50 protein-coding genes (1 of these 50 only partly in view) are annotated in these 56,733 nt (G+C 67.5%); 30 read left to right on the top strand and 20 right to left on the bottom strand.

The features are described 5' to 3' along the window. From BCY78_RS17835 to BCY78_RS17805, 7 genes are all read left to right on the top strand, one after another. On the top strand, nt 1–349 hold the end of the coding sequence (locus BCY78_RS17835; protein ID WP_068304603.1) for an ABC transporter permease. 626 nt of this gene lie to the left of the window's left edge; only the last 349 of its 975 coding nucleotides appear in the window; its start codon lies off the left edge, out of view; the stop codon is at nt 347–349. A 27-nt stretch (nt 350–376) separates the two neighbouring features. Beyond that, nucleotides 377–1,369, top strand: coding sequence for a sugar ABC transporter substrate-binding protein (locus tag BCY78_RS17830; protein WP_068304601.1), 993 nt, complete (start codon nt 377–379; stop codon nt 1,367–1,369). Between the two features lie 74 nt (nt 1,370–1,443). Further along, complete coding sequence (locus BCY78_RS17825; protein WP_068304600.1) at nt 1,444–3,558, top strand: SMP-30/gluconolactonase/LRE family protein; 2,115 nt, start codon at nt 1,444–1,446, stop codon at nt 3,556–3,558. Next, nucleotides 3,555–4,580, top strand: a complete 1,026-nt coding sequence (locus BCY78_RS17820; RefSeq protein ID WP_068304597.1) for a hypothetical protein — start codon at nt 3,555–3,557, stop codon at nt 4,578–4,580. The genes BCY78_RS17825 and BCY78_RS17820 overlap by 4 nt, the downstream gene beginning before the upstream one ends. Further along, nucleotides 4,577–6,073, top strand: coding sequence for a sugar ABC transporter ATP-binding protein (locus BCY78_RS17815; protein ID WP_068304596.1), 1,497 nt, complete (start codon nt 4,577–4,579; stop codon nt 6,071–6,073). The genes BCY78_RS17820 and BCY78_RS17815 overlap by 4 nt, the downstream gene beginning before the upstream one ends. Then, complete coding sequence (locus tag BCY78_RS17810) at nt 6,074–8,752, top strand: AMP-binding protein (protein ID WP_068304595.1); 2,679 nt, start codon at nt 6,074–6,076, stop codon at nt 8,750–8,752. It begins immediately after the preceding gene. Between the two features lie 262 nt (nt 8,753–9,014). Then, entirely contained in the window at nt 9,015–9,929 is a 915-nt protein-coding gene (locus tag BCY78_RS17805) for a DMT family transporter (protein WP_068304593.1), read from the top strand. 113 nt (nt 9,930–10,042) lie between these two features. Here the strand turns inward: BCY78_RS17805 and BCY78_RS17800 are convergent, their stop codons facing one another. From BCY78_RS17800 to BCY78_RS17790, 3 genes are read right to left on the bottom strand one after another with little or no spacing between them, the layout of a single operon-like run. Further along, the gene (locus tag BCY78_RS17800) at nt 10,043–10,591 is read right to left on the bottom strand and encodes a TRAP transporter small permease (protein ID WP_068304592.1); all 549 of its coding nucleotides are present in this window, start codon (nt 10,589–10,591) and stop codon (nt 10,043–10,045) included. A 28-nt stretch (nt 10,592–10,619) separates the two neighbouring features. Continuing rightward, nucleotides 10,620–11,582 (bottom strand): TRAP transporter substrate-binding protein, encoded by a 963-nt coding sequence (locus BCY78_RS17795; protein WP_068304591.1) that lies wholly within the window; start codon nt 11,580–11,582, stop codon nt 10,620–10,622. A gap of 59 nt (nt 11,583–11,641) precedes the next feature. Next, complete coding sequence (locus tag BCY78_RS17790) at nt 11,642–12,928, bottom strand: TRAP transporter large permease (RefSeq protein ID WP_068304588.1); 1,287 nt, start codon at nt 12,926–12,928, stop codon at nt 11,642–11,644. A gap of 409 nt (nt 12,929–13,337) precedes the next feature. Between BCY78_RS17790 and BCY78_RS17785 the strand changes: the two genes are divergently transcribed. Beyond that, nucleotides 13,338–14,375, top strand: a complete 1,038-nt coding sequence (locus BCY78_RS17785; protein WP_068304583.1) for a hypothetical protein — start codon at nt 13,338–13,340, stop codon at nt 14,373–14,375. A 31-nt stretch (nt 14,376–14,406) separates the two neighbouring features. Here the strand turns inward: BCY78_RS17785 and BCY78_RS17780 are convergent, their stop codons facing one another. The 3 genes from BCY78_RS17780 to BCY78_RS17770 all read right to left on the bottom strand — a co-directional run bounded on the left by BCY78_RS17780 (nt 14,407) and on the right by BCY78_RS17770 (nt 19,020). Further along, nucleotides 14,407–15,978: an alkaline phosphatase family protein gene (locus BCY78_RS17780; RefSeq protein ID WP_068304580.1), complete on the bottom strand. Its 1,572-nt coding sequence runs from the start codon at nt 15,976–15,978 to the stop codon at nt 14,407–14,409. A gap of 63 nt (nt 15,979–16,041) precedes the next feature. Beyond that, on the bottom strand, nt 16,042–17,070 hold the full coding sequence (locus BCY78_RS17775; RefSeq protein WP_068304579.1) for a TAXI family TRAP transporter solute-binding subunit: 1,029 nt from the start codon (nt 17,068–17,070) through the stop codon (nt 16,042–16,044). Nucleotides 17,071–17,097: 27 nt separating this feature from the next. Further along, nucleotides 17,098–19,020 carry a TRAP transporter fused permease subunit gene (locus BCY78_RS17770; RefSeq protein WP_083195127.1) on the bottom strand — a complete coding sequence of 641 codons (1,923 nt, stop codon included), beginning with the start codon at nt 19,018–19,020 and terminating at the stop codon, nt 17,098–17,100. A 114-nt stretch (nt 19,021–19,134) separates the two neighbouring features. On the opposite strand from BCY78_RS17770, the gene BCY78_RS17765 reads away from it, so the two are divergent. Further along, nucleotides 19,135–19,917, top strand: a complete 783-nt coding sequence (locus BCY78_RS17765) for a helix-turn-helix domain-containing protein (RefSeq protein WP_068304577.1) — start codon at nt 19,135–19,137, stop codon at nt 19,915–19,917. Here BCY78_RS17765 and BCY78_RS17760 read toward each other — a convergent pair. Beyond that, the gene (locus tag BCY78_RS17760; protein WP_158515954.1) at nt 19,914–20,471 is read right to left on the bottom strand and encodes a TetR/AcrR family transcriptional regulator; all 558 of its coding nucleotides are present in this window, start codon (nt 20,469–20,471) and stop codon (nt 19,914–19,916) included. The two genes, BCY78_RS17765 and BCY78_RS17760, sit on opposite strands and share 4 nt — an antisense overlap. Nucleotides 20,472–20,579: 108 nt before the next feature. Here BCY78_RS17760 and BCY78_RS17755 point away from each other — a divergent pair, with 108 nt between their 5' ends. The 8 genes from BCY78_RS17755 to BCY78_RS17720 all read left to right on the top strand — a co-directional run bounded on the left by BCY78_RS17755 (nt 20,580) and on the right by BCY78_RS17720 (nt 27,967). After that, entirely contained in the window at nt 20,580–21,425 is an 846-nt protein-coding gene (locus BCY78_RS17755; protein WP_068304573.1) for a metallophosphoesterase, read from the top strand. Beyond that, nucleotides 21,418–22,194, top strand: coding sequence for a tyrosine-protein phosphatase (locus BCY78_RS17750; RefSeq protein WP_068304571.1), 777 nt, complete (start codon nt 21,418–21,420; stop codon nt 22,192–22,194). Before BCY78_RS17755 ends, BCY78_RS17750 begins: the two co-directional genes overlap by 8 nt. Before the next feature lie 2 nt (nt 22,195–22,196). Further along, nucleotides 22,197–23,684: an ABC transporter substrate-binding protein gene (locus tag BCY78_RS17745; RefSeq protein ID WP_068304569.1), complete on the top strand. Its 1,488-nt coding sequence runs from the start codon at nt 22,197–22,199 to the stop codon at nt 23,682–23,684. Between the two features lie 68 nt (nt 23,685–23,752). Next, nucleotides 23,753–24,697, top strand: a complete 945-nt coding sequence (locus tag BCY78_RS17740; protein WP_068304568.1) for an ABC transporter permease — start codon at nt 23,753–23,755, stop codon at nt 24,695–24,697. Beyond that, the gene (locus BCY78_RS17735; protein ID WP_068304566.1) at nt 24,697–25,515 is read left to right on the top strand and encodes an ABC transporter permease; all 819 of its coding nucleotides are present in this window, start codon (nt 24,697–24,699) and stop codon (nt 25,513–25,515) included. Before BCY78_RS17740 ends, BCY78_RS17735 begins: the two co-directional genes overlap by 1 nt. Beyond that, nucleotides 25,515–26,501, top strand: coding sequence for an ABC transporter ATP-binding protein (locus tag BCY78_RS17730; protein WP_068304564.1), 987 nt, complete (start codon nt 25,515–25,517; stop codon nt 26,499–26,501). Before BCY78_RS17735 ends, BCY78_RS17730 begins: the two co-directional genes overlap by 1 nt. After that, on the top strand, nt 26,498–27,319 hold the full coding sequence (locus BCY78_RS17725) for an ATP-binding cassette domain-containing protein (RefSeq protein WP_068304563.1): 822 nt from the start codon (nt 26,498–26,500) through the stop codon (nt 27,317–27,319). Before BCY78_RS17730 ends, BCY78_RS17725 begins: the two co-directional genes overlap by 4 nt. A 129-nt stretch (nt 27,320–27,448) precedes the next feature. Further along, nucleotides 27,449–27,967, top strand: coding sequence for a hypothetical protein (locus BCY78_RS17720; protein ID WP_068304560.1), 519 nt, complete (start codon nt 27,449–27,451; stop codon nt 27,965–27,967). A gap of 6 nt (nt 27,968–27,973) precedes the next feature. On the opposite strand, the gene BCY78_RS17715 is transcribed toward BCY78_RS17720, so the two are convergent. The 3 genes from BCY78_RS17715 to BCY78_RS17705 are packed head-to-tail and all read right to left on the bottom strand — an operon-like array spanning nt 27,974 to nt 31,379. Continuing rightward, nucleotides 27,974–28,861: an SDR family NAD(P)-dependent oxidoreductase gene (locus tag BCY78_RS17715; RefSeq protein ID WP_068304559.1), complete on the bottom strand. Its 888-nt coding sequence runs from the start codon at nt 28,859–28,861 to the stop codon at nt 27,974–27,976. Beyond that, complete coding sequence (locus BCY78_RS17710) at nt 28,861–29,670, bottom strand: enoyl-CoA hydratase/isomerase family protein (RefSeq protein WP_068304558.1); 810 nt, start codon at nt 29,668–29,670, stop codon at nt 28,861–28,863. Before BCY78_RS17710 ends, BCY78_RS17715 begins: the two co-directional genes overlap by 1 nt. Further along, the gene (locus tag BCY78_RS17705) at nt 29,667–31,379 is read right to left on the bottom strand and encodes an AMP-binding protein (protein WP_068304557.1); all 1,713 of its coding nucleotides are present in this window, start codon (nt 31,377–31,379) and stop codon (nt 29,667–29,669) included. The genes BCY78_RS17710 and BCY78_RS17705 overlap by 4 nt, the downstream gene beginning before the upstream one ends. 108 nt (nt 31,380–31,487) lie before the next feature. Here BCY78_RS17705 and BCY78_RS17700 point away from each other — a divergent pair, with 108 nt between their 5' ends. From BCY78_RS17700 to BCY78_RS17660, 9 genes are all read left to right on the top strand, one after another. Further along, a complete protein-coding gene (locus tag BCY78_RS17700; RefSeq protein ID WP_068304556.1) occupies nt 31,488–31,976 on the top strand; it encodes a MarR family winged helix-turn-helix transcriptional regulator in 489 nt (162 codons plus the stop codon). A gap of 89 nt (nt 31,977–32,065) precedes the next feature. Next, nucleotides 32,066–33,094, top strand: a complete 1,029-nt coding sequence (locus BCY78_RS17695; RefSeq protein WP_068304554.1) for a TRAP transporter substrate-binding protein — start codon at nt 32,066–32,068, stop codon at nt 33,092–33,094. Next, complete coding sequence (locus BCY78_RS17690) at nt 33,091–33,672, top strand: TRAP transporter small permease (protein WP_233499434.1); 582 nt, start codon at nt 33,091–33,093, stop codon at nt 33,670–33,672. Before BCY78_RS17695 ends, BCY78_RS17690 begins: the two co-directional genes overlap by 4 nt. Beyond that, nucleotides 33,659–34,951: a TRAP transporter large permease gene (locus BCY78_RS17685; protein ID WP_199523176.1), complete on the top strand. Its 1,293-nt coding sequence runs from the start codon at nt 33,659–33,661 to the stop codon at nt 34,949–34,951. Before BCY78_RS17690 ends, BCY78_RS17685 begins: the two co-directional genes overlap by 14 nt. 169 nt (nt 34,952–35,120) lie before the next feature. Continuing rightward, nucleotides 35,121–37,532, top strand: a complete 2,412-nt coding sequence (locus BCY78_RS17680; RefSeq protein ID WP_068304547.1) for an FAD-dependent oxidoreductase — start codon at nt 35,121–35,123, stop codon at nt 37,530–37,532. Then, entirely contained in the window at nt 37,529–38,782 is a 1,254-nt protein-coding gene (locus BCY78_RS17675) for a sarcosine oxidase subunit beta family protein (protein ID WP_068304545.1), read from the top strand. The genes BCY78_RS17680 and BCY78_RS17675 overlap by 4 nt, the downstream gene beginning before the upstream one ends. Nucleotides 38,783–38,791: 9 nt before the next feature. Further along, nucleotides 38,792–39,055, top strand: a complete 264-nt coding sequence (locus BCY78_RS17670; RefSeq protein WP_068304543.1) for a sarcosine oxidase subunit delta — start codon at nt 38,792–38,794, stop codon at nt 39,053–39,055. Further along, a complete protein-coding gene (locus BCY78_RS17665) occupies nt 39,052–41,847 on the top strand; it encodes a 2Fe-2S iron-sulfur cluster-binding protein (protein ID WP_068304541.1) in 2,796 nt (931 codons plus the stop codon). Before BCY78_RS17670 ends, BCY78_RS17665 begins: the two co-directional genes overlap by 4 nt. Next, nucleotides 41,840–42,346 (top strand): hypothetical protein, encoded by a 507-nt coding sequence (locus tag BCY78_RS17660; protein ID WP_068304539.1) that lies wholly within the window; start codon nt 41,840–41,842, stop codon nt 42,344–42,346. The genes BCY78_RS17665 and BCY78_RS17660 overlap by 8 nt, the downstream gene beginning before the upstream one ends. On the opposite strand, the gene BCY78_RS17655 is transcribed toward BCY78_RS17660, so the two are convergent. The 4 genes from BCY78_RS17655 to dctP (BCY78_RS17640) form a co-directional block, all read right to left on the bottom strand. After that, nucleotides 42,343–43,023: a TetR/AcrR family transcriptional regulator gene (locus tag BCY78_RS17655; protein WP_068304537.1), complete on the bottom strand. Its 681-nt coding sequence runs from the start codon at nt 43,021–43,023 to the stop codon at nt 42,343–42,345. The genes BCY78_RS17660 and BCY78_RS17655 overlap by 4 nt on opposite strands. Nucleotides 43,024–43,093: 70 nt before the next feature. After that, complete coding sequence (locus BCY78_RS17650; RefSeq protein ID WP_068304535.1) at nt 43,094–44,374, bottom strand: TRAP transporter large permease; 1,281 nt, start codon at nt 44,372–44,374, stop codon at nt 43,094–43,096. Continuing rightward, nucleotides 44,371–44,850 (bottom strand): TRAP transporter small permease, encoded by a 480-nt coding sequence (locus BCY78_RS17645; protein WP_068304533.1) that lies wholly within the window; start codon nt 44,848–44,850, stop codon nt 44,371–44,373. The genes BCY78_RS17650 and BCY78_RS17645 overlap by 4 nt, the downstream gene beginning before the upstream one ends. Before the next feature lie 4 nt (nt 44,851–44,854). Continuing rightward, nucleotides 44,855–45,871 (bottom strand): TRAP transporter substrate-binding protein DctP, encoded by a 1,017-nt coding sequence (gene dctP, locus BCY78_RS17640; RefSeq protein ID WP_068304531.1) that lies wholly within the window; start codon nt 45,869–45,871, stop codon nt 44,855–44,857. Between the two features lie 229 nt (nt 45,872–46,100). Between dctP (BCY78_RS17640) and dctP (BCY78_RS17635) the strand changes: the two genes are divergently transcribed. The 4 genes from dctP (BCY78_RS17635) to BCY78_RS17620 are packed head-to-tail and all read left to right on the top strand — an operon-like array spanning nt 46,101 to nt 50,288. Further along, entirely contained in the window at nt 46,101–47,123 is a 1,023-nt protein-coding gene (gene dctP / locus BCY78_RS17635) for a TRAP transporter substrate-binding protein DctP (protein ID WP_068304528.1), read from the top strand. Next, on the top strand, nt 47,120–47,629 hold the full coding sequence (locus tag BCY78_RS17630) for a TRAP transporter small permease (RefSeq protein WP_068304526.1): 510 nt from the start codon (nt 47,120–47,122) through the stop codon (nt 47,627–47,629). The genes dctP (BCY78_RS17635) and BCY78_RS17630 overlap by 4 nt, the downstream gene beginning before the upstream one ends. A gap of 4 nt (nt 47,630–47,633) precedes the next feature. Next, nucleotides 47,634–48,926, top strand: a complete 1,293-nt coding sequence (locus BCY78_RS17625; RefSeq protein ID WP_068304524.1) for a TRAP transporter large permease — start codon at nt 47,634–47,636, stop codon at nt 48,924–48,926. A 45-nt stretch (nt 48,927–48,971) separates the two neighbouring features. After that, nucleotides 48,972–50,288 (top strand): lyase family protein, encoded by a 1,317-nt coding sequence (locus BCY78_RS17620; RefSeq protein WP_068304522.1) that lies wholly within the window; start codon nt 48,972–48,974, stop codon nt 50,286–50,288. Here the strand turns inward: BCY78_RS17620 and BCY78_RS17615 are convergent. From BCY78_RS17615 to BCY78_RS17590, 6 genes are read right to left on the bottom strand one after another with little or no spacing between them, the layout of a single operon-like run. Continuing rightward, entirely contained in the window at nt 50,276–51,226 is a 951-nt protein-coding gene (locus BCY78_RS17615) for a LysR family transcriptional regulator (protein WP_083195126.1), read from the bottom strand. The two genes, BCY78_RS17620 and BCY78_RS17615, sit on opposite strands and share 13 nt — an antisense overlap. A gap of 31 nt (nt 51,227–51,257) precedes the next feature. Beyond that, nucleotides 51,258–52,223 (bottom strand): ABC transporter ATP-binding protein, encoded by a 966-nt coding sequence (locus BCY78_RS17610; protein ID WP_068304520.1) that lies wholly within the window; start codon nt 52,221–52,223, stop codon nt 51,258–51,260. Then, nucleotides 52,220–53,197, bottom strand: a complete 978-nt coding sequence (locus BCY78_RS17605) for an ABC transporter ATP-binding protein (RefSeq protein WP_068304518.1) — start codon at nt 53,195–53,197, stop codon at nt 52,220–52,222. The genes BCY78_RS17610 and BCY78_RS17605 overlap by 4 nt, the downstream gene beginning before the upstream one ends. Beyond that, nucleotides 53,194–54,033 carry an ABC transporter permease gene (locus BCY78_RS17600; protein WP_068304516.1) on the bottom strand — a complete coding sequence of 280 codons (840 nt, stop codon included), beginning with the start codon at nt 54,031–54,033 and terminating at the stop codon, nt 53,194–53,196. The genes BCY78_RS17605 and BCY78_RS17600 overlap by 4 nt, the downstream gene beginning before the upstream one ends. Next, nucleotides 54,030–55,064 (bottom strand): ABC transporter permease, encoded by a 1,035-nt coding sequence (locus BCY78_RS17595; protein ID WP_083195125.1) that lies wholly within the window; start codon nt 55,062–55,064, stop codon nt 54,030–54,032. The genes BCY78_RS17600 and BCY78_RS17595 overlap by 4 nt, the downstream gene beginning before the upstream one ends. Beyond that, nucleotides 55,061–56,656, bottom strand: coding sequence for an ABC transporter substrate-binding protein (locus tag BCY78_RS17590; protein WP_068304514.1), 1,596 nt, complete (start codon nt 56,654–56,656; stop codon nt 55,061–55,063). The genes BCY78_RS17595 and BCY78_RS17590 overlap by 4 nt, the downstream gene beginning before the upstream one ends. Nucleotides 56,657–56,733 lie beyond the last annotated feature (77 nt).

The raw sequence follows: 56,733 nt of genomic DNA, 5'->3' as shown, positions 1-56,733 counted from the left end.
GATCGTGCTGCAATATGTGCTGTCCTCGGGGATCGGCTTCCTCGCGGGCCTGATTACCGCGGCTTCCGTGGACAGCATGAACACGCGGCTGGCGCTGTCGACCTATGTCTATGACGTGATCCTCGTCGTCGTGCTGGGGGGCATCGGCCTCTCGGGCGGGAAGGGCGGCATCCGCAATGTCGTGGTCGGCACGCTGCTGATCGGCGTGCTGCTCAACGGCATGACCATCATGGACATCCAGTACACGCTTCAGAACGTCATCAAGGGTGGCCTTCTGCTGGCAGCGATCGTGATCGACACGATCCTGAATCCCCGCGACGAGCAGACCGCTCAGCAAGGGGACATCTGACAGGTTTCAACGGGAGGAGGAGAAACCATGGGACTGTTCAAACCGCTACTTCTGGCCGCCGCCGGGCTTGCCACGGCCGTCACCGGCGCGCTGGCGCAGGGGATCGACGATCCGGCGCGCGCGCCCTTCTACGAAAGCCTCGCCGGGCGCCGCGTGGCCTATGTGCCCGTCGCCATGGGCTTCGACCTGACCGAGGGTTGGGCCGCCGGCCTGCGTTCGGCGCTGGAGCCCCTGGGCGTGGAATTCGAGATCCGCGATCCGAACTGGAGCACCGATGCCGGCGCGCAGGCGATCACCTCGCTGATCGACGAGCATCCGGACGTCATCGTCGTGCATAACCCCGATGTGCAATCCTATGCCCGCCTCCTGCGCCGGGCCGAGCAGGCCGGGATCTATGTCGTGCAGGTCAACATGCGCTCGAGCTATTCGACCGATGTCTTCGTCGGCGCGGATTACGTCGGCATGGGCGAGGCGATCGGCAACCGCATGGCCGAGCAATGCTCGCCCGCGAATGGCGGCTCGGGCAAGATCGCGATCACGCAGGGCGTGCTGACGGCGGCGGCTTCGGTCTACCAGATGCAGGGCATCCAGAACGTCCTCGATGCGCATCCCGAGATCCAGCTCGTGTCCAATCAGGCGGCCGATTGGGATTCGACCCGCGCCCGCGCCATCGCCGCGACGGTGATCCAGCAGCATCCCGACCTTTGCGGCATTGTCGGCTTCTGGGACGTCATGGACATCGGCACCGCCGCCGCGATCCGCGAGAGCGGGCAGGACGTCTTTCTGCTGACCCAAGGCGGCGGCAGCCGGATGGCCTGCGACAATATCGAGAACGGCAGTTTCTCGGAGGTGGTGGTCTACCACGTGCCGACGCAGGCCCGCGACATGGCGGTGATGATCGAGCATCTGCTGCAGAACGGACAAGCGCCGGGCACCACCCGCTCGACGCTGTTCACGCCGCTGCAGTTCCTCAACCGGGACACCATGACCGCCGCGTCCTGCTGGGACATGCCCAACTGAGCCGGGCCCAACTAATCACAGGCCAAGGACGGCGCGGGCAACCTCGCGCCGTCTGTACCCCCTGAGGATTTCCCATGACCTTCACCGACCGCCTGATCCGCGCGCGCTACCGGCTGATCCCCGATCACCTCTTGGGCGAGATCCTGTCCAAGCGCTGGGTCGACAACGCCCTGCCGATGCTGATCCTGATCCTCGTCGTCGCCGTCTTCGGCGCGCTGATCCCCGGCTTTTTCGGGCAAGCGAGTCTGACCAACCTTGCCCGCCAATGGGGCGAGTTCGGGCTCATCGTGCTGGCGCTGACCGTAGTCATGGCGGCGGGGGGGATCGACCTGAGCGTCGGCTCGATCTTCGCCTTGGGCAACATCGTCGCGCTGGCGCTGATCGGCTTGGTCGAATTGCCGGTCCCCGTGGTGATGCTGCTGACCGTCGCCTGCGGCGCGGCGGTGGGCCTCGTGAACGGGTTGCTCGTGGGCTACCTGCGGCTCAGGGCCTTTCTGACCACGCTGGTCACGCTGATCATCGTGCGCGCGGCGGTCGACATGCTGCTTCTGAAATACGCCGTCGCCATCGCCTCGGCCTTCCCGGATTCCGACCTGTGGTATTGGTTCGGCGAGGGGTCGTTCCTGAGCCTGCCCGTCAGCGTCGTGGTCGCGCTGGTGGTGGCCCTGATCGTCCATCTGACCCTGAGCCGCGCGCGGCTGGGTTGGCAGGTGCTGGCCGTGGGCGGCTCGCGGCGCTCGGCGCATAATGTCGGCATCCCGGTGCGCCGGGTGATCTGCCTGACCTATGTGACCTCCGGCGCGCTCGCCGCCCTGTCCGGCTTCCTCTTCGCCTCGCGCCTCGGCGCGGCGGGGGCGGACATCGGCATCGGGCTGGAAATCGCCGCGCTGACCGCGGCCGTGTTGGGGGGCAACAGCCTCGGCGGCGGGCGCGGATCGGCGGCGAAGGCGATCATCGGCTCGGTCATCGTGATGATCCTGATCAACAGCCTCGTCCGGCTGGGCGTCACCAGCGGCGGCAGCTCGCTCCTCTTGGGCGTCGTGCTGCTGGTCGCGGTCGCCGCCGACATGCGCTGGCTGAAGAACCGCCACAAGCTTCTGTCCAAGGTCTATGTCTCACCGACCTGGGCCGACCTGCCCGAGGCCCCGCCGACCACCGAAGCCTCGCCCTATGCGCTGAACGATCGGCTGCGGCCTGTCGAGGCGATCGGTCTGGGCGCCATCGACGGGCCCGAGGATGTGATCCTCGATGAGGACGACCATATCTATGTCGGCAACCGCACCGGCGATATCGTCCGCTTCCTCGCCCCCGATTACACCCGCCAAGAGGTCTTCGCCCATGTCGGCGGGCGGCCCCTCGGCATGGCTTTCGCCCCGGATGGCGCGCTGCTGGTGTGCATCGGCGGGATGGGGCTCTACCGTGTCGGCAAGGACCGGCAGATCGAGAAGCTGACGGACGAGACCAACCGCTCGTGGTTCTCGGTGATCGACGACAGCCGGCTCCGGCTCGCCGACGACCTCGATGTGGCCCCCGATGGGCGGGTCTATTTCTCCGAAGCGACGATCCGCTACGATATGCATGAATGGCCGGTCGATTGCCTTGAATCGCGCGGCAACGGGCGGATCATCTGCTACGATCCGAACACGAAATCCACCCGCACGGTGCTGAAGAACCTCGTCTTCCCGAACGGCATCTGCATGACCCATGACGGGCAGTCGTTCCTGTTTGCCGAGACCTGGGCCTGCCGCATCAGCCGCTATTATTTCGACGGTCCGAAGAAGGGTCAGGTCGAAGCGGTGATCCCCGATCTGCCGGGCTTTCCCGATAACATCAACCGCGCCTCGGACGGGACCTATTGGCTGGCCTTGGTCGGCATGCGCACGCCCGCTTTCGACCTCGCGCTCCGGATGCCGGGCTTCCGGCAGCGGATGGCGCAGCGCGTCGCACCCGACGAATGGATGTTCCCCAACATCAACACCGGCTGCGTGCTGCGCTTCGATGAGACGGGCAAGGTCTTGGAAACCTTCTGGGATCTGGGCGGCGAGAGCCATCCGATGGTGACCTCGATGCGCGAACACAAAGGGCATCTCTATATCGGCGGGATCTCGAACAACCGGGTCGGGAAACTGAAGCTGGACGGCGTCGATCCGGCATGGACGGGGCCGCAATCCTATTGGGGGCAGGCATGATTTCGGGATTGAAACGCCGGGTCGACACCTTCTTCGGACGCGGCGAGGCGGCGGTGACCGTGCCGCCCTTGGACGGCGCCTTGCGGGCGAATTCCGCGCTGGACGAGGCGCCCCTGCGCCTGCCCCTGGAGGGCGTGGACGCGCTGGCCGAGGTGGCGGGAGTGGTCCATGCCTCCGCCGGATCGGTGCTCTACGCGCTGGAGGGCGACGTCTGGGCCGAGCGTCAACGCTTCGACGCCCCCATCGCCGCGCTCAGCGCCTATCGCGACGGGCTGGCCGTGGCCTTGAACGACGGCAGCATCCACCTGCCGGACGGCTCGCGGCTGGAAACCGGGCTCCATGCGATCACCGCCATGGCCGTCGAGGGCGAGACGCTGATCCTCGCCAATGGCTCCGAGCACAACACCGATTGGCAGCGCGATCTCTTGCAACGCGGCGCGACGGGCTCGGTCTGGCGCTGCGACGGCGGGATGACGCGGATCGCTGCGGGTCTCGCCTGGCCCTCGGGTCTGGCCGTCGATGCGGGGGGCATCGTCGTGGCCGAGGGCTGGCGCCACCGACTGGTCCGGCTGGCGGGCGGGCAGGTCCTGCTGTCGGACCTGCCCGCCTATCCGGGCCGGCTGTCGAAGGCGCCCGGCGGCTGGTGGCTCTCGGCCTTCGCGCCGCGCAGTCAGCTGGTCGAGTTCGTCCTGCGCGAGCCGGGTTACCGCCAGCGCATGATGGCCGAAGTGCCGATGGAGTACTGGGTCGCGCCGAAGCTCCGCTCAGGCCACAGCTTCTATGAATCGCTGCAGGGCGGCGGGGTGAAGCAGCTGGGCAAGCTGAAGCCCTGGGCCCCGACGATGAGCGCCGGGTTCTGCATCCGGCTCGACGAGCAGTTCCAGCCGACCGGCAGCCTGCAAAGCCGCGCCGATGGGCAGACCCATGGCGTCACCGACGCGCTGGAAACGCAGGGCCGCCTGCATGTCGCGGCCAAAGGCGACGGCCTCGTCGCCGTGTTGCCGCAGGGAGAGGGCGCATGACCAGCCTCATCGAGCTTCGCAACGCCACCAAGGAATATCGCGGCGTGCCCGCGGTGAAGAACGTCACCTTCACGCTGGAAAAGGGCGAGGTCCATGCGCTTCTGGGCGAGAATGGCGCGGGCAAATCGACGCTGACCAAGATGATCTCGGGCGTGGTCGATCCGACCGCCGGCGAGCTTTTCATCGATGGCGAGCCCGCCGTCCTGACCACCCCCGCCGAGGCACTGAAACGCGGCATCGCGATGGTCTATCAGGAAACGAGCCTCGTCCCCTCGCTGACCGTCGCGCAGAATATCTACCTGTCCGACAACCGCCGCTTCCACCGATTGCGCGGGATCTACATCGCCGGGCAACAGTTCCTGCAGTCGCTCAACTTCCCCGTCGATCCGACCGCCATGGTCTCGGCCCTCGGCGCGGGGCAGAAGCAGATGGTCGAGATCGCCCGCGCGGTCCATCACGACGCCAAGGTCATCATCTTCGACGAACCCACCGCCACCCTGACGCCCGAGGAGAAGCACCAGTTCTTCGCCCTCGTCGAACGGCTGAAGGCGCGCGGCGTGTCGATCATCTTCATCTCCCACGCGCTGGAAGAGGCCCTCGCGATCTCGGACCGGATCACGGTGCTGCGGGACGGCGAGCATGTGATCACCGACGCCACCGCGAATTTCGACCGCGAGAGCATTGTCCGCGCGATGGTCGGCCGCACCCTGACCGACGAGCTTTACGGCGCGCATCGCGACCGGCAGACCCGCCCGGCGGGGCGCAAGGTCCTGAGCGTGCAGAACCTGTCGATGGGCAACATGGTCCGCAACACCTCGTTTTCGGTCTTCGCGGGGCAGATCACCGGCGTCTTCGGACTGATTGGCTCGGGCCGGACCGAGGCCGCAAAGGTCGTCTCGGGCGTGATGAAGCGCGACCTGTTCCATGGCGGGCAGGTGATGCTGGACGGCGCGCCCGTGCGCTACCGCGTGCCGCGCCCCGCCGTGCGCGACGGGATCCTTTACGTCACCGAGGACCGCAAGGCCGAGGGTTTCTTCGAAACCATGTCGATTGCCGAGAACATCCATCTGGGTGCCTTGGCGGGTGGCCAGACCAAAGGCAGTTCCGTCAGCATGGCCGAGATGCGCAACCTGGCCGAGCATTGGGTCAAGGCGCTGAACGTGCGCGCCATCAACGCCGATGCGCGGGTGATCGAGCTGTCGGGCGGGAACCAGCAGAAGGTCGTCATCGCCAAATCGCTGGTGCAGAAACCGAAGCTCGTGATCTTCGACGAACCCACCCGCGGCGTCGATGTCGGCGCCATCGCCGAGATCCACCAGATCATCAATTCCTTGGCCGATCAGGGCATCGCGGTCATGGTGATCTCATCCTATCTGCCCGAGATCCTGCATCTCTCGGACCGCATCCTCGTCTGTCGGCAGGGCCGCATCGTCGAGGAATTCGAGGGCCATCGCGCCGACGAGGAAACCATCATGTACGCGGCAGTTCACTGAATGACCGACCTGAAGACCACCGCCCCCGTGCGCCTCGTGCGCAGCATCGAGGACATCCGCGCCATCGAGGCCGCGCCCTATGACCAGCAGGTCACCGCGCGCAATCTCTACGACCTTTTCCGCGCCACCGCGCAGCATCACGGCGAGCAGAAGGCGCTGACCGTCCTGCGCTCGACCGATCCCGCCGATGTGGGCGTCTCGCTGACCCATACCGAGCTGCTGACCGAGGTCACCCGCGCCGCCAATCTGTTCCGCGCCTTGGGGCTGAAGCCCGGCAAGGGTGTCGCCGCTTTCCTTGCGCCGACGCTGCCCGAGTTTCCCGTCCTGCATCTGGGCGCACAGGTGGCGGGCGTGGCGAGCACGCTCAACTACCTGCTCAGCGCCGAGGCCATCATGGACCTGCTGAACGCCGAGGGCGCGACGCTGCTGGTGATCCCCGCCGCCCCTCTGGACCAGACCTGCTGGGACAAGGCGCAGGGCATCCTGCAGGCCGTCCCCTCGCTGACCCGCATCTTGGTGATCGGGGCGGAGGGCCCGCTGCCCGAAGGCTTCACCGCCCTCGCGCCGCTCCTTGCCGCGCAGGACGGCAACGCACTCACCTTCGAGCCGACGCAGGACCGCGACGCCGTCTGTGCGCTGTTCCACACCGGCGGCACCACCGGGCGGCCCAAGCTGGTGCCGCTCTCGCATGGCAACCAGATACACGCGGCGTTCGGCTTCGGGCAGGTCTTCGGCTATGACGCGACCGACACGGTGATCAACGGCTTCCCCTTCTTCCATGTCGGCGGGACGATGACCGTGGGCCTTTCGGTGCTGGCGGCGGGCGGGCATATGATCGTGCCCTCGCCCTATGCCCTGCGTCCGCCCGAAGTGGTGCGCAACTACTGGCGGCTGGTCGAGCATTTCCGCGCGACGGTGATCGGCGGCGTGCCGACCTCCATCGCCGCGCTAACCGCGCAATACCGCCCCGAGATCGACGTCTCCACGGTACGCATGGCCGGCACCGGCGGCGCAGTCTGCCCGGCAACAGTCAATGCGCGCTTCACCGAGGTGACCGGCATCCGCCTTTTCGAGACCTACGGCATGACCGAGACCTCGGCCGCCATCGCCTTCAACCCCGGTCGCGGTGATCCCCTCGCCGGCGCGGTCGGCTTCCGCGCGCCCTATTCCGAGACGCGGATTCTGCGGCTCTCGGACCACGCGCCCTGCGCGCCGGGCGAGGCCGGGCTGGTGCAAGTGCGCGGCCCTCAGGTCTTTCGCGGCTATATCGAGGCGGCGCATAACAAGGGCGTCATGGACAAGGACGGCTGGCTGACCACGGGCGATGTGGGCTACCTCGATCCTGAGGAACGGCTGATCCTGACCGGGCGCGAGAAGGACCTGATCGTCCGCTCAGGCCACAATATCGACCCCGCTGCCATCGAGGATGTGGCGAACCAGCACCCCGATGTGCAGATCTCCGCCGCTGTCGGCATGCCCGACCAATATGCGGGCGAGGTGCCTGCGCTCTTCGTCGTGCCCGCGCCGGGCAAGGTCATCGACCTGCCCGCGTTGGAGGCCTTCGTGAAGGCCGGGCTGCACGAACCCCCGGCGCGGCCCCGTGCGGTGCTGGTGATCGACACGCTGCCGGTGACGGCGGTCGGCAAGATCTTCAAACCGGCGCTGCGCGACCTCGCGATCCGCGAGAAGCTGCGGCAGGAGGTGGCAATGCATTGCGGCCCCCATGCCGTCGCCGACGCAAGGATCGGCACCGATGTGCAGGGCCGGGTGGAGGTGCAGGCCACCGTCTACGGCGCCGACCCCGCCCAGATCGCCGGACTGACCGAGGCGCTGGCACCCTTGCCGCAACGCTACAGCCTGACGGCAGGCGAGGAGGCCGTGATGCTGACCTTCGACGGCCCGGTGGCAACGTTGACGCTGAACCGTCCGGGCAGCCTGAACGCCGCATCGCGCAGCCTGATGCACGCGCTGGACGCCCGGCTGCGGCAATTGGCGGCGATGCCTGATCTGCGCGCGGTGATCCTGACCGGGGCAGGGCGGGCCTTCTGCGCCGGCGGCGATCTGCGCGAATTCGAAGACACCCTGCGCCACAGCCCCGAGGCGCTGATCGAGACTCTGGCCTACAACCAACGCGTCATCTCGATGGTCGAGGATCTGCCGGTCCCGGTGATCGGCGCCGCGAATGGCGTGGCCGTCGCAGGCGGGTTGGAACTGCTTTTGTGCTGCGACGTGGTGATCGCGTCCCAGACCGCACGCTTCGCCGATGGCCATGCGCAGTTCGCCATCGTTCCGGCCGGCGGGGCCTCGGTCCGGTTGGCGGAGCGGGTCGGTCCCACGCGCGCGGCGCAACTGTTCTACACCGCCGGGATGATCGACGCCCCGATTGCCGAGCGTTGGGGGCTGGTCACCGAAACCGTCCCGGCCGAGACGCTTCTGGACCGTGCCGTCGCGCTGGCCGCCGAGATGACCCGCAACAGCCCTGAGGTGCTCCGACAGATGAAGGCGCTGGCGACGGCGGGTCGCAGCCCGGACAGACAGGCACTGCTGGATGCCGAGATCACAGCCTTCCGCGCGCATCTGAAGGGGGATGATCTGGCCGAGGGGCTGGCTGCGTTCCGGGAAAAGCGCCGACCAGCCTATGCCCAGGCGCACGCCCGTTCGGACGCAGAATCCTCATGACGACGAAGGCTGCGGGGTTGGCCTTCCGCCTCGCAGCCGAAATACCGATAACCCGTGTTATGTAATTTAGTGATGTATTGCCAGCATCGCGCGTAAAGCCGGTCTGCACCCCGGCTTGACACGGCCCATATCGCTTGGCTACTGGGCGGCAACGGAGGACATCCGTCGGCTTCGCTCCATCGCCAGAGAAGACATTGGGAGCGCGGCTGGTCCTCTTGCGGTTCGCATACTCTGGCCATCACGAACGTCATGGTGGTCACCAATGCCGAAAACGCGCCTCTATCTTCTTCTGTTGATCCTCGGGACGGCGTTCTGGGGCGTCTCGTTCTCCTTCGTCAAGATCGGCGTGGAGGACGGATCGCCCTTCGTGTTCCTCGCCTATAAATTCGCGCTGGCGACGCTGGTGCTGGCCTTCCTCTTCCACCGACGCCTTCGCCGCATGGACCGCAGCGCCCTCATCGCCGGGCTGCTGATCGGCGTGCCGTTGCTGTTGGGGAATGTCTTCCAGACCATTGCCCTGCAACACACCAGCGTCACCAACACCGCCTTCATCACCGGCCTCGATGTCCTGCTGATCCCGGTGCTGAAATGGAGCCTGTTTCGCCAGTCTGTCCACCGCCGGGTCTGGATCGCCTGCGGATTGGCCTTGACGGGGCTCTACCTCATCGTTGCGAAGGACGGCCTGTCGCTGAACCAGGGTGACCTCTGGACGGTCGCCTGCGCGGTGTTCTTTGCCTCCTACGTCGTCGGCGCGGGCCGCTTTGCCCCGCTGCACGACCCGATCCAGACGGTGATCGTCGCCTTGGGCTTCTGCGCCGCGGGCTGCGCGGTCGCGGCGGGGTTCGACGACCGGGCGATCTGGTTCACGCCCGAGCCCGCGTTCTGGCGCGGCATCCTTTTCGCGGCGATCTTCGCGACGGCCTATATGTATGCCGTGCAGAACGTGGCGCAGCGTTACATACCCGAAGAGAAGATCGGCCTCACCTATCTTTGCGAACCGCTCTTCGCCACCTTGGCCGGGATGGTCCTGCTGGGCGAGGCGCTGACGATCAGAACCGCGCTCGGTGCGGGTTTCATCCTGATCGCCATGGCGGTGATCGATCTTACGCCGGAAACCCTGCGCCGGACCCTGCGTTTCGCCCGCCGGCAGCGCACGGGCCAAGAGCCCATGGTCTGACCCCCAGGGTGGCGCGCCGCTGAGCGCGTCAGCCCCTGACGCAGGTCGATTACCGGGGCGATGTTCAGATGCGGATAGCGGATAAGAACCGCGGCAGGCTCAGTCGTTGAACGTCAGGCTTGCTCGGCCGTTGACGCCGGTGTCGCGGCCTGCCCGGTCAATTGCATCGCCGTCTGCGCGAGGAGGTGCAGCAGGATCAGCGCCAGCGCGATCGGGATGGAGGCGGTGAACCAGATCATCGACACATCCATCATCTCGGCCGTGCGCGAGAGGCTGCGGCCCAGAAAGCCCCGCGCCATGTTCATGTTGGGGCCAAAGAGGCAGAACCACAGCACCGGCCCCAGAAACAGGACGACCCCCGCGGCGCGGATCAGGGCAAGTGCCCCGCCCAACCTGCCCCGCAGTGCCAAGGCGCCGGGGAAAAGGACGGGATCGGCCATCGCCTTGAACGAGGCCGAGGCGCCCAGCATGCCCGCCCAGACCATGGCGCGGCGGGCCAGTTCCTCGGTCCAGATCGGCGGTTGGGACAGGAGGTAACGCGCGATGACCTGCCAGCCGGCGGCATAGACCATCACCAGAACGGCGAGGATCGCCCCGGCCACCGCCACGGCATTGAGCCATGACGACAGCCGGTCCAGACCCCGGGCAAGCGAGTGGATCATCGCGCGCAGTCCTTCCCCAACGGAACCGTCAGCGACCGAGGGCGGCTTGCCATTGGGCAAGCTGATCGGCGGTCACGATGTCGTCGTAGGTCGCAGCCGAAGCCTCCTGGAAGGCGGCGCGAGCTTCGGGCGACATTTCGGTGATGGTCACGCCGGCTTCTTCCAGCTGCTCGTAGACGCCGGTCTGGCTGCCCAGCCACGCGCGGTTCGCCGCGTTGGCGGCATCGACAGCGGCGTCGACCGTGGCGCGGTCTTCCTCGGACAGGCCTTCGTACCAATCCTCGGACACGATGGCGATGCGCAGCGAGGGCGAGATCTCGGCCGGGGTGAAATGGGTGATGAAGTCGGTGTGGCCGAAGAGCAGCGGCACGAAGGCCGGGTTCAGGTAGCCATCGGCGACGCCCGTCTGCAGCGCGTTCGGCACCTCGGCCCAGCTGACGATGGTGCCGTTCGAGCCCCAGGCCTCGAACAGAGCGATCTGGCTTTCATCGAGCGCGCGCATGCGCAGGTCGGCCATGTCCTCCATCGAGGTGATGGCGTGGCGGGTGTTGAAGATGCCCGAAGCCGCACCCACGGTGTCGACGCCCAGAACCTGCACGCCCGAGCCGTCGAGACCCTCGTTGATCGCGGCCAGCATGCCGCCGTCGTAGAGCGCCTGATCAATCTCTTCCATGCCCGAGAAGAAATACGGCAGGCGCAGGCCGAAGATCAGCGTGTCGATCGAGGCGGTGATCGCCAAGGGCGCCATGCCGACTTCCAGCAGCCCTTGGCTCACTTGGTCGAAGACCTCGTCATCGCCCCCCAGCGCGCCGCGCTGGTATTCCTCGGCCTCCATGCCGTGCTCGTTCAGATAGGTCGAGAAGGCGTTGGCCCAGACATAGCTGCCCGAGCCTTCCAGATCGGCGGGGCTGTCGAGGGCGATTTTCACCTGCGCTCCGGCGGTGCCGGCGCAAAGGGCAAGGATGCTGGCGGTCAGAAGGGTTTTCGTCATGGTCGTACCTCCGTGGGATCTGTTGGTTTGTGTCAGTCGGTCAGTCTTGTTTTTATTGGTCATTCGCCCATCAACCCCATGGTTCGGGGCAGCCAGAGCGTGATTTCGGGAAGCCAGACGAGCACCGCGAGGACCGCGATCTCGACCAGCAGGAAGGGCAGGACGCTGCGCGCCAGCTGCCAATAGTTGATGCCGGTCACCGTGCTGACGACCAGAAGCGCACCCCCCAGAGGTGGCGAGATCAGGCCCAGCGTCAGGTTGAAACACAGCACGATGCCAAGGTGGATGGGATCGGCGCCCTGCTCGATGGCCACCGGGGCCAGCAAGGGCACCAGCAGCGCCAGTGCGACCGGCGTGTCCAGCACCATCCCGGACAGCAGGAAGATCACGTTGAGCAGGATCATGTATTCGACCGGCCCGAGGCCCAGCTGCGTGACCGTCTCGGCGATCATCTCGGGCAGGCGCTCCAGCGCGCCGAGGTATCCCAGCGCCGACACCGCCGCGATGATCATGAAGATCGAGCCCGACAGCATCGCCGTGCGCTTCAGCGCCTCGATCAATTGCGAGATCTGGATGCGTTCATAGGCCATGCCTGCGAAGGTAGCGGCGACGACGGCGACGGCGGCCGCTTCGGTCGGGGTCATCCAGCCCAGCACGATGCCACCGACGATGATGAAGGGGATGCACAGGGCCGGAAGCGCGCGGAACAGCGTCGGGAAGAAGGACGGGACTTCCTCGCGCGTCATGCGGGGGTGGTGGTCGCGCATCGCGTAGAAGGCATTGGCGACCATCAGCGCGCCGGCCAACAACAGGCCGGGGATGATGCCGGCGATGAACAGCGCGGTGACCGAGGTGCCCATCAGCGCGCCGTAGAAGATCATCACGATCGACGGCGGCACGATGGGTCCGATGATCGACGAGGCCGCCGTGATCGCCGCCGCGAAGGGCAGTTTGTAGCCCTGCTCGCGCATCGCGGGGACCAGCGTGTTCGACACCGCGGCACTATCCGCCACGGCCGAGCCCGAGATGCCCGCGAAGAACACCGAGGTCAGCACGTTCACATGTCCCAAGCCCCCCGGCAGCCGCCCGACGATGGCCATGGCCAGCCGGATCAGCACGCGGGTCACGCCGCCCCGGTTCATGATCTCACCCGCAAGGATGAAGAGCGGCATCGCCATCAGCGCGAAAACGTCGATCTTCGAGAAGATCTGTTGCGGCAGAATGGCAAGATAGCGTTCCTGCCCCGCGCCGTAGAAGGCCAGCACCGTGGCCCCACCGACGACATAGGCGATGGCCAGGCCCGACCCCAGCAGCAAGGCACCGACAAGGGGGGCGAGCCAGATCATGCGACGGTCCCCTTGCTTCGTGGCGCGTCGCAATGCGTCACAGCGCGATAAACAAGCGCAAGCGCCCGGAGGGCTCGTGCCGCATGAGGGTCGTGAATCCCTGAGGAAATGTGGTCAACCAAGCGCTGCATCTGGCCCTTCTCGTTTTCATGACGCTACCACGAATTTTCCGATAGGAAAGAGAACTTTTTCAGAAAGGAAAATTCTTCGCGCCTTTGCTCCTCGGCTCCCCCGGCCCGACAGGCCCCCTCGGCTTAGCCCATCGCGCCGCTGAGCCTGCTTGCCCCCATTCAATGCGCAGAATTCTTGATTTCTGCGCGGCCTCGTGATCCTTTGCCCGCATGATCGCGCCCTTGTCCCGCCACACCCGCCGCCCCGCGTGCAGCACAGCCCCTGTGGGTGATCGGCGATGACACCGGGGAAGGACGATTACGACGACCCGATTCTGCCGGAGGCCGAGAGCAGCACAGACGAGGCGGATCTGTGGTTCCTGCCGGGCCCGATCGAGGACGAGGATTTCACCCTCGCCCCCCTGCCCCGTGCCGACCGCCGCGCGTTGTTCGATCCTGAGGAATGGCTGGCCGCACAGAACGGATTGTCGGAGCCACTGTCACGGCTGTCACAGGCCTTTGGCGAGTTGGATTCGCGGCTTCGCGGGGCGCCGAAAGGATTGCGCCTGCGGCTGGCCCTGCAGGAAGCCGCGGATCAAAGCTGGTGGGCCGGGGCGCGGTTTCCGGCAGAGCGGCTGGGCTTGTGGCTGGCCCTGCGCGTCGGCTCGACCGCCGAGAACGAGGAGGCCCTGTCGCGCGGCGGCTGGGCCGTGCGTCGCCTGACCGAGGGCCCGCCGCCCTCCGCCGACATTCCCGCCTTCCTCGACCGTGACGAGGACCGGGGCGGCGGCGAGGCCTGGGATCTGACCGACCTGCTCCTCACCCTGCGCGGCCTGCATCCCGTCACGCAATCGGCGATCCTGTTCCATGCCTGGCGCCTGATCGGGCCGGAAACCGCGCGCGATCTGGAGGCCGCAGTGCTGGCCGCCCGCCACGGCGCGGCGATGAGCCGGCTGCCCGGACGGGGGGCTTCGTTCCTGCCCTTGGCCAGCGGCGGGCCGGGCGCGTTGCAGGGTCAGGGCGAGGTGCCGCGCAAGCTGGCAGCGTGGATCGCCGGGGCCGAGCAATCGGTGCTGTCGTGCCTGTTGCAACTGGACCGGCTGCGCGACTGGCGCGCACGGGCCGATGCGGCGACGGCGGATCTGTCAGGCCGGGTGCCAGCGCTGCTGCTCGATGTGATCGAGGGCTGGCCGCTGGTCCCTGCCCCGCTGGCCGAGGCCGAAACCGGGGCCTCGCGCGCGGCCGTTCAGCGCAACCTCGACCGTCTCGTCGCGCGCGAGCTGGTGACCGAGGTGACGGGACAAGGCCGGTTCCGGATCTGGCGCGCAGCCCTGTGAGCGTGATCCGGAACCCTCCTCTCCCAACAGATCACCAGACGCCGAACAGATAGCCCCGCTTCTTGTGCGTATCCGTCCGCGCCTCGACCGCCGCGTCGGGCAGGGTCACCCGCATGCGCCGATGGGTCAGCCAGTCGAACAGTGCCTCCTTCATCTGCGCCCGTTCCGCCGCATGATCGGGCGAGGTGCCGAGGTCGTGCTGTTCCTTCGGGTCATTCTCCAGATCGAAGAGCTGCGGCGCGAAGCCGTCGTAATGGACGTATTTCCAGCGCTGGCCGCAGACCATCCAGGCCTGCGCCTCGGACGGCGCCCGACCCAAGGTCTTGCGTGCGCCCCGGAAGGCATAGTCGCATTGCGAGATCGCGTAGTCGCGCCACTGCCCCCCCTCGCCCCGCAGACGCGGCATCAGGGAACGGCCTTCGAGGATATGTGTCGGCACCGTGCCCCCCGCCGCCTCGACGAAGGTCGGCAAGAGGTCGATCGCCTCAACCAGCGCGTCATCGACCTGTCCGCGGGTCGCATCGGCCTCGGGGCGCGGGTCGACGACAATGAGCGGCACCTTGGCGCTTTCCTCGTGAAAGAGCTCCTTCTCGCCCAGCCAATGGTCGCCCAGATAATCGCCGTGGTCCGAGGTGAAGACGATGAGCGTGTTGTCCCTCAGGCCCCGCGCGTCGAGGAACGCCATCAGCCGGGCGATCTGGTCGTCGATCTGCGCGATCAGGCCCATATAGGCCGGGATCACCCGCTGGCGGACCTCCTCACGCGAGAAGTTCACGCTTTCCTCGTGCTGCATGAAGGCGCCATGCACCGGATGCGGATCGGCGCGCTCGGCCGCACTCTGATTGACCGGGATCACATGCTCGGGGCCGTACATGTCGTGATAGGGCGCGGGCGCGATATAGGGCCAATGCGGCTTGATATAGCTCAGGTGCAAACACCACGGCTGATCGCCCGCGTCCTCGATGAAGGCCATCGCGCGGTCGGTCATGTAGGGCGTCTCGGAATCTTCCTCGGCGATGTCCGCGGGCAGATGGCTGTTACGCATATGCCAGCCGGACAGAACCTCGCCCCCCTCGCCCTTGGCCGCATTGGCATGGCTGTGCCAGGGATTGTCGCCGTCATAGCCCTTGGCCTTGAGCCATTGGTTATAGGCCAGCCCGACCGGGTTGCCCTCATCCGGCCAGAGGCCATCGTCTCGCTCGAAGGGCTCGAACCCGCATTCGGCGGCCAGCACGGCCTTGTCCGAACTCTGGTCGATGCCCAGCCGCTCCATCCCCGCACGGTCGGCGGTCATATGGGTCTTGCCGACCAAAGCCGTGCGCAGGCCCAAGGGGCGCAAGTGATCGCCCATCCCCATCTCGCCCACACGCAGGGGAATGCCGTTGTAGCTCGAGCCATGCGAGGCGACGTAGCGGCCGGTATAGGTGGACATGCGCGAGGGCCCGCAGACCGGCGATTGCACATAGGCGCGCGAGAAGCGCAGACCGCGTGCGGCCAGCGCATCGATGGCCGGGGTCTTCATGTGCGGATGGCCCGCGCAGGACAGGTAATCCGCGCGCAGCTGGTCGACCATGATGAAAAGGATGTTGCGAACGGCGCTCATGCGGGTCTCCGGCAATAGGATGGCCCGCCCCCGGGGATCGGGGACGGGCCGGGTTCTTGGGGCTTATTCGCCCGGATCGAGCTCGGCCGGGATCTCGATGCCGATCTCGCGGTAGTAGCGGGCGGCGCCGGGATGCAGCGGCAGGTTCAGGTCGGTCAGCGCGGCCTCGATGGTCACCTGACGCAGCCAGGGGGTCGAGGCGCGGGCGGCCTCGGCACCCTCCCAGAAGGCGCGGGTGATGCGGTAGACGGTATCCGCGTCCACATGCGCACCAGCGCCGACGCCGACGGTCGAACCCAGGGTCTGCACGGCCTCGGTATTCACCTGATTCTCGCCGTAAGCGCCGACCGGGATCTCACCCAGCAGGCCGCCCGGACGGTTCAGGATGCGCTGCACATCGGGCAGCTCCATCTGCTCGGGCGTCAGACCAAGGAAGCGGATCTCGCGGGTCAGCGCGATCTGCTGGATCACCGGCGAGGGTACGAGGGTCGAGTTCACATAGACATCGATCCGCCCGTCCTGGAAGGCCTGCGCGGCGGCGTCCCAACCCAGTTGCACCTGCTCGAAATCGGTGCCGGCTTCCAGCCCGGTGGCCGCTTGCACGACATTGCGCATGATCGCCGTCGCACCACCGCCCGGCGGGCCGAGGAAGACGGTCTTGCCGGCGAGGTCTTCCAGCTGGGTGATGCCGGAATCCGCATAGGTGGTGATGTGGTAGACGCCCAGCGGGAAGGCGAAGACCGCGCGCAGGTTCTCCGACAGCTCGGGCGCCTGCGGGACGTTGGCATACATCGCCGTGCCCTGGATCATGTTGGCATGGACCGAGGCCGACCACATGAAGAAATCAAGCTGGCCCGCGCCGGCTTCCAGCGCGTGCTGGGTCGCGGCGCCGGTGGCGTTGACCTGAATCTCCACGTCATCGAGCTGCTGGCCGACGATCTGCGCGAAGGTGCTCATCACCATGTACGGCGACGAGCCCGGGCCGAGTGTCGCCAGCCGCAAGTATTGCTGCGCGGCGGCGGGGATGGCGGCGCCGAGGACCATCGCGGCCCCCATGGCCGCACCGATGGCGGTCTTTCTCAAGAATGACATGCGTTCTCCTCCCTCAGGTTGGCAATGTCAGGGTTGTGTCACGTCCGGCGTCACCGCCGGGGCATCGTCACTGCGGCCCGCGCGCCAGTCCAGCCAGCACAGAGCCAAGGCGACCAGCGTGGCGGCGGCCTCGACGCTGATCTCGGGGACCAGCACCGCGAAGCCCAGCACCAGTCGCAGGGCGCGCGACCATGCCGGCAGCCGGGTGCCGCCATAGCCCGCAAAGCCCGTGGTCAGCATCCAGATCGCCAAGGCGAGGCGGATGCAAACCCAGACCAGCCCCGTCACGGTCACGTCGACGACCAGCGTCAGCGACGGGTTGTAGACCATGACGAAGGGGATCAGGAACCCGACCAGCGCCAGCCGCGTCGCCGCCGCACCGATAGCCACCGGGTTGGCCTTGGCGATGGGGGCTGCGGCAAAGGCGGCGATGGCGACGGGGGGCGTGATCGCGCTGAGGACGCCGAAATACACCACAAACAGATGGGCGATCAGGGTCGGCACGCCCATCTGCTCGATGGCCGGGCCCATGACGAGGACGACGATCAGATAGGCCGGGACCGTGGGCATGCCCATGCCCAGAACCAGCGAGCCCAGCATCATCAAGACCAACGAGAACAGCAGCGACTCGCCTGCCGCCGACTGGATCAGCCCGGCGAAACGCAGGCCGAGGCCGGTCATGTTCATCACCCCGATGACGATGCCGATGGAGCCCACCGCGACGAGGATCTGCGCCGAGGCGATGCCCGCCTGCTTCAGCCCCTCAAGGATCATCAGCGGTTTGCGCCGGACTTCAGGGTTCAGGATCAGCCCCAGCACGACGACAGCAATCACCGCGACGAAGCCCGCCATGGCCGGAGAGCGCCCGCTCATCATGATCGCCAGCATCAGCACCAAGGGCAGCACGAAGCAGAGCGACATGCGCCAATCCTGCGCCGTCAGCTTCGGCAGCGAGGCTTGCGGCACCCGTTTCACGCCACGGGCGACGGCCTCGACATGGACGGCGACGAAGAGCGCGCCGTAGTAGAAGATCGCGGGCAGCAGGGCGGCCAGACAGATCGTCAGATAGGGAATGCCGGTCACGTCCGACATGATGAAGGCCACGGCCCCCATGATCGGCGGCATGAACTGACCCCCGGCCGAAGCCGCAGCCTCGACGCCCCCTGCGAACGACGCCTTGAAGCCGCGCTCCTTGATCATCGGGATGGTCATCACGCCGGTACCGACCACGTTGCCCGAGACCGAGCCCGACATGGTCCCGAACACCCCGCTGGCCGCGATGGCTGCATGTGCGGGACCGCCCCGGAAGCGCCCGGTCGCCACCACGGCGAAGCGCAGCAGCACCGCGCCCGCGCCGATGGCCTCCAGCACCGCGCCGAAGACGATGAAAACAAGGATCAGCGTGACGACAACCGACAGGGGCCCGCCGAAAACGCCATCGAAGCTGTACCACACGGTCCGCACGATCTGATCGAGCGAATAGCCGCCATGCCGGAAGATCGACGGCAGGCTACGCCCGAAATAGGCATAGGCCAGCAGCAACAGACAGACTACGACCAGCGGCAGGCCAAAGCTGCGCCGGGTCAGTTCCAGCAGCGCGAACAGACCGATCACGCCGATCAGGATGTCGTCCGAGCTGAAGAAATACAGGCCTGTCTCCAGCGCCTGTCCGATCGACAGCCAGCGCCAGACCGAGACGGCCAAGGCCCCCACGACCACGAGGTCGAAGATCAGCGAGATCCATTTGCGGGTCAGAAGGTGGCGATCCAGCGCCACGGCCAGCAACACCGCGCCCCCCAGCGCGTATGTGCCCACGCGCAAGAGGCTCTCGTTGAAGCCGCCAAAGCCCGCAATCCAGATCCCGACCAATGCCAGAGCCACGCCCAGCAACGCCGCAAGAGACGCAAGGCCCCCTTGAACGGACAGAGTCGGCACCGATGGACGATCCATGTCTTCCTCCCTCGACAAGTTCGCAATCGTGCAGCCCAAAGGTGACAAACCCCCTGCCCCGCGGCTATGACAAATCGATAGCGTTTCACCAGGTGACATTTTTGGAGGGTCCGCATGAAGGTCATCACTGCCTTGCAGCGCGGGTTGCAGGTGCTGGAGATCCTGCGTGACCTCGAGCCGGCGACGCTGGAGGAGATCACCCGCGAAGCCGGCCTGCCCAAGCCCACCGTGCTGCGCATCCTGCGCACGCTGGCGGCGTCGCGCGTGGCCTATCAGGCGCTGTCAGACCGGCGTTGGCGCACCGGCGCGCAGATGCCGACCGCCCGCCCCGACAATGCCGATGCCCTGCTGGCCGAGCTGGCCGGCCCGGTGCTGGACCGCCTGTGCCGCGAAATCCTCTGGCCCTCGGACATCGGTGTGTTTCAGGACGGCGCGGTGCAGGTGCTGGAGACCTCGCGCCGCCGCTCGCCCTTCCTCGTGAACCGCAACGTGACCACGCATCGCATTCACATGCTGCCCTCGGCGATGGGGCGAGTGATCCTGGCCTGGTCCGAACCGGCGCGGCGGGCCGAGATACTCTCGATCATGGCCGCGCGCGGCGAGGGCGTGGACCGTGTCCCCCCCGGCCCCGATTTCGACGATTACCTGACCGAGATCCGCACCCGGGGCTATGCCACCCGACAGCGCGGCTATTATGTCATCCTCCCGCGTGAGGGGCGGATTTCGGCCATCGCGGTGCCGGTCCGCCTTGGCGGCGGGCGCATCGCTGCCGTCAACCTGTCATGGATGACCAGTGCCGCGACCGAGGCCGAGATCGCCGCCAGCGCCCTGCCCCTGCTGCGCGACGCGGCGCGGCAGATCGAGGGCGCGCTGGCCGAAGCGCAGGGCAGTGCCTAGGCCCGGATCGCCGCCAGACACATCGCCCTCAGCCGGGCAATTTCAGTCGCGGACAGCGTATCATCCCGCAACCGGCGCCATTTCAGCGTGTTGCGCAGCGCCCCGCCGATGAACCCCGCGACCTGACCGGGCTCGGCCACCGGCTGGCCGATCTCGTCGCCGTACTCGGCAATCAACCGCGCGACGTGATCGGCGCTGACCCGGAAGTAATCGCGCAATTCCGCCGGGGTGACCAAGGGCAGGCACGAGAGCAGCTCGAACAGCACCGCCCGGCCCGGATCTGCGCGGAAGAATCCGATATAGGCGTCGATATAGGCGATCAGCCGCGCCTCGGCCGTGGCGCCGGGCGTCACCGTGACCGCTGCGTCCAATTGCTCGGCCAGCTGGCCGTAAAGCGCGCGCATCAACGCCTCTTTCGACGCGAAGTGATTGTAGAGCGAGCCGATCGCCACCCCTGCCTCAGTCGCGATCTGCTGCATCGAGGCCTGCGGCCCGGCGCGCACCAGCAACTCGCCCGCCGCCTCGAGGATCCGTTCCCGCGTGTTTCTGGCCACACTCATCTCCGGCAAAAATAGAATGAACGTTCATTCTACTGTCATGAGCGGACGCTACGACGGCGCCAACAGGATGACAACCGGCATGACAGGCAAAACAGACCCCCGATGACCCAGGACCCGCTCTTCTTCGTTCACCTCACCGACCTGCACCTTTCCGCGCCGCAGCTGGCCAATCCGCTGCTGCTCAGCGACACGATGTCTGCCGTGCGCGCCTCGTTCGCGGCGATCCGGGGCCTGTCGCAGCGCCCGGCCTTCGTGGTGATCTCGGGCGATCTGACCGACCGGGGCCGGCCCGAGGATTACGAGACGCTGAAGGACCTGCTGACCGAGGAGGCCGACGACCTGCCGCTGGTGCTGGCGCTTGGCAACCACGACCAGCGCGGGCCGTTCCGGGCGGTGTTCGGGCTGGGCGCGGGCGAGGCGTCGCATGACCATGACGCGGTGATCGCCGGGCTGCATGTCATCACGCTGGATACCGCGATCCCCGGCCATGTCGGTGGCGAGATCGACGCGGCCCAGCAGGACTGGCTGCGCGACCGTCTGGGCGCCCATCCCGATCTGCGCAAATTGCTGGTGCTGCACCATGCGCCGTTGCTGGACCTGAACCGCACGCAGGCCTGGGACCGGCTCGACGCGGCCTCGACCGAGGCGCTGCGGCAGGCGATGGCCGGGCACGACGTGGTCGGCATCCTCTCGGGCCATGTGCATATGGAGGAGGTCAGCCTCTGGCACGGCGTGCCGGTGGTGATCGGCCAAGGCCATCACGCCGCCACCGATCCGACCGCCCCGAAGGGCGAGATCCGGCTGGTCGAGGGCGCGGGCCTGACCCTGTGCCACCTGCGCGACAGCGGCCTGACAGCGACCTTCGTGCCGCATGCCCAGACCCGTGCGCTGATCAAGCGGATCGATATCGCCGGGCTGATGGCGCGCGAGGCCAGCCGCGATGCCTGACCGCCGCATCCCCCTGCCCGGCCTGCACAATCTGCGCGACCTCGGCGGGCTCGGGCCCGTCGCGCCGGGCCGGCTGTGGCGTGCCGACGACCCGCAGGGCATCGGCGCCGACGAGGTCGCGACGCTGCGCCGGCAGGGGCTGGGAACCGTCATCGACCTGCGGGAACCCGCCGAGGCCGGGCCGGCACGCACCCTGTACCCGACGCCTCTGCGCTATCACAACGCGCCCTTGTTCGGCGGCCTGAACCTCGCCGCGCCCGAGATCGTCGAGGCCCCGGACCCGTTGCTGGCGCTGTACCTGCGCGCGCTGGAGGACAGCGCCGCGCATTTCGCCTCCACCCTGCGGCTGGTGGCCGAGGCCCCCACGGGCGCGGTGCTGGTGCATTGCACGGTCGGCAAGGACCGGACGGGCATGATGGTGGCGCTGATGCTGCGGCTGGCCGGTGTGCCCGACGCGCAGATCGTTGCCGATTACTCCGAGACCGGCCGCCACATCGGCCCGGTTCTGGAGCGCCTGCGCGCCCGCGCCGTGGCGCATCAATGGGATCTGGCCCTGCTGTCGCGTTATTGGCGCAGCGAGGCCGAGACGATGCACGGCTTCCTCGCCGCGCTCGACGACCGGCACGGCGGTGCCGAGGGCTACCTGTCCGACGCGGGCCTGACCCCGTCCGAACAGCGCGCCCTGCGCCACCGCCTGACCCGGCCTCACGACGAGACATCCGCCGCCGCCCCGGCGTCGGATGCGCCCCTTTTCCAACCGGAGACCTGATCATGCGCCGTACCGCCCTTGCGCTGACCACCGCCCTCGTCGCCCTTCCGCTGATGGCCCTGCCGGGCTGGGCGCGCACCGAAATCACCCTGTCGACCCAGCAGGAACCGACCGTGCTGGACCCGACGGCCGATGCCACGGCCTCGATCGACTCGATGCTGACGCAGAACGTCTATGAATCGCTGACCTCGGTGAACGAGGCCGGCGAAGTCATCCCCGCCCTCGCCACCGACTGGACGGTGTCCGAGGACGGCCTGACCTATACCTTCACGCTGGCCAGCGGCGTCACCTTCCACGACGGCACCAGCTTCGACGCCGAGGACGTCCTGTTCAGCTTCAACCGCGCGATGGCCGAAGACTCGACCAACCCGTCGAAGCGCATCTTCGAGCCGATCACCGAGATCACCGCCCCCGATGCGCAGACCGTGGTGATCACCATCGATCACACCGACGCCTTCTTCCTGTTCAACCTCGCGCAGGGCGATGCCTCGATCGTCGCGCCGGAAAGCGTCGACGGCAACGCCACCAGCCCGGTCGGCACCGGCCCGTTCCGCTTTGACAGCTGGACCCGCGGCGACCGCCTGACGCTGGTGCGCAACGACGATTACCGCGACCTGCAGGACGGCATGATGGAGCGCATCACCTTCCGCTTCATCGCCGACCCGACCGCCGTCACCAACGCGCTGATGGCCGGCGAGATCGACGGCACTGCGGGCTTCCCCTCGCCCGAGCTGCTGCCGATGTTCGAGAGCGACCCGCGCTTCACCGTCGCCGTCGGCACCACGCAGGGCGAGGTGATCCTTGCGCTGAACAACGGCCGCGCCCCCTTCGACGACATCGACGCCCGCCGCGCCGTGAACCACGGCCTGAACCGGCAGGAGATCATCGACGGCGCGATGTATGGCTATGCCACGCCGATCGGCAGCTTCTTCCCGCCCTCGGACGCCAATTACGTCGATCTGACCGGCCTCTATCCCTTCGACCCCGAGGTCGCCCGCAGCCTGCTGGCCGATGCCGGCATCGCCGAAGGCACCAGCATCCGCCTGCGCATTCCGCCCTTCGCCTATGCCACCCGCTCGGCAGTGATCATTCAGGCCGAGATGGCCGCGATCGGTCTCGACGTCGAGGTCGAGCAGCTGGAATGGGCCGCGTGGATGGATCAGGTCTACAACGGGCGGGATTATGAGATGACGATCATCGCCCATACCTCGCCCAACGATCTGAGCAACTTCACCCGTGGCCCGAACTACTTCTACGGCTACGACAATCCGGCCTTCAACACGCTGTGGGACCAGATCGTCGCCACCGCCGACCCGGTCGCGCGCGGTGCCCTGCTGCAGGACGCGCAGCGCTTCGTTGCCGACGAGGCCGTGCATGGCTTCCTGTTCCAGCTGCCCAGCCTCGGCGTCTACCGCACCGAGCTGTCGGGCTACTGGGTCTCGTCGCCGGTGATCTTCTCGCCGCTGGCCGACCTGCGCTGGACCGAGTGATCCACCCCTGACCCCCCGGCGCCCGCCCTCAGCCGCGGGCGCCGTTCCCTTCCGTCCGAGCCCCCTCCATGCCCTTCCTGTTGCGCCGCCTCGCGGGCCTTGTGGCCACGCTGACCGGCATCTCCCTCGTCGTCTTCGCGGTGATGAACGTCCTGCCGGGCGATCCCGCGCTGACTATCCTCGGCCTCGATTCCACTGAGGACGCCCGCGCCGCCCTCAGCGCGCAGCTGGGCCTCGATCAGCCGGTCTGGGCGCGGTATCTCGACTGGTTAGGCGGCATCCTCCAGAGTGATTTCGGCACCTCCTATGCGTATCGCGTTCCGGTCACCGAGCTGATCCTCGAACGCCTGCCGCTGACCCTGACACTGGGGCTGCTGGCCAGCATCCTGACCATCGCGCTGGCCACCGCTTTGGGCGTGTTCGCCGCCGCGCGCCACGGAAAGGCGGGCGATTGGGTGACGATGATCCTCAGCCAGCTGGGCATCGCCATCCCCGCCTTCTGGCTGTCGATCCTGCTGGTCCTCCTGTTCGCCGTGACCCTTCGCGTCCTGCCCTCGGGCGGGTTTCCCGGCTGGGCCGAACCGCTTGAGGCGCTGAAATCCCTCGTGCTGCCGGTCACCGCGCTGGTGCTGGTGCAGGCCTCGGTTCTGGCCCGTGTCACGCGGGCCTCGGTGCTGGAAGTGGCGAAGCTGGACTATGCCCGCACCGCCCGCGCCCTCGGCCTGTCGCCGCGCCGGGTCATGTGGGGCCATGTCCTGCCCAATGCCTTAGTGCCCATGGTCACCGTCGCCGGGATGCAGCTGGCCGGGCTGATCACCGGCACCATCGTCATCGAGAATGTCTTCTTCCTGCCCGGTCTGGGCCGGCTGATGTTTCAGGCGATCAACAACCGCGATCTCTACACCGTGCAGGCGCTGGTCCTGTTGTTCGCCTCGATCGTGGTGATCGTGAACTTCCTTGTCGACATGATCTACCTGCTGATCGACCCCCGCCTTCGTGAAGGTCGAAGCTGATGCGCAACCTCCCTGTCTCTCTGTGGATCGGCGGCGCGCTGGTGGGCGTCATCGCCCTCGCCGCGCTGGTGTCGCTGGTCTGGACCCCGCAGGATTTTGCCACCGTCGCCGTGTCCGAACGGTTCCAGCCCCCCTCCGCCCGCTATTGGCTAGGCACCGATCAGCTGGGCCGCGACGTGCTGACCCAGCTGATGGTCGGCGCCCGCAACTCCTTGACCATCGCGCTGGTGGCCGTGGGCCTTGGCGGCGCTTTGGGAACCGCATTGGGGCTGCTGGCCGGCGCGAAAGGCGGCTGGACCGAGGAAATCGTGCTGCGCCTCGCCGATTTCAGCTTCGCCTTCCCCGCGCTTCTATTCGCGATCATGCTCGCCGCCGCTTTCGGCCCTTCCTTCGCCAACGCCGTCGTCGCCATCGCCTTCATCAACATCCCGGTTTTCGTGCGCGTCTCCTGCGCCTCGGCCCGGCAGGTCTGGCAGCGCGACTACGTGCTGGCCGCCCGCGCCTCGGCCCGGGGCGGGCTGGCCATCACCCGCGACCACGTCCTGCCCAACATCGCCGCCATCGTCATCGTGCAGGCGACCATCGACTTCGCCGGCGCCATCCTTATCGAGGCCGCGCTCAGCTACCTCGGCCTTGGCGTGCAACCGCCCGAGCCCAGCTGGGGCCGTATGCTGTCCGAGGCCCAGACGCTGCTGTTCCTCGCGCCGCAACTGACGGTGCTGCCGGGCCTGTGCATCGTCGCCACGGTACTGGGCTTCAACCTGCTGGGCGACGGTCTGCGCGACCTTGCCGATCCGCGCCGAGAGAAGGCCCGCTGATGTACAAGATCCGCAACCTGTCCCTGTCCTTCGACGGGCATGAGGCCGTCCGCAGCGCCAGTTTCGACATCCCGCGCGGGGCACGGCTGGGGCTGGTCGGCGAATCCGGCTGTGGCAAGTCGATCACCGCACTGGCGCTGCTGGGCATGGCCCCGGCCTCGGCCCGCGTCTCCGGCTCGATCGAGATCGACGGGCAGGAAATGGCCGCCGCGCCAGAGCGCCTGTGGCGTTCCTACCGGGCGCGCAAGGTGGCGATGGTGTTCCAGGAACCCCTGTCCGCTCTGAACCCGCTGAAGCGCGTGGGCGACATCATCGCCGAACCGATGCGCCTGCATTTGCGGCTGGACCGTCGCGCCGCCCGTGCCCGTGCCCGCGACCTTCTGGTCGAGGTCGGCATCCCGGACCCCGAGGCCCGGCTCGACCAATATCCCCACCAGTTGTCCGGCGGCCAACGCCAGCGCGTGCTGATCGCCGCCGCCCTGTCTTGCGATCCACAGCTGCTGGTCGCGGATGAGCCGACCACCGCGCTCGATGCCCATGTCGCCGGACGGATCCTCGACCTGCTCAAACGCCTCAGCGAGACGCGGGACATGGCGCTGGTGTTCATCAGCCATGACCTCGAGGCCGTCGCCCGCGTCACCGAGGAGATGCTGGTGATGTATGGCGGCGACATCGTCGAGCGCGGCCCGACCGCGCAGCTTCTGGCCGATCCCCGCCATCCCTATACCAAGGGCCTGATCGAGGCCCGTCCGCGGCTCGATGCGCTCACCCTGCGGGCCGATGGCGCCCCGAGGCCCCGGCTGGCCAGCATCCCCGGCTCCGTCCCCGCGTTGGCCGATCTGCCCAAGGGCTGCCGCTTCGCCGGTCGCTGCCCGATCGAGCGCCCCGCCTGCGCCGGGTTGCGCCCCGCGGTCAGCGTCTTGGGCCCCGGCCAACGGCAGGTGCGCTGCCTCGCCCCCCTGTTGCCCGCAAAGGTCCCGGCATGAGCGTCGTCCTGTCCCTCTCCGGCGTGAGCCGCGCCTATCCCCTGCCCCGCCGTCGCCTTCTGGGCCCGCGCCCGATGCTTCAGGCCCTCAGCGACGCCAGCCTGACCCTGTCGGCGGGCGAAACCCTTGGCATTGTGGGCGAATCCGGCTCGGGCAAGTCGACATTGGCGCGGCTGGTGATGGGCTTCGACCGCCCGGACGCCGGGCGGATCACCGTGCTGGGACAGGACATCAACGCCCTCCCCGCGCCTGAGCTGCGTCGCCTGCGCGCGGGGTTCCAGATGGTGTTTCAGGACCCGTTCGGGTCGCTCGACCCGCGCCGTCCCGTCGGCTGGTCCATTGCCGAACCCTTGCTCGCCGATCCCGCGCTGGACGCCCCGACCCGCCGCAAGCGCGTGGCCGAGGCGTTGGAGCAGGTGGGCCTGCGCCCCGCCGATGGCGCCAAGTTCCCGCACCAATTCTCCGGCGGGCAGCGGCAGCGGGTGGCCATCGCCCGTGGCATCGTCACTCGCCCCCGCCTGCTGGTCGCCGATGAGCCCGTGTCGGCGCTGGATGTGTCGATGCAGGGGCAGATCCTGAACCTGCTGTCGGACCTGCAGGCACAGATGGGGCTGGCGATGCTGTTCATCAGCCACGACCTCGCGCTGGTGGCGCATCAATGCGACCGGGTGGCGGTGATGCACCGCGGACGCATCGTCGAATCCGGTCCGGTCGCGCAGGTCTTCTCCCATCCGCGCGAGTCCTACACCCGCAGCTTGCTCGCCCGACCGGAAACAAAGTCCGCAGACAATCGTGAACTGGTGAATAATACCCCCTGAAATGCGGTTAACGTCCCGAAATGGTAACCTTAATGGTTGGTTATTGATCTAGGGGGTTGACCTCCAAGCCCTTCACGGCAATCATCCTTTGGTAGAATTTGCTCCCCAGCTTCTCCTGTAAGGTTAACGATGCCGAGTACCCTGGAGCGTTTCCAGAACGCCAAAAGGGCCATCCTTGAGAATGGCCAAACCGACGCCTACCGCGAAATCGAGAGCATTGCCGCCAACCGGACTCCGGTTGGGCATATGGCGACGGACTTCCTCCGCCGTCACCCGCGCCATCCCGCGACGCCGCCGGCGCCGCGTCAGATGGACACGATCAAGATCATTCCCGCCGAGACCCGGCGCCTGCATCCCAACGAGATCCCCTCGACCCATGCCAGCGGCCCGCGCCGTGACGGCGTGACCTTGGCCGAGCTCGAAGCCGAGATCGCGCGGGTCGAGAAGGTCCGCGTCCTGCTGACCTCGGCCAACCGGCCCGACACGAAATACCGTCCCTACAGCGCCAAGGCGCCGTCGGCGGAGACGATGTCGGCGGATGATCTGACCCGCATGCTGGGCCGGGCCTATCCGGGCATCGACTGCCTGTCGCCGCGCGGGGCGATCTCGCTCGGCACCCTGCGCCGCAACTATCCCGCCAAGGCCTGACAGGCCTCAGCCAAAGTCCATCGGGACACCCACGACTTGCCATGGCATCGCTTGAGACAGGGTCTTGGCGATGCCCTCGGCCGTCCAACCGCCCGGAGCGTGACGGATCTCGGGCTCGGACGGATGGGTCCACAGCGACAGCCGATCACCCCCGATCCCCAGCGCCTGCCCGGTGATCCCCTTCGCCGCGTCCGAGGCGAGGAACACCACCAGCGGCGCCACGTCCTCAGGCGTGCCGATGCCCTTTTCGCGCAGGCTTTGCGGCAGAGGCTCGCCGCGTTCCAGCGCCGCAACATGCGGGGCCAGCGCGGGGATCGTCGCCGTCATCCGGGTCAGGGCCGTCGGCACGATGGCGTTGACGCCAACCCCGTCGCGCGCCAGCTCCAGTGCCCAGCTGCGCATCATGCCGACGATCCCGGCCTTCGCCGCCGCATAGGCGCCCTGCCCGAAATTCCCCTGCTGTCCGGCGGGCGAGGCCGTCAGGATCAGGCTCCCGCCGCCGCCCTGCGCCTTGAACTGCCGCGCAGCCGCCCGGCCGCATTGGAAGCTGCCACGCAGATGGGTGCCGATCACGAGGTCAAAGGCTGCATCCTCGGTCTTCCACAGCACGGAATCGCGCAACACCCCAGCGCAGGCGAACAAGATGTCGAGCCGCCCGAAGCTGTCGACCGCCGCCTGCACGCAGGCCTCGGCCGATCCGTCTGTCCCAATCGCCGCCGCCACCGCGACCGCCTTGCCGCCCTTCGCCGTTATCGCATCGACCACCGACTGCGCCGCCGCGCCGTCGATGTCATTCACCACGACCGAGGCCCCGGCCTGGGCCAGCGCCATCGCCGAGGCGCGACCGATGCCCAACCCGGCACCGGTCACGACTGCCACTTTCCCAACCAGCATCACTTGCCCCTGTAGATCGGTGCGCGTTTTTCCATGAAGGCGCGCGGGCCCTCGCGGGCGTCCTCGGTCGCCATGACCACACGCTTGGCGCGGTCCTCCATCACATAGCCCTCGGCCAGCGTGACGCCGCTCGCCGCGATCACCGTGCGCTTGATCTGTTGCACGGCGACCGGCGCATTGGCCGCGACCTTGCGCGCGAGGGTCATGGCCGTGTCCATCAGCGCGCCGGGCGCGACGATGCGGCCGATGAGGCCCGCGTTCAGCGCGGTTTCGGCGTCAATGGCCGCACCCGTCAGCATCATCTCCATTGCCAGCGCATAGGGGATCTGCCGCGGCAGGCGCACCAGCGCGCCCGCGAAGGGGATCACGCCCCGCGCGGCCTCGGGCAGGGCGAAGGTCGCATGCGGCACGGCGATGCGGATGTCGGTGCCGAGCAGCGTCTCCATGCCCCCGGCCATGCAGGGGCCGTTCACCGCCGCGATCACCGGCTTCGGCATGTCAAAGCCGCGCTGCGCGATGCGGGCATTGACGCCGTCGTCGGCGAGGAAGCGGCGGTCCCACTCGGTCTCGGGCTGGCGCGCGCCGGACAGGAGCGGCAGCGACAGCGCCAGATCGCCGCCAGAGCAGAAGGCCTTGTCGCCCGCGCCGGTCAGAACCACGGCGCGGATCGTCTCGTCCGCGGCGATCTCGTCCATCGCATCGGCCAGACGGCAGGCCAGTTCCGGGCTCAGCGCATTGCGCGCCTCGGGGCGGTTCAGGGTCAGGATCGCGACCGCGCCGTCGCGCTCGAACAGAAGCGGCAGCGTCATGCGCGGACCGCCGTGACGCGACCGTCCCGCAACGCGGCGATGGCTGCCTCGCGCAAGGCGAATTTCTGGATCTTGCCGTTCGCCGTCATCGGCAACTCCTTCACGATTTCCACGTATTTCGGCATCTTGTGCCGGGCCATGCGCGCGCGGCAGTGGTTCTGCAAGGCCGCCGCATCGGCCGAGGCCCCCTCGACCAGCACCGCATAGGCATAGCTCTCCTCGCCCAGATCGGGGTCGGGGACGCCCACCACCTGCGCCTGACTGACCGCCGGGTGATCGAGCAGACATTCCTCGATCTCGACCGGATAGACGTTCTCGCCGCCGCGGATGATCATGTCCTTCAGTCGCCCGACGATGCGCAGATGCCCGGTATCCTCCAGCACCGCGAGGTCGCCGGAATGCAGCCAGCCGTCCGCGTCGATCGCCTCGGCGGTCTTCTCGGGCATGTCGAAATAGCCCTTCATCACCAGATAGCCCCGGATGCACAGCTCGCCCGATTGGCCGAAGGGCAGGGTCGCGCCGGTTTCCACATCGGCGATGCGGATCTCGGTATGGGGCAAGGGAACGCCGGCGGTGGACACGCGGGTCTCCAGATCATCCGAATCGCGGGTCTGAGTGATGATCGGGCTGCATTCGGTCATGCCCATGATGATCAGCGGCTCGCCGTCCGTGGCCTCGCGCATCTTCAGCATCAGGCTCGGCGGGATCGAGGTGCCACCGGTGATGATCCGGCGCAGGGTCCGGGTTTGGTATTGGCCGTTGTCGGGGTGCTCGAGCATCCGCACCATCATCGTCGGCACGGCATTGAGCAGCGTCGGGCGGAACTCGTCCCAGAGCTGCAGCATCCGCCCGGCCTCGAAACTGTCCATCGTCACCAGAGTGCCGCCGCAGGCCGCCAGCGCCATGACGTTGCAGACGCAGCCTGCCGTGTGGAACAGCGGCATCGCCGAAAGCATCGTGTCGCCGGGCGAATAGCCGCCGCGATCGGCCATCAGGCGGGCGTTGTTGACGGTGGAATGATGGGTCAGCATGGCGCCCTTGGGCTTGCCGGTGGTGCCGCTGGTGTACTGGATCTGTGCCACATCGCGCGGCTGCACCGCGTCCTGACGGGCCGCGCGGGCGGCGTCATCCAGCGGCAGGCCGGCGGCCACGACATCCTCGAACCGGCGGGCGAAGGGGGCCTCACCGCCGATCACCGCAAGGCGACGCAGGGCGGGGAAGGGGCCGTCGGCCTTGCGCAAACCACCCGTCACCTCGGCCAGATCCGGCATCAGGGACAAAAGGTCGCCCGGAATATCGCTGCCCCGGAAGCCTGCCGCGAAGAACAACGCGGCGACCTGACCCTGCTCCAACAGATAGGCCAGCTCATTGGGCTTCAGCGCAGGGTTCACCGTGACCAGCACCACACCGGCCTTGGCCAGCGCGTATTCCAGCAGCACCCAGGCCGCGCAATTCTGCGCCATGACGGCGACGCGCGCCCCGGCGGGAATGCCCCAGTCGACGATGCCGCGGGCCAGCGCATCGGCCTCGGCCTTCAGCTGGGCATAGGTCCAACGGGTCGACACGGCACCGGCCTTTTCGTCGCCCACCACCGCCAGCCGGTCGGGCAGCGCGGCGGCTTGCCGGTCCAAGAGACCCCCCAGAGTGATCTCCCACAATTCCGGGCCATCGCTGCTGGCCGGCCAATGCGCCAAGGCGTGTTCGCTCATGTCTTCCTCCCCTGACTCTCCAACGACAGGCTGGACAGCCTCCAATCCGAGTGTTATCGAATTGTTCGACGTCAATCAATATGACGATGACCAGTTCGAGGACGACCCATGCAAAGCGCCGCCGCCCGACTGTCTGAGGACACGGAAGCCGACCTGATGCTGGCCCTGCAGCCGGCGCTGGCCGACAGCGTGAACTTCCGCCTGCGGATGGCGCAGATCCTTGCCTACAAGGCGTTCGAGGCGAACACGCCGGATCACGGGGGCGCGGCGCGTTACCTCGGGCTTCTGTCGATCATCTGCCAGAATCCGGGCCAGTCGCAGATCAAGCTGGCCGAGGCCGTGGGGCTGCAACGCTCCAGCCTCGTGCCGATCCTCGACAAGATGGAGAAGTCGGGCATCGTCGAGCGCCGCGCGGTCGATGGCGACCGGCGCTCGAACGCGGTCTGGGCAACGGCGCAGGGCGAGGCGATCGTCGCCGATCTCAGCGCGCAGGCGAATGTCGTGGAAGACGCCACGCTTCAGGGCTTCAGCCCCGAGGAAGTGGCACTGCTGCGCGGCATGCTGGACCGCGTCATCAGCAATTTCCGGCGGATGTAAGAACCGCCGGAGGGAGGGGCGGCCCGTCGCGGTGACGGTGCGGCCCGGCGCGGGAACGGAGGCCCGCGCCCATATCAGGGAGAGAGACGATGAAAGCAGTTCGCTGGACTGCCGTGAGCGCGCTTGCGCTCTCGGCCGCTGCCACCATGGCATCCGCGCAGGAGGTCACTTGGGCCTTCTCGCATTGGGTGCCCCCGCAATCCGAAGTGCAGATCTCGGGCTTCGAGCCTTGGGTGCAATCGATCAACGAGGCCTCGGACGGCCGCATCCAGATCGACGTCTTCCCGGCCCAGCAGCTGGGCTCGGCGCCGGACCATTACGACATGGCCCGCGACGGCATCGTCGACATCGGCTTCGTGAACCCCGGCTATCAGGCCGGCCGCTTCCCGATCATCGCCGCGGCCGAACTGCCGTTCCTGACCTCGAACGCCACCGGCGCCAGTCGCGCGCTGCACGAATGGTACGCGCAATACGCCGCGCAGGAGATGCCGGACGTGCATGTCTGCCTCGTGCACCTGCACCATCCGGGCGCGCTGCATGCGACCCGTGGCCCGATTGCCGGCCCGGAAGATTTTGCCGGCATGAACATCCGCCCGCCGCAAGCCACCATCGCCCGCATGATCAGCCTGATGGGCGCGAGCCCGGTGCAGGTGCCCGCGCCGGAAATGCGCGCGATCCTGTCCTCGGGCGGGGCCGATGCGACCGTCTCGCCCTGGGACAGCCTGCGTCTGTTCGGGGTCGAGGACGTGGTGACTCATCACCTCGACCTGCCGCTCTATGGCGTGGCCTTCGTCTATGCGATCAATCAGGCCAGCTACGACGGGCTGTCGGATGAGAACCGCGCGGTGATCGACGAGCATTGCACGCCGGAATGGTCCGAGCGCATTGCCACCGGCTGGGACCGCGTCGACGTCGCGGCCTATGAGCGGCTGAAGACCGACGAGGCCCACACCTTCTACACACCCGACGCGGCGCAGATGGAGGCGTGGCAGGCACTGGCCGTGCAGCTGCGCGGCGAATGGGCCGAGGCTGCCGGGACCGCCGGTCTGGCCGACCCCGAAGGCGCACTGGCCGATCTGGTCTCGCGCCTTGAGGCTGCCGGCGGCGCCTACGAATGATCCCCTCCCCCGGCCCGTCACAGGGCCGGGGCTTTGCCATCGAGGGACAAATGACCCGCTTCTTCGACCTTTTCTGCCGCACCGTCGAATGGGTGGCGGCGATCCTCTTGGGCTCTGTCACGGCGCTGGTCGTGGTCTCGACGCTGGGCCGCTACCTGTTCGCGATGCCCGTGCCCGACAGCTTCGACATCTCGCGCCTGATCCTCGGCGCCTGCCTTGCGTGGGGCTTTGCCGTGATCGGCCTCAGGGGCGGGCATATTCAGGTGGATCTGGTGGCCGAGAGCCTCGGCCCGCGCCTGCGCCGCGCGGTCGACGCGCTGGCTTGGGCCGCACTGCTGGTCTTCGCCGTATTGCTGGCGTGGAAGATCTGGGGCCGCATCCTGTCCGTCCGCGCCTCGGGCGAGACAACCTTCGACCTGCGCCTGCCGCTATGGCCCTTCCTTGCGCTGATCTGGGGCGGGCTGGCCGCCAGCTGCCTGACCATCACGGTCAAGCTGGCACGCATCCTCACCGGGGCGGATACCCTCGCCTCGGCTGACAATCAGGAACTGGATGAGGCAAAGCGTGGCCTACGCTGATCTGATCGCCGTCTCGGGCTTCGTCGCCCTCTTTGCCATGCTGCTGCTGCGCGTGCCGATCGGCGTGGCGCTGGGGTTGGTGGGCGTGTTCGGCTACGGCGCGATCCGGGGGCTGAACCCGGCGCTGAACCTGCTGGCGACCTCGCCGATCAGGGTGCTGACCGATTTCCACCTGTCCTTGGTGGTGTTCTTCATCCTGATGGGGTCCTTCGCCACCCATTCCGGCATGAGCCGAGAGATGTTCCGCGCCGCGAATGCGTGGTTCGGCGCGCTGAGGGGCGGCGTCGCCATGTCGACCATCGCCGCCTGCGCGGGCTTCGCCGCGATCTGCGGGTCGTCGGTTGCGACGGCCGCCACCATGACCCGCATCGCCCTGCCCGAGATGCGCCGCTTCGGCTACCGCGAGGAGACGGCGACCGGCGTCATCGCTGCGGGCGGTACCTTGGGGATCATGATCCCGCCCTCGGTGGTGATGGTGGTCTATGCCTACATCACCGAAACCGACGTCAGCAAATTGTTCATCGCCGGCATCATCCCCGGCACCCTGGCCATCGTCCTCTACATGGCGACCGTGCTCATCGCCCATCGCAAGGGCCTGCCGGCGGGCCAGCCCTTCTCCCTCCCCGAGGCGATGCGCGCGCTGTCCGGCGTCTGGGCCGTGGCGCTGCTGTTCTTCTCGGTGATCGGGTCGATCTACCTTGGCGTCGCCACCCCGACCGAGGCCTCGGCCATCGGCGCCGCCGCCACCCTGCTGATCGGCGTGCTGCGCGGCCAGCTGGACGGGCCGAAAATCCTGCATTGCCTTGTCGAGAGCCTGCGCACCTCGGTCTCGGTCTTCACGGTGCTGATCGGCGCGGTGCTGTTTGGCTATTTCCTCGCCATCACCCGCTCGCCGCAGAAGCTGACGGCCTGGCTGGTGGATCTGGACCTCTCGGCGCATGGCACGCTGGCGCTGATCCTGATCGCCTTCATCCTTGCGGGCTGCATTCTGGACACGATGGCCATGATCCTGCTCTTGGTGCCGATCGTCTTTCCGGTCGTCATGCACCTTGGCTTCGACGCGGTCTGGTTCGGCGTGATCATCGTCATGGTGGCCGAGCTGGGGATGATCACGCCGCCCGTGGGGATCAACGTCTTCGTCATCAACATGATCGCCAAGGAGGTGAAATTGACCACGATCTTCAAGGGCGTGCTGCCCTTCGTCGTCACCGACATCCTGCGGCTGATCCTGCTGGTCGCCTTCCCCGCGCTGGTGCTGTTCCTGCCCTCGACCATGTAAGCCGCAAGCACACACCTTTGTACGGCCCGTCCGTTGGTTGACCCCAACAGGCGGGCCGTTTTCGCTCATCCTTCAATTGAAACTCAGCACGAGGCGAAAAAATCACTAGCACGATTTGCGTACACTAATGTACGTTGAACCCGAATCAACCAGCCTCGGGAGACAGCGCATGAAATCGCATTATCGGGTGGCCATCATCGGCGGCGGTGTCGTCGGGGCCTCGGTGGCCTATCACCTCACCAAGTTCGGCTGGACCGATGTGGCGATCTTCGAGCGTGACGTTCTGACCGCCGGTTCCAGCTGGCACGCCGCCGGCGGCTTTCATGCGCTGAACTCGGATCCCAACATCGCCGCGCTGCAATCCTATACGATCGACCTGCTGCAAGAGGTCGGCGCGGAATCCGGCATCGAGATCGGCATGCACATGACCGGCGGGATCACCCTCGCCAGCGAACCCGAGCGCTGGGAATGGCTGCAATCCTCGCTGCGCACCTTCCAGTCCTTGGGCATCAACGATGTCGAGCTGATCACCCCCGACGAGATCAAGCGCCGCTGCCCCATCGTCTCGACCGAGGGCGTACTCGGCGGCATGTGGAGCGACCGCGAGGGGCATATCGACCCCTCGGCCGTGGTGCATGCCTATGCCCGCGCGGCGAAGAACCGGGGCGCCTCGATCCTTGAGCACACCAAGGTCGAAAGCCTGTCGCAGCGCGCCGATGGGATGTGGGAGGTCCATACCGACAAGGGCGTCGTGGTGGCCGAACATGTCGTCAATGCCGGGGGCCTCTGGGCCAAGCAGGTCGGGCGCATGGCGGGGATCGAGCTGCCGGTCACGCCGATGGAGCACCATTACCTCGTGACGGAATCGATCCCCGAACTGGTCGAGCTGGGCCGCGAGATCCCGCTGGTCGTCGACCCCGAGGGCTTCTCCTATACCCGTCAGGAGCAGAAGGGCCTGCTGCTGGGCATCTACGAGCGTGACTTCAAGCATTGGCAGATGGACGGCGCGCCCTGGGACTTCGGCATCGAGCTGCTGCAAGAGGACGTGGGCCGCATCGAGGAGGAACTGAGCCTCGGCTTCAGCCGCTTCCCCTGCCTTGAGAATGTCGGCATCAAGCGCTGGGTCAACGGCGCCTTCACCTTCTCGCCGGATGGCAACCCGCTGGTCGGCCCGGTGCGCGGGGTGCGCAACTATTGGGTCGCCTGTGGCGTGATGGCGGGCTTCCTGCAGGGCGGCGGCGTCGGCAAATCGCTGGCCGAATGGATGATCCATGGCGAGCCCGAGGCCGACATCTTCGGCATGGACATCGCCCGCTACGGCGATTTCGCCGCCAACCGCGAGTTCATCCGCCAGACCACCGGCCAGTTTTATTCGCGCCGTTTCATCATGTCCTACCCGAACGAGCAGCTGCCCGCCGGCCGTCCGCTGAAGACCCCGCCGGTCTACAGCGACCTCAGCGCCGCCGGTTGCCGCTGGGGCGCCGCCTGGGGCCTGGAGCAACCGCTCTATTTCGCGCCCGAGGATTTCGTCGAGAAACCGACCCTGCGCCGCTCCAATGCCTTCGATCTGGTGGGCGAGGAAGCCCGCGCCGCGCGCGAAGTGGCCGGCCTTCTCGATATGACCGCCTTCTCGCGCTACGAGGTCACCGGCCCCGGCGCGAAGGAATGGCTGGACACCCTGCTGGCCTGCCGCCTGCCCGGACCGGGCCGCGCCCGTCTGGCCCCGATGCTGGGCGAGAACGGCAAGCTGAAGGGCGATCTGACCGTCCTCAACTGGGGCGACGGCAGCTGGTGGATCATGGGCTCCTACTACCTGCGCGAATGGCACATGCGCTGGTTCGAGGACCACATGGGCGACGGCGTCACCCTGCGCGATCTCTCGGACGCGACTACCGGCATGGCGCTGTTCGGCCCCAATGCGCGCACCATCCTGCAACGCCTGACCAAGGACGACATCTCGGCCAAGGGGCTGCCGTTCATGGGCTGCAAGACCATCGATATCGGCCTGATCCGCGCCAAGGTCGCGCGCATGTCGATCTCGGGCGAGCTGGGCTACGAGATCAACTGCGGCGCGCTGGAGCAGGTGTCGCTCCGCCGCGCCCTGCTGAAGGCCGGCGCCGATCTGGGCCTGCGCGAGGTTGGTTTCGCCGCCGTCCTCTCGCTGCGGCTGGAGAAAAGCTTCGGCATCTGGTCGCGGGAATTCACCCAGGGCTACACGCCCGCCCAGACCGGCTTCGACCGCTTCATCGACTTCGACAAGCCCGCCTTCATCGGCCGCGACGCCGCGCTGGCAGAGCGGGACAACCCGCCCGCCAAATTGCTGGTCACGCTGGAGGTCGACGCCAAGGATGCCGACGCCACCGGCTACGAGCCCATCTGGCACGACGGCAAGCTGGTCGGCTACGTCACTTCGGGCGGCTATGGCCACACGCTGGGCCGCAGCTTCGCGCTGGCCATGGTCGACCGCGCCGTCAGCGAACCGGGCACCGACCTGACACTGCATATCGTCGGCGAAGAGGTCACGGCGCGGGTGATCCCCGCCTCGCCCTATGACCCCGACGGGACGGCGCTGCGGAAATGACCCGTCGCTACTCCGCGCTCTCGCTTCTGAAGGAAGGGTTGTCCGGCCAGAAAGGCTGGCAACCCGCCTGGGACGACCGGCCGCTGAAGCCGCGCTATGACGTCGTCATCATCGGCGGCGGCGGGCAGGGGCTGGCGACCGCCTATTACCTCGCCAAGACCCATGGCATCACCAATGTCGCGGTGATCGAGAAGGGTTGGCTGGGCGGCGGCAACACAGGGCGCAACACCACGGTGGTGCGCTCGAACTACTTCTTCCCTGAGAGCGTGCGGCTCTATGACTTGTCGCTGAAGCTCTATGAGAAGCTGTCGATCGAGCTGAACTACAACATCATGCTGTCGCAGCGCGGCATGGTCAGCCTTGCCCATACCCCGGCCGAGATGGAGATGTCGGCCCGCGTCGTCAACGCCATGCAGATCAACGGCACCGATGCCGAGCTGCTGGATGCAGACGGCGTGCGCCAGCGGCTGCCGATCCACCACGGCGGGCCGGATGCGCGTTATCCGGCGCTTGGCGGGATCTGGCAGGGGCGTGCCGGCACCGCGCGCCATGACGCGGTCGCCTGGGGCTATGCCCGCGCCGCGTCCAAGCTGGGGGTGGACATCATCCAGCAATGCGAAGTCGAGGATTTCCTGATCGAGGGCGGGCGTTGTCGCGGCCTGCGCACCTCGCGCGGCGAGGTTCGGGCGGATCGCGTCGGCATGGCGGTCGCCGGGCATTCCTCGGTTCTGGCGACGAAAGCCGGGTTCCGTCTGCCGGTGACCTCCTACGCCTTGCAGGCCTGCGTGTCCGAGCCGGTGAAGCCGATCCTCGACACCGTGGTCCTGTCGCCCGGCACCGGCACCTATGCCAGCCAGTCCGACAAGGGCGAGATCGTCATCGGCGGCGCACTGGACCGCGTGCCCTCGTATGGTCAGCGCGGCAATCTGCCGGTGCTGGAGACGGTGATCGCGGGCCTTCTGGAGATGTTCCCGGCCTTCCGCCAGCTGAAGCTGATGCGGCAATGGGCGGGGATCGTCGATGTGGTCCCCGACAGCTCGCCCATTCTGGGCGAAAGCCCCCTGCCCGGCCTGTTCCTCAACGGCGGCTGGGGCACCGGCGGGTTCAAGGCCATCCCGGCCGGCGGCACTTTGCTCGCGCATCTTCTGGCGACCGGGCAGCACCACGACATCTCGCGGCCCTTCGACCTTGATCGTTTCACCACCGGGCGTCTCATCGACGAGGCCGCCGGGTCGGGCATCGCGCATTAGGAGCCCATCATGCAGATCTTCTCCTGTCCCTTCTGCGGCCCGCGCCCGGAGACCGAGTTCCATTTCGGCGGCGAGGCCGGCAACGACCGCCCCCACGGCGGCGCCTCGGTCCCGGCTCAGGACTGGGCGGCCTATCTCCATCTGCGCCACAACCCCAAGGGCGCGGCGCGAGAGATCTGGATGCATACGACCTGCCTCGAGGTCTTCGTGATGGAGCGCGACACGCTGAGCATGCGCGCCGAGCCGGGCCAAGCCCTCGGGGGTCACGCATGAGCGCCTACCGCCTGCCCCAAGGGGGCGAGATCGACCGCACGCAGCCGCTGAGTTTCACCTATGACGGCCGGACGGTGCAGGGCTTTGCCGGTGACAGCTACGCCTCGGCGCTGCTCGCGTCGGGCGAGACGGTGCTGGGCCGCAGCTTCAAATACCGCCGTCCGCGCGGGATCTTCGGCGCAGGCGTCGAGGAGCCGAACATCCATGCCGACATCCGGCTGAACGGCGCGCTGCATCTGAACCAGCGGGTCACGACTGAGGCGGCGCAGAACGGCGCGCAGCTGCGCGCCTGCGGGGCTGCGCCGGGGGCGCGCTCGGACCGGACGCGCTTTGTCGATCTGTTTGCGCGCTTCATCCCCTCCGGGTTTTACTACAAAACCTTCATGCGGCCGAACTGGCACCTGTTCGAGCCCTCGATCCGCGCGATGGCGGGGCTGGGCCGGGTCGATGCTACGCAGCCCGAGGGGATGCAGGGCGAACAGCGCAACCATCATTGCGACGCGGTGGTGGTCGGCGCGGGGCCGGTCGGCATCGCCGCCGCGCTGATGCTGGCCGAAGGGGGCCTATCGGTGGTCCTGTGCGATGACGGCACTCGGCCGGGCGGGAGCCTGTTGTCGCGCGTGGCGGTGATCGACGGTATGGACGGCGCGGCATGGCTGGCGCAGGCCTTGGCGCGGCTCAACGCGGCGGGCGTCACGCTGCTGACCCGGACCACGGCCTTCGGCGTCTATGACCACGGCCTCATCGCCCTCAATCAACGGCGCGAGGGGCAGGCCGATCTGTTCTGGCGCATCCGTCCGCAGCAGATCGTGCTGGCGGCGGGGGCCATCGAGCGCCCCCTGCCCTTCGACCGCAACGACCTGCCCGGGATCCTGTCCGCGCAGGCGGGCCTGACCTATCTGCGCCGCTATGCTGTCGTCGCGGGCAAGCGCGTGGTGATCGCCGCCAACAACGACACCGGCGAGGAAGTCCTGCGCGCGCTGCGCGACGCGGGGGCCGAGGCGACGCTGATCGACACCCGCAAGGGCACGACGATCCTGTCGGCGCAGGGGCGCCAACAGGTGACGGGCGTGACGCTATCGACGGGCGAGGCGATCGCCTGCGACGCGGTGCTGGTCTCGGGCGGGTTCACGCCGACGATCCACCTGCACGCGCAATCGGGCGGCAAGCTGGATTGGGACGCCGCGAAACTGGCCTTCGTACCCCGTCCGGGCAGCAGCAAGGTCATCACCCTCGGCGGCGTGGCCGGGCATTTCACGCTGGCGGAAGCCTTCGCCGCCCTCCCCGCCGCTTTGGGCCTGGGGCAAGCGCCGCAGGCCGAGCCGCAAAGCTACCGCGTGGCCGAGGCCTGGCCCAAGCCCGGCATGAAGGGGCGCGTCTGGATCGATTATCAGCACGACGTGACGGTCAAGGACGTGGAGCTGGCGCGGCGCGAGAATTTCATCTCGGTCGAGCATCTGAAACGCTACACGACCCTCGGCATGGCGACGGATCAGGGCAAGACCTCGAACCTGCAGGGCCTCGCGCTGATGGGCGCGCTGACCGGGCGCACGATCCCCGAGGTCGGCACCACCACCTACCGCCCGCCCTTCACCCCCGTCCCGCTGGCCAGCTTCGCCGGACCGCGCGGCGGGGCGCGGATGAACCCGGTCCGCCGTCTGGCGCTGGAGGCGCAGCACCGCGCGGCAGGCGCCAAGATGGGCGAATACGGCGGCTGGCTGAGGCCGATCCATTACGGCACCGACGACAGCGCGATCCTTGCCGAGGCCAAACGCGCCCGCGCCACGGTCGGCGTTTATGACGCCTCGCCCTTGGGCAAGATCGAGGTGATGGGGCGCGACGCCGCCGAATTCCTCGATTTCGTCTATTACAACACGATGTCAACGCTGAAGCCCGGCCGCTGCCGCTATGGCTTCATGCTGACCGAGGGCGGGATCGTGCATGACGACGGGGTGCTGGTACGGCTGGACGAGGGGCGGTTCATCGTCTCCTGTTCCTCGTCGCATGTGGCCTCGGTCCATGCCCTGCTCGAAGAATGGCGGCAGGACCGCTATCCCGACCGGCAGATCTGGATCCATGACGCCACGCCCGAGACGGCGACGGTTACGGTGACCGGCCCCAAGGCGCTTGCGGTGCTGGAACGCGCCGGCATCGACGCGGCCGAACTGCCGCATATGGCGACCGGCTGGACCCAACTCGACGAGCATGAGCTGCGCGTCTCGCGGGTCAGCTTCACCGGCGATCGGTCCTATGAGCTGTCGGTCCGGCAGGATCTGGCGCCCCTTCTGTGGGACCGCGCTGTCGCTGCAGCCGAGGCCGAAGGCGGCGGCGCGATGGGGATCGAGGCCTTGATGATCCTGCGGGCCGAGAAGGGCTTCATCGTCATCGGCAAGGATACCGACGGCATGACCCGGCCGATGGATCTGGGCTCGGACGCGCCTTTGCTGCGCAAGAAGGCCGATTTCCTTGGCCGTCGCTCCTTGACCTTGCCCGAGGCACAACGACCGGATCGCAACCAACTGGTCGGCCTACTTCCGGCCGATGGTCAGGGCATGCTGCCCGTCGGCGCTCATGGGGTCGAGACGCATCAAGGCGCGAAACGCTCGATCGGCTATGTGACCTCGAGCCACCAAGGCGCGGGCGTCGATCATCCCATCGCGCTCGGCCTGATCGAGCGCGGGGCGCAGCGCCATGGCGAGGAGATCATCCTGCATCACCTCGGCACCACAAGGCGCGCCAAGCTTGTCGCGCCCTGCTTCCTCGATCCGAACGGAGACCGCCTCGATGCTTGATCGCGCCCCTTTCTGGCTCGTCCAGCCCCGACAGCTCTCGGGCGACGGGATCACCGTCACGCTTCTGGACCCGGTGCCGCAACTACGCATCAGCGGCGATCTGGCGGCGGCCTGCGCGGCGCTGGACCTGCCCCCGCCCGTGGGGTTGATGGCCCCGGCGGACGGCCCCCGCGCCGCGATCCGGCTGGCCCGCAACCGGATGCTGGCGGTCGGCGTCACCCTGCCCCATGCCGACAGCGGCCTGCGCGATGGCTATGCGCTGACCCCGGCAACGGGCAGTCTGGCGGTTCTGCATCTCGACGGCCCGGGCGCCGGCGAGTTGCTGGCCCGAGGCACCGCCGTCGACCTGACCCAAGCCAGCCCCAGCGCCGCACTTCTGTTCGCCGGGATGAACGCGGTGCTCTATCGCCACGGCACCGGGATGCGGCTGCATCTGGACCGCGGGCTTGTGGATTACGCCTTCGACTGGATCGAAGCGAGCGGAGCGTTGAGGGCCTAGCCCTCGCGCTTCTTGCGCCCGCGACCAGGTTTCGACGCCGCCAGCGTCTTCAGCGCCTGCTCCATGAAAGGGGCGCAGGCGACAGGGTCGGCCTCGACCCCTGAGAAGATCTTCAGATAGCTCGGCGCGTGCGAGACACGGGTCTCGGGGCTCTCGGTGTCATCTAGCGTGAAATGCCCGATCTGGGTGAAATACAGCACCCGCGCGCGGATCAGGGCTTCCTCGGGGCTGTTGCCGTAGCGCTGGAACATCTCGGTCAGCGCCTTGACCCGGGTCAGATCCGCCTGCAGCACCACCTGCCGCACCTTGGCATCGCGCCGGGCCCAGAGCCGCACGGCGATGTCCAGCTCGGGGTCGAACAAGCGCTTGTCGACCCAGCATTCGAACACATTCATCACCGCCGCGTTCACATCCGCCGCCGGGCGCATCGCGCGTTCCAGAATGGGGCCGGTGTTCTTGGTCAGCCATTCCTCCAGCATCGCGGAATGCAGATCCTCGCGCCCGCCGAAATGCCAGTAGAAACTGGAGCGCGCGACGTCGAGCTTGCGGGCCATGATCTGGATCTTCACCCGGTCGATGCCGTCCTTGACCAGCGTCTTCAACGCCAGCGCCAGCCAGTCCTCGCGGGTCAGGGTCGGCTCGCGCGGCTCGCTCGCGGTGGCATTATCAAGGGTCACTGAGCAGGCACTCCGGCTTTGTCATACTCTTTGTGGGATGGCTGCGCCCTCAAGTAAAGGGCGCAGCCGGTCAGAGCATGCCCATCAGCCGCGGCAGCGCCTGCGAGAGATCGGCCCAGAAGCTGGTGACCAGCATCACCGGCAAGGCCACGAAGGCGAGGATCATCAGCGCCGGTCGCACCGCCGCCAGAACCGAGGCATCGCAGACCCGGCAGGCCATGAACAGAATAGGCGCCATCGGCGGCGAATTCGCCCCCAGCACCACCGAGGTCGCGACGATCGCACCGTATTGCACGGGCGAGATGCCCACGGCCTCCATCAGCGGCAGGAACAGCGGCGCGACGACGACGGTGACCGAGACGTCATCCATCAGCGCGCCGGCGGCGATCAGGATCGCGTTGACCATCAGGATCGCCACCAGCGGCGAACCCGCGAAGCCCTGCAGCGCCTCGCCCAGCTCCTGCGGGATGCGCTCGGCCGAGAGGATGCGCGAGATCAGGAACGAGAACATCAGGATCACGATGATGGTCCCGGTCATTTCGGCCGTGCGCAAAAGCGCGTCGCCGAGGCCCTTGGGCGTCAATTCGCGGTAGACGAAGGCGCCGATCAGCCCGGCGGCGACAGCCGCAACAGCCGCGGCCTCGGTCGGCGTGAAGATGCCGCCGTAGATGCCGCCGAGGATGATGACCGGCAGGCTCAGGGCGGGCAGCGCGACCAGAACGCGGCGGCCGGTTTCGCCCTTCGCGACCGGAGGCAGCGTGATCTCGGGGTGGGCGCGGACGTAGAAGGCGTTGAACACCATCAAGCCGCCGATCAGCAGCAGCGCCGGGCCGATGGTTGCCGCGAACAGGGTGGCGACCGACTGGCGGGTGACGACCGCGAACAGGATCATGGTGATCGACGGCGGGATCAGGATGCCCAACAGCGACGACACGCCCAGCAACGCCGCGACATAGCCCTTGGGATAGCCGCGCTCGGCCATCGGGCCGGCCATGATCGTACCCATCGAAGCAACGGCGGCGCTGGCCGTGCCGGCAATCGCGCCGAACAGCGCAGAAGACAGGATGATCGCATGCCCCATCCCCGCGCGCCCCCGCGCGACGAGGCCGGTGAAATCGACGATCCGCCGGGCGATGCCGCCCTTCTCCATCAGGTAGCCGGTCAGGATGAACAGCGGCAAAGCCAGCAAGATCACCGAGTTCAGCGAGCGGAAGCCCTGCAGCATCAGCGTGTTCAGCCCGACGTCATAGATCCAGACCAGAAAGGCGGTGACGGCGGCGAAGGACCAGGCGACGGGGACGCCGATGGCCATCAGGACCACCAGCAGGGGAATGGCGAACAGGCCGGTCATGCGGTCCCCCTCAGGGCGTTGATCGTGTCGCGCAATGCGCAGAGGAAGCACCCGACCGAGCCGATCAGGAACGCCGCCTGCGGGATCCACAGCGGGATGCCATAGGCCGGCGTGTGCTGCGGGCGGACGAGGCCCCAGGCGAACATGCGGTAGGTCCAGTAGACGAAGAAGCCGGTGGTGATCAGGCTGACGGTGGCGATGGCCAGCCGCTGCGCCCGACGCGCGCCCGGGCTGGTCAGCCGCGTGTCCAGCCAATCGACCCGCAGATGCGAGCCATTGCGCGAGGCGATCACCGCGCCCAGCATGTACATCAGCACGGCCGCCAGCAGGATGATTTCGTAGATGCCGACCACGGCGATCTCGGTGAAGCGGGCGATGACGATGAAGAAGGTCAGCGCCGCCACCGCCAGCGTGGCGAGGATGGCGAGCGCATCAAGCGCGCTCGCCAAGATCTTGCCGACAGAGGTTCGGCCCATGGGCTCAGAACTCGGTCGCGTTGGCGCGGATCACGTCCATGATCTCGGTGCCGACCTGCTCTTCCAGCATCGGCCAGACCGTGTCGCGCACGGCGGTGGCGATGGGGGCCAGCTGCTCGGTCGTGGGGTCGATGTATTCCATCCCCGCCTCGATCGCCTGCTGCACATAGCCTTCGTCGAGGCCCTGAGCATTGGCGAAGCCCTCTTCCATCACCGTGACGGCGGCATCGCGGACGATGGTCTGTTGCGCCTCGTCCAGCCCTTCCCAGGCTTCGAGGTTCATCGACAGGATACCGGTCAGGAATTGCTGGCGGGTGCGGGTGTAGTAATCCAGCGTGTCGCGGAAATACTCGTAATCCCAGTAGATCACGTTGGCCCCGTCGCCATCGACCACACCGGTCTGGATGGCGGTGAAGACCTCACCCCAATCGATGGTCGCGGTCTGATAGCCCATGGCTTGGATCGTCTCGGCCATCGGGAAAACCGGCGGTACACGAATGCGCAGAGCCGAGGCATCCTCGACACTCAGCGCATAGCTGCCGCGGGTCGCGACGCCGTTGAAACCCTCGGGCCATGCGCCGAAGAATTCGAGGCCGATATCGTTGTATATGTCGCCCAGCATGCCGTTGACCCAGCCACCCGGACGATAGGCTTCCAGCGCCTCGTCCCAGCTGGCGACCATGTAGGGCGTGTACAGAACGGCGATGCGCGGGTCATAGCTGGTCATCGGCCAGTTCAGCATCAGCTGCACTTCATTGGCGACGAAAAGGTCGAAAACCTCTTGCTGGCCGCCCAATTCGTTCTGGAAGAAGACGTCGACCTCGATATCCCCGCCCGAGGCTTCCTCGATCAGCGCGGCCCAGCGTTCGATGGCATCGCCGGGCGCCGAGCCCCGCGCGCCGGAATCCGTGGCCAGCCGCAAGGTGACCGATTGCGCCTGTGCCGCGCCGGTCCAGGGCAGCGCCGTTCCCAGCATCAGGCCCGAGGCCAGAAGGCAGGCAGTCAAGGCAGGTCCGTGCATCGTCTTCTCCCGTGTCATGATCCTGTCGCTATCGAGACATAAGTGTACTGACCTGTCAATCGACTCTGATCGGCCCGCTTGGTATTTCCTGCCGTGCGATCCGGATGCAGTCGCCGCCGACATATTCCCAATGGTTATATCTCAGGCGCAGACTTTATTTTTCAGGCATGGCTGGGCCGGATAGCGTCCCCGGGATGGAGTGGAGGCTCCACCCTTGGAGGAGAGATTGATGACCGTCCTGCCCCCCCTGCGCCGCGCGGGTTTCCTTGCGTCTGCCACCGCCGCAGCCGCGCTGTTCGCCGCCCTGCCCGCGCTGGCTGAACCGACCCTGACGATCACGCTGGACACACCCCCCAGCCACATGCGCAACGTCTATGTCGGCCGCTTCGCCGAGGCGCTGACCGAACGCTCCGGCGGCGCGCTGAGTGTCGAGATCTTCGACTCCGGCCAGCTCTATTCCAGCCGTGACGCCGGCCGGGCCGTGGCCCGTGGCGACGCCGGCATGGCCATCGTCTCGACCGCGCCCCTGAGCCGCATCGAACCCGCGCTGACCGTGCTGGAATTCCCGATGTTTTCGGGCGTGCCGGCCGAGCGCATGGGCGAGATCGTCGACGGCCCGCTGGGCCAGCGACTGGGCCAGATGCTGGGCGAGAAGATGAATGTCGTCGCGCTGGACGGCTGGTACATGCTGGGGGCGATCAACACCTATTCGACCACCACCCCCCTGAATTCGCTGGAGGATCTGCGCGGCCTTCAGGTCCGCCACCCCGGTGGCGTCGGTGCCGTGGCCTATCTGGAGGAGCTGGGCGCAGCCCCGGTCTCGATGCCCTTCACCGACGTGCCGCTGGCGCTGCAGCAGGGCACCGTCGATGCCATCGTGTCGTCGAACGCGTCGATCGTCTCGGCCTCGCTGCACGAATCCGGGCTGGGCTACGCCTATCTCAACAACATGCTCACGGGCTTCTACATGCCCATCGTCAGCCACGCCTATTGGGACCAGCTGAGCGACGAGCAACAGACCCTGTTCCGCGAGACCTGGGCCGAATTCGCCCCCGGCCAGCGCGAAGACGCCGCGCGCCAACAGGACGAGGCCCGCGCCACGCTGGAAGCCGCCGGCATGGTCTTCGTCGAGCAACCGGCCGAGGAAGCCGCCGCCCTGCGTGAACGCCTCGCCGGGGCGCAGGAGCAGATGATCTCGGACCTCGGCATCGATGACGAGGTCATGAGCCTCGCGCGGGACGCCGTGCAATGAAACGCGCGCTCGGCTTCCTCGACGGGCTGGTCGGCCTGATCGTGGCCCTGCTCTTCGGGGCGGCGCTGGTCCTGTCGCTGGCCGGGGTGGCCGGGCGCTATCTGTCCTCGGCGCTGGCGCCGGATTGGGGCGGCGAGGTGGTGATCTACCTCGTCATCTGGGCGGTGCTTCTGGGCGCCGCCCGGGTGCTGCGCCGCTCGGCCCATATCCGCGTCGACTTCCTGTTCGACCGTCTGCCGCCCGCGGGCCAGAAGGCGGCGGAATTCCTCGCGCTGGTGCTCGCCTTCGCGCTTGGCGCCTTCCTTGTGTGGTCCGGCTGGCAGGTGGTGACCGAGGCGATGATGTGGGACGAGCGTTCCATCAGCACGCTGCGCATGCCGCTGTGGATCTACTACGCCGCCCTCCCCGCCAGCTTTGCCCTGCAGCTGATCTTCCTGCTGGAGCGCGCGACGGACCTTCTGCGCGGCGCGGCCCACTCGGCCCCCGCCCACGACCTTTCGGATTGATGCCATGACCCCCGTGCTTCTGCTCTGCGGCCTGTTGGCCGTTGTGATCCTGCTGGCGCTCGGCGTGCCGATCTATCTGGTGCTGACCGGCATCGCCACGGCCGCGCTGATGCTGGACGGCAAATCCGTCGCCGGGATCGCGCAGCATGTCGTCGATCACCTGAACTCGCCCGCGCTGGTGTCGGTGCCGTTCTTCCTGCTGGCGGCCGTGCTGATGCGCGGCGGCGGCGTCGCCAAGGCGCTGTTCGACGCGGCGATCACCTGGATCGGCTGGCTGCCCGGCGGGCTGGCGCTGGCCGGTGTCGCGGCGACCGCGCTGTTTGCCGCGATCAACGGCTCGTCGGTGGCGACGGCGCTGGCGATGGGCTCGCTTCTGGTGCCGATGATGATCGAGAAGGGCTACAAACCCGGCTTCGCCATGGGCCTGACCGCCGCCGCCGCCACGCTGGGCATCCTGATCCCGCCCAGCCTGCCGCTGATCCTGATCGGACTCATCGCCGAGGCCTCGATCCCCCGGCTGTTCCTTGCCGGCGTGATCCCCGGCCTGCTGCAGGCGACGCTGTTCGCGGGCTATGTGCTGCTGGTCGCGCGCAAGGTCGGCGGGGCGCCGATGGCACTGGCCACTCGCGCCGAATTCGCCCGTGCCAACCTCAATGCCCTGCCCGCGCTGCTGATCCCCATCGTGATCCTCGGCGGGCTCTATGGCGGGTTCGTCACCTTGACCGAGGCCGCCGTGCTGGGCGCCGTGGTGTCGCTGCTGGTCGTGGTGATCTTCTTCGGCAGCCGCCGCCCGCGCGAGATCGGCGGGTTCTTCGTCGAGGCCATCGACCGCACCGCCGTCGTCGTGGTCATCGTCATCGGCGCCTCGCTGTTGTCGGCGTGGATCATCCGCTCAGGCCTGCCGCAGGATCTGGCGCGTTGGGTGATCGTCAGCGGGTTGAAGCCTTGGCAATTCCTGCTGGTGCTGAACGTGATCCTGCTGGTGATGGGCATGTTCCTGGAAGGCGTGGCGATCATCCTGATCGTGGTGCCCGTGGTCGCGCCGGTGATGCACCAGATCGGCATCGCGCCCGAGCATTTCGCCGTGGTCATGGTCATCAACATCGAACTGGCCCTGCTGTCGCCGCCGATCGGGCTGAACCTGTTCGTCATGTCCAACGTCACGGGCCGTCCGGTGGCCGAGGTCCTGCGCGGCACCCTGCCCTTCTTCGGCCTGATGCTGGGGCTGCTGTTGCTGGTCACCTTCGTGCCGCAGCTGTCGACTTGGCTGCCCTCGGTGATGATGCCCCGTCCGTGATGGCGCCCTTGACGTTCCCTGCCTGCCCCTGACCCCGGAAGACCCATGCTTGACGACCGCTCCCTTCACGACCCTGCCGGCACCCGTGCCGTCGTGGCCGCGTACTTCGCCCCGAAGGCCATGCTCGCGCGGATCATTCGGTTCGAGGTCGCGCTGGCGCAGGTGCAGGCCGAGCTGGGCCTGATCCCCGCCGACGCTGCCGAGGCCATCACCCGCGCCGGCGCCGGCTGGGACCCCGACCCCGAGGCCGTTGCCACCGAGCGCGCCAAGGTCGGCCATCCGATGGTCGCGATCCTTGAGGCCTTCGGCAACCGGATCGACCCCGAGGGGCGCGAGTGGCTGCATTTCGGCACCACCACGGCGGATGTCTTCCGCACCGTGACCACCCAGCAGCTGCACGAGGTCGCCGCGCAGTTCGACGCGGCCCTCAGCGCCATCGGCAACCGGATGGCGGCGCTGGCCCGGACCCATCGCGCGACGCCGATGATCGGCCGGACGCTGGGCCGTCACGCGCTGCCGATCAGCTTTGGCTACAAGGTCTCGGTCTGGCTGTCTGAACTGGAGCGCGACCGCGCGCGGCTGGCTGACTGGCGAAAACGCTATGCCGGGGCCGGGGTCCTCAGCGGCGCGGTCGGCACCCATGCGGCGATGGGCCCGCTGGGGCGTCAGGTCGAAGCGGCGGTGATGGAGCGCCTTGGCCTCGCCGCGCCCGAGCCGGTGGACACCAAGGGCGCGCTGGATATCTTCGCCGAGTTCGGCGCGTTGGTGGCGATCCTCGTGCGCGGGTTGCAGCGCGTCGCGCAGGAGGTCTTCCTGATGCAGGGCGACGATATCGGCGAGCTGTCGATCCGCAACCGCGCCGTCGGGTCCTCGACCATGCCGCACAAGGTCAACCCGACGCTGTGCATCGAGATCATGTCCCGCGCGCCCGAGGTCTCGGCCAGCCTGTCGGTGCTGCTGGGTTGGGTGGTAACGATGCACGAGCGGGATTCGGCGCTGCATTTCGGCGCGCTGGAGCAGATGTGCACCGATGCCGCGCAACTTCTGTCCTGCGCCGACGGTCTCCTCGACCGGCTGGTCGTCCACCCCGAGGCGATGCGCGCCAATATCGACCGGACGCAAGGCGCGATCTACACCGAGGCCGTGACCGTCGCGCTGGCTGACCGGCTGGGTCGCCGCAGCGCGCATGAGCTGATGCGCGAGATCGTCGCCCGCATGAGGAAAGACGGGCTGACGCTGGCTCAAGCCCTCGCCGCCGATCCGCGCTGCGAAGGTGTCACCCTGCCCGACGCCGACAGCGCCATGGGCGAGGCCCCGGCGCTGGTCGATGCCTGCCTTGAGCGGCTGGGTTATCGCGACTGACGCTTGCGCGCGGGGCCCAGAACCCGCGCGAGGAAGCGGTCCATCGCCGCGCCCTTGCTTTGCGCCGGGTGCAAAAGGCCCAGCGGCGGCAGCGCGCTGGACAGCGGAAAATCGATACGCACCAAGGTCTTGTTCGCCAGCTCGGCCCGGTAGATGCTGATCGGCGCGGCCGAGATCAGCCCCAGCTCCTGAATTGCGGCGCGGTTCAACGTGCGCGAGCGTGACGGCAGCTGCACCATATGCGGCAGGGGCCGTCCGGCGAACAGCTCGACCATCAGCCCCTCGGCCGGAACGCCGGCGGGGGGCATCAGCCAGTTGCAAGCGTAAAGGTCCTCAAGCGTCACATCCCGGCGTCCGGCCAAGGGATGCGTGGCCGCCGCGACCAGCGCATGTTCGTCGCCTTCGACCTCGGTGAAGATCCAGCCCTCGGGGATCATCTCGGGCGGGCGGCAGACGAAGATGTCGTATTCGTCCCGCGCTGCATGGTTCAGAATCTGGCGCCCGTCCGCTTCGTCCACGCGCAGCACGATGTCGGGATGGGCGCGGCAAAAGGCCGGGGCGTGGGTGGCCAACAGGCCCGAGATCCCCGCCGCGACCGAGGCCACGCGCAGGATCGTCGAGCCGCTATCGCGCTGCACGGCGACGCCCTGCGCGAACAGGTCCGTGGCTTCAAGAATGCGTTCGATCAGCGGCACCAGCTCGTGGCCCGCGCGTGTCAGGCGGATACCGCGCGCGTGGCGATCGAACAGCGACAGGCCGATGTCTTCCTCGATCTCGGCCACCGCCTTGGTCACGGCGGGCTGGCTGACCGACAAGGCCCGCGCCGCCGCCTGCATCGAGCCTGAGCGCGCGACGCTGGCCACCATCTGCAAATGGCGCAACCGGCCTTTCAGCAGCAGGCGCTGGAACAATTGGGCATGGGGAACAGGGGCGCTCATGCCCCTGTCCTATCCCGGCGCGCGGCGAAAGTCAGTGCCCCGCCGCGACCTGCGCGCCGATCTCCTCGGCGAAATGGCAGGCCACCTCATGCGTGCCGACCAAGCGCAGCTCGGGCCGGGTTTCGGCGCAGGCGGCACGGGCATGCGGGCAGCGCGTGCGGAACGGACAGCCCGAGGGCGGGTTCACCGGGCTGGGCACATCGCCCTCAAGGATCGGCGCGTCCTCCGTCCGGGCGGCCTCGTCCGGGATCGCGTTGACCAGCGCCTGCGTATAGGGATGCAGACGCCCGGCCCAGACATCCTCGGCCCGGCCGAGTTCGACGATCCGGCCCAGATACATCACCGCGATCCGGTCCGAGATATAGCGCACCACGGCCAGATCATGCGAGATGAACAGATAGCTGAGGCCCAGCTCCTTCTGCAGGTCCAAAAGCAGGTTCAGCACCTGCGCCTGCACCGACACATCCAGCGCCGAGACAGCCTCGTCGCAGACCAGCAGGTTCGGATTGAGCACCAAGGCGCGCGCGATCGAGACCCGCTGACGCTGCCCGCCGGACAGCTCATGCGGCATGCGCTCCAGATGATAGGCGGACAGGCCCACCTTCTTGGCGATCTCCAGCACCGCTTCCTTGCGGCTGGCGCGGCTGCCGATGCCCGCGACCTGCAGGGGCTCGGTGATGATCCGCTCGACCGTCAGCCGGGGGTTCAGCGCGCCCGAGGGGTCTTGGAAGATCATCTGCACATTGCGCGCGCGTTCCAGCCGCATGGCGCGGCCCTTGCCGGGGCGGACGCCCTCGATCTCCAGCTGTCCGCCGGTCGGTTGCTGGATGCCGACGATGCAGCGCGCCAATGTGGACTTGCCGCAGCCGGATTCGCCGACCAGCCCCAAGGTCTCGCCCTTGTCGATGGTCAACGAGATGCCATCCACGGCCCGCAGCGCGCCGCGCGGCGTGTCATGGTGCAATTCCAGCGCGTCGGTGGTCAGAACGGCGCTCATGCGGGGCTCCCTTCGGCAAGCGGGAAGTGGCAGCGCACGGCGTGGCCGGTGGGCGCACGCTCCAGCGCCGGACGACGGGCCTCGCACTCGGGCCGCGCCTGTTTGCAGCGATCGCGGAACACGCAGCCGGCAGGCCGGTCGGCGGGCGCCGGCACCGAGCCAGTGATCTCAGCCAGACGGGCGGCACCCTCGGCGAAGCTGCCGCTGGGGCGCGCGGCGATCAGACCGGCGGTATAGGGGTGGCGGGGGTTGTCGAGGACCTCGTCCACCAACCCCTCTTCCACGACCGAGCCCGCGTACATCACCACGATCCGGTCCGCGACCTGCCGCACGACACCCAGATCATGGGTGATCAGCAGAAGGCCGAGGTTCTCATCACGCTGCAACTGCTTGAGCAAGCGCAGGATCTGCGCCTGAACCGTCACATCCAATGCCGTCGTCGGCTCATCGGCGATCAGCAGCGAGGGGGAACAGGCCAAGGCGATGGCGATCACCACGCGCTGGCGCATCCCGCCCGACATCTGGTGCGGATACTCATCGAGCCGCGCCTCGGGGTCGGGGATCTTCACCAGCCGCAGCAGTTCCACGGCGCGGGTGCGAGCCTCGGCCCGGCCCATGCCGCGATGGTTGCGCAAGACCTCGGTGATCTGCACGCCCACCGACATCACCGGGTTCAGCGCGGTCAGCGGCTCTTGGAAGATCATCCCCATCTTCTCGCCGCGCAGATGACGCAGCTTGCGCTGGGGGAGCGACTGGATCTCGTCGCCCTCCAGCCGGATCTTGCCGTCGCGCACGCCAAGGTTCCCGGCCAGAAGGCCCATCACCGAAAGCGCGGTCAGCGACTTGCCGCAACCGGATTCACCCACCAGACCCACGGTCTCGCCGCGGCTCACCGACAGGCTCAGCTGCTCGACGATGGGGGCGTTGTTGCCCTGCCCGATGCGCAGGTTCTCGATTTCCAACAGCGCGGTCATGTGCGCTCCTTCAGGCGGGGGTTCAGCACGTCGTTCAGCGCATCCCCGATCAGGTTGAGCGACATCACCGTCACCACCAGCGCGACAGCGGGCACGGCGGTGATGTACCAGCCGCTGCGCAGCTCCTGCCGGCCGATGTTCAGCACGGTGCCCCAGCTCATCACGTTGGGATCGCCGAGCCCGAGGAAGGCGAGGCTGGCCTCGACGACGATGGCATTGGCGACCAGAACCGAGGCGGTGACGATGATCGGCGCCATGCAGTTCGGCAGGATCTGCTGGAAGATGATGCGCAGGTCCGACATGCCGATGATCTTGCACGACTGCACGAAGTCATAGGTCCGCAGCCGCAGCACATCCGCCCGCACCAGACGCGCGATCATCGGCCAGGCGACGATGGCGATGGCGAAGGTGATGGTCCCGATCGAGGCGCCGATGATGCCGACGATGGCGATGGACAGAAGGAAGTTCGGGATCGTCTGGAAGGCGTCGGTGATCCGCATCAGCGTGTCATCGACCCAGCCGCCGAAATAGCCCGCGACGGCGCCGACGATGATGCCGACCACCAGCGCCACGCCCGCGGCCGAAACCCCGACCATCAACGAGATGCGCGAGCCGTAGAAGATCGAGGCGACCAGATCACGGCCGAAGCTGTCGGTCCCCAGCGGGAAGCGCGGATCGGCGCCAGGCCAGGCGCGGGGCGGTCCGGCCATGGTCCAGGGGCCATCGGGGAACAGCCAGCCGGCGGTCAGCGACATGGCCAGAACCAGCGCCAGCAGCAACAGCCCGACAAGGCCCGAGGGGTGACGGAGAAGTCGGCGAAACAGGGTGAGGGTCATTTCAGGTTCACCCGCGGATCAAGGACCATGTACAGCAGGTCGATCAGGAAGTTCACGATCACCACCACCAGCGACGAGACGAAGACCACGCCCAGAAGCAGGTTGGTGTCGCGTTGGAAGACGGCATCGAAGGCGGTGCGTCCCATGCCGGGCAAGCCGAAGATCGTCTCGATCAGCACGGCGCCGCCGAACAGCGAGCTGACCTGCAGGCCGGCCATCGTCACCAGCGGCAAAAGCGCGTTGCGCAGGGCATGGACGTAGAAGATGCGGCCCTCACCCAGACCCTTGCCCCGGGCGGTGCGGACGAAATCCAGCTTCAGCACTTCCAGCATAGAGGCCCGGCCGATCCGGCCATAGATCGCGATGTAGAAGGTGCACAGCGCCGTCACCGGCAGGATCAGGTGATGCGCGATATCAAAGAACCGCGTGAGGCCGGTATAACCCATGCCGATACTCTCGAACCCGGCGATGGGCACGAGGTTCAGCTTCACCGAGAACACCAGCATCATGAGCACGGCGATGATGAAGCTGGGCGTCGCATAGAGCAGCAGCATGAACATCGACAGCAGCAGGTCGACGGGTTTTCCGGCATTGCGCGAGGCGATGACACCGAACACCGTACCAATCACCATCGACAACGAGACCGAGCAAACCACAAGGATCGCGGTCACCGGCAGGCGGTTCAGGATCACGTCCATCGCCGGCGCGGCGTTGATCGGCGAATAGCCGAAATCGAAGGTCACCAGCAGCGCCATGTAGCGCAGCAGCTGCACGATGACCGGTTGGTCCAGCCCGTAGCGTTCACGCAGGGCGGCCATCTGGTCGGCGGTCAGATCGCGCGTGCCGGCCATGGCATCGACCATGTCACCGGGCGCAAGCTTGACCAGAAGGAAACTGCCGACCATCACCAGAACCATGACCAGCGCGGCCTGGAAAAGGCGGCGCAGGACATAGCGCAGGGCGGGTGACAGGGCCTTGCGCGGCCCTGTCGTGGTCTTGCCGTTCCCGGAGTTGGGAAGGGTTTGCGTCATTCGTCGATCCAGACCTGCTTCAGGCTACCCAGCGCGCCGAGGGCGTCGATGGTGTGATCCTTCACCTTAACATTGGCGATGGTGGCCATCGAGATATCGGTGACCTTCAGCGTCGGCAGATCCTCGTACACGAGGCGCTGGAACTGCGCATATTGCTCGGCGCGGGCGGCCTCGTCGGTTTCCACGGCCGCGGCATCGAGCAGGGCATCGACCTCGGGGTTGGCGTAGTGCGAGCCGTTCGAGAAGCCGGCACCCGGGTTGAAGTTCCGGCTGTCGTAGAAGCGATGCACACCGATCGTCGGGTCCACACCCATCGAGGCGGTGTAGAGCGACAGGTCATGCGCGCGGTCGGTGTAGACGGTCTGCACGAAGACCGCGAAGTCCTGCGTGCGCACGGTCACGTTGATGCCCACCTGACGCAGCACCTCGCGGATATAGCTGGCCGCGGTGATCGATTCCGTGCCCCAGGGCGAGGGGTCCAGCATCAGGTCGAAGCGCATGCCGCCGGCGCCACGGGGATAGCCCGCCTCGTCCAGCAGTTCGTTGGCACGGGCCGGGTCGAAGGCATATTCCGGCACGCCCTCGGTGGTGAAATAGGCGCGCTGGTCGAAGTGCAGCGGCGACTTGCCGGGCTGGCCCATGCCGTACCAGACGTTCTGGGTGATCCAGTTGACGTCGATGGCGTGGGCGATGGCTTTGCGCACCAGCGGGTTGGCCAGATACTCGTTGTCGAGGTTGAAATCCATCTGCTGGGCCGAGGGCATGGCCTCGAACCCGTCGGTGGTCATCTCGAATTCCGGCAGTTCGGCCAGACGCAGGATGTCTTGTGCCGGGATCTGGTTGAGGAAGATCGCATCCGCCTGCCCCGATTCCAGCATCGCCACGCGGGTCGAGGGATCGGCAATGTACTGCACGACGATCCGGTCGAGCAGCGGCAGACCCGCGTCCCAATAATCCTCGTTCTTCACCATGACGACGTTCGAGCCGATCTCGTAGGCGGCCAGCTTGAACGGGCCGGTGCCGACGGGGGCGGTGTTGACCGGGTTCTCCATGATATCCGTGCCCTCATAGAGGTGCGCGGGCAGGATCGGGCTCTCGCGGCTGTCGAGGGCGCGCATCAGCGCGGGCGTCGGGCGCGAGAGGTGGAAGATCGCAGTCAGATCGTCCGGCGTTTCGACCGATTCCAGCGCGGCGAAGGTGTTGCGGCCGCGGCCGTGGTGGACCTTCAGCACCTCCATGAAGGTGAAGGCCACGTCATGCGAGGTGAAGGCTTCGCCGTCGTGCCATTTCACGCCGTCGCGCAGCTTGAACTCGATGGTCAGGCCGTCGTCCGACATCGACCATTCGGTCGCGAGCGAGGCTTTGGGGGCCATGCCGAATTCATAGCCCAGCAGGCCGTCGTAGAATTTCGGCGACAGGAAGCTTTCCGGGCCACCGGTCGAGATGGCCGAGTTCAGGTAGGTCGGCGCAGGCCAGGCCGGGGTGCGCAGCACGCCGCCAGCGGTCTGGGCCAGCGCGGGGCGCGAGCCCATCAGCCCGGCCGGGATCAGGCCCGAGGCAGCGAGGGTCGCAAGGAAGGAACGGCGGTTCATCTGGGTCACGGTGCAGTCTCCGGGGAGGAAGGGGAGGGTCAGGGTCGGCACTTGCGGGGTGTCTCTTATAAACATCT

Source organism: Pararhodobacter sp. CCB-MM2 (genome assembly GCF_001691415.1).
Lineage (GTDB): Bacteria > Pseudomonadota > Alphaproteobacteria > Rhodobacterales > Rhodobacteraceae > Pararhodobacter.
The sequence above is the reverse complement of the archived record's forward strand: the minus strand, read 5'-3'. Positions and strand labels throughout refer to the sequence as shown.

Excerpts from the sequence above, each read along its gene's own strand:
- BCY78_RS17670 (WP_068304543.1), top strand. The coding sequence starts at position 38,792 with ATGCAGATCTTCTCCTGTCCCTTCTGCGGCCCGCGCCCGGAGACCGAG.
- BCY78_RS17815 (WP_068304596.1), top strand. The coding sequence starts at position 4,577 with ATGACCAGCCTCATCGAGCTTCGCAACGCCACCAAGGAATATCGCGGC.
- BCY78_RS17590 (WP_068304514.1), bottom strand. The coding sequence starts at position 56,656 with ATGAACCGCCGTTCCTTCCTTGCGACCCTCGCTGCCTCGGGCCTGATC.
- BCY78_RS17650 (WP_068304535.1), bottom strand. The coding sequence starts at position 44,374 with ATGACCGGCCTGTTCGCCATTCCCCTGCTGGTGGTCCTGATGGCCATC.
- BCY78_RS17775 (WP_068304579.1), bottom strand. The coding sequence starts at position 17,070 with ATGTCATTCTTGAGAAAGACCGCCATCGGTGCGGCCATGGGGGCCGCG.
- BCY78_RS17610 (WP_068304520.1), bottom strand. The coding sequence starts at position 52,223 with ATGAGCGCCGTTCTGACCACCGACGCGCTGGAATTGCACCATGACACG.
- BCY78_RS17735 (WP_068304566.1), top strand. The coding sequence starts at position 24,697 with ATGCGCAACCTCCCTGTCTCTCTGTGGATCGGCGGCGCGCTGGTGGGC.
- BCY78_RS17765 (WP_068304577.1), top strand. The coding sequence starts at position 19,135 with ATGAAGGTCATCACTGCCTTGCAGCGCGGGTTGCAGGTGCTGGAGATC.
- BCY78_RS17660 (WP_068304539.1), top strand. The coding sequence starts at position 41,840 with ATGCTTGATCGCGCCCCTTTCTGGCTCGTCCAGCCCCGACAGCTCTCG.
- BCY78_RS17800 (WP_068304592.1), bottom strand. The coding sequence starts at position 10,591 with ATGATCCACTCGCTTGCCCGGGGTCTGGACCGGCTGTCGTCATGGCTC.
- BCY78_RS17615 (WP_083195126.1), bottom strand. The coding sequence starts at position 51,226 with ATGAGCGCCCCTGTTCCCCATGCCCAATTGTTCCAGCGCCTGCTGCTG.
- BCY78_RS17690 (WP_233499434.1), top strand. The coding sequence starts at position 33,091 with ATGATCCCCTCCCCCGGCCCGTCACAGGGCCGGGGCTTTGCCATCGAG.
- BCY78_RS17810 (WP_068304595.1), top strand. The coding sequence starts at position 6,074 with ATGACCGACCTGAAGACCACCGCCCCCGTGCGCCTCGTGCGCAGCATC.
- BCY78_RS17720 (WP_068304560.1), top strand. The coding sequence starts at position 27,449 with ATGCCGAGTACCCTGGAGCGTTTCCAGAACGCCAAAAGGGCCATCCTT.
- BCY78_RS17785 (WP_068304583.1), top strand. The coding sequence starts at position 13,338 with ATGACACCGGGGAAGGACGATTACGACGACCCGATTCTGCCGGAGGCC.
- BCY78_RS17770 (WP_083195127.1), bottom strand. The coding sequence starts at position 19,020 with ATGGATCGTCCATCGGTGCCGACTCTGTCCGTTCAAGGGGGCCTTGCG.
- BCY78_RS17625 (WP_068304524.1), top strand. The coding sequence starts at position 47,634 with ATGACCCCCGTGCTTCTGCTCTGCGGCCTGTTGGCCGTTGTGATCCTG.
- BCY78_RS17595 (WP_083195125.1), bottom strand. The coding sequence starts at position 55,064 with ATGACGCAAACCCTTCCCAACTCCGGGAACGGCAAGACCACGACAGGG.
- BCY78_RS17725 (WP_068304563.1), top strand. The coding sequence starts at position 26,498 with ATGAGCGTCGTCCTGTCCCTCTCCGGCGTGAGCCGCGCCTATCCCCTG.
- BCY78_RS17665 (WP_068304541.1), top strand. The coding sequence starts at position 39,052 with ATGAGCGCCTACCGCCTGCCCCAAGGGGGCGAGATCGACCGCACGCAG.
- BCY78_RS17730 (WP_068304564.1), top strand. The coding sequence starts at position 25,515 with ATGTACAAGATCCGCAACCTGTCCCTGTCCTTCGACGGGCATGAGGCC.
- BCY78_RS17780 (WP_068304580.1), bottom strand. The coding sequence starts at position 15,978 with ATGAGCGCCGTTCGCAACATCCTTTTCATCATGGTCGACCAGCTGCGC.
- BCY78_RS17700 (WP_068304556.1), top strand. The coding sequence starts at position 31,488 with ATGCAAAGCGCCGCCGCCCGACTGTCTGAGGACACGGAAGCCGACCTG.
- BCY78_RS17695 (WP_068304554.1), top strand. The coding sequence starts at position 32,066 with ATGAAAGCAGTTCGCTGGACTGCCGTGAGCGCGCTTGCGCTCTCGGCC.
- BCY78_RS17755 (WP_068304573.1), top strand. The coding sequence starts at position 20,580 with ATGACCCAGGACCCGCTCTTCTTCGTTCACCTCACCGACCTGCACCTT.
- BCY78_RS17745 (WP_068304569.1), top strand. The coding sequence starts at position 22,197 with ATGCGCCGTACCGCCCTTGCGCTGACCACCGCCCTCGTCGCCCTTCCG.
- BCY78_RS17790 (WP_068304588.1), bottom strand. The coding sequence starts at position 12,928 with ATGATCTGGCTCGCCCCCCTTGTCGGTGCCTTGCTGCTGGGGTCGGGC.
- BCY78_RS17825 (WP_068304600.1), top strand. The coding sequence starts at position 1,444 with ATGACCTTCACCGACCGCCTGATCCGCGCGCGCTACCGGCTGATCCCC.
- BCY78_RS17645 (WP_068304533.1), bottom strand. The coding sequence starts at position 44,850 with ATGGGCCGAACCTCTGTCGGCAAGATCTTGGCGAGCGCGCTTGATGCG.
- BCY78_RS17740 (WP_068304568.1), top strand. The coding sequence starts at position 23,753 with ATGCCCTTCCTGTTGCGCCGCCTCGCGGGCCTTGTGGCCACGCTGACC.
- BCY78_RS17600 (WP_068304516.1), bottom strand. The coding sequence starts at position 54,033 with ATGACCCTCACCCTGTTTCGCCGACTTCTCCGTCACCCCTCGGGCCTT.
- dctP (WP_068304531.1), bottom strand. The coding sequence starts at position 45,871 with ATGCACGGACCTGCCTTGACTGCCTGCCTTCTGGCCTCGGGCCTGATG.
- BCY78_RS17710 (WP_068304558.1), bottom strand. The coding sequence starts at position 29,670 with ATGACGCTGCCGCTTCTGTTCGAGCGCGACGGCGCGGTCGCGATCCTG.
- BCY78_RS17750 (WP_068304571.1), top strand. The coding sequence starts at position 21,418 with ATGCCTGACCGCCGCATCCCCCTGCCCGGCCTGCACAATCTGCGCGAC.
- BCY78_RS17630 (WP_068304526.1), top strand. The coding sequence starts at position 47,120 with ATGAAACGCGCGCTCGGCTTCCTCGACGGGCTGGTCGGCCTGATCGTG.
- BCY78_RS17715 (WP_068304559.1), bottom strand. The coding sequence starts at position 28,861 with ATGCTGGTTGGGAAAGTGGCAGTCGTGACCGGTGCCGGGTTGGGCATC.
- BCY78_RS17795 (WP_068304591.1), bottom strand. The coding sequence starts at position 11,582 with ATGACGAAAACCCTTCTGACCGCCAGCATCCTTGCCCTTTGCGCCGGC.
- BCY78_RS17820 (WP_068304597.1), top strand. The coding sequence starts at position 3,555 with ATGATTTCGGGATTGAAACGCCGGGTCGACACCTTCTTCGGACGCGGC.
- BCY78_RS17605 (WP_068304518.1), bottom strand. The coding sequence starts at position 53,197 with ATGACCGCGCTGTTGGAAATCGAGAACCTGCGCATCGGGCAGGGCAAC.
- BCY78_RS17675 (WP_068304545.1), top strand. The coding sequence starts at position 37,529 with ATGACCCGTCGCTACTCCGCGCTCTCGCTTCTGAAGGAAGGGTTGTCC.
- BCY78_RS17830 (WP_068304601.1), top strand. The coding sequence starts at position 377 with ATGGGACTGTTCAAACCGCTACTTCTGGCCGCCGCCGGGCTTGCCACG.
- BCY78_RS17620 (WP_068304522.1), top strand. The coding sequence starts at position 48,972 with ATGCTTGACGACCGCTCCCTTCACGACCCTGCCGGCACCCGTGCCGTC.
- BCY78_RS17705 (WP_068304557.1), bottom strand. The coding sequence starts at position 31,379 with ATGAGCGAACACGCCTTGGCGCATTGGCCGGCCAGCAGCGATGGCCCG.
- BCY78_RS17680 (WP_068304547.1), top strand. The coding sequence starts at position 35,121 with ATGAAATCGCATTATCGGGTGGCCATCATCGGCGGCGGTGTCGTCGGG.
- BCY78_RS17805 (WP_068304593.1), top strand. The coding sequence starts at position 9,015 with ATGCCGAAAACGCGCCTCTATCTTCTTCTGTTGATCCTCGGGACGGCG.
- dctP (WP_068304528.1), top strand. The coding sequence starts at position 46,101 with ATGACCGTCCTGCCCCCCCTGCGCCGCGCGGGTTTCCTTGCGTCTGCC.